36 protein-coding genes are annotated in these 41,164 nt (G+C 62.2%); 23 read left to right on the top strand and 13 right to left on the bottom strand.

Annotation, left to right across the window (positions count from 1 at the left end):
- Window positions 1-159 precede the first annotated feature (159 nt).
- Together MH112_RS14445 and MH112_RS14440 are read left to right on the top strand one after the other, a co-directional pair.
- Window positions 160-2,016, top strand: coding sequence for a phosphoenolpyruvate carboxykinase (GTP) (locus MH112_RS14445; protein WP_296569113.1), 1,857 nt, complete (start codon window positions 160-162; stop codon window positions 2,014-2,016).
- Window positions 2,017-2,144: 128 nt separating this feature from the next.
- The gene (locus MH112_RS14440; RefSeq protein WP_296569110.1) at window positions 2,145-2,357 is read left to right on the top strand and encodes a hypothetical protein; all 213 of its coding nucleotides are present in this window, start codon (window positions 2,145-2,147) and stop codon (window positions 2,355-2,357) included.
- Window positions 2,358-2,686: 329 nt separating this feature from the next.
- On the opposite strand, the gene argE is transcribed toward MH112_RS14440, so the two are convergent.
- The gene (argE, locus tag MH112_RS14435) at window positions 2,687-3,889 is read right to left on the bottom strand and encodes an acetylornithine deacetylase (protein WP_296569108.1); all 1,203 of its coding nucleotides are present in this window, start codon (window positions 3,887-3,889) and stop codon (window positions 2,687-2,689) included.
- 400 nt (window positions 3,890-4,289) lie between these two features.
- On the opposite strand from argE, the gene MH112_RS14430 reads away from it, so the two are divergent.
- Together MH112_RS14430 and MH112_RS14425 are read left to right on the top strand one after the other, a co-directional pair.
- Entirely contained in the window at window positions 4,290-6,134 is a 1,845-nt protein-coding gene (locus tag MH112_RS14430; protein WP_296569106.1) for a gamma-glutamyltransferase, read from the top strand.
- 38 nt (window positions 6,135-6,172) lie between these two features.
- A complete protein-coding gene (locus tag MH112_RS14425) occupies window positions 6,173-9,298 on the top strand; it encodes a TonB-dependent receptor (RefSeq protein WP_296569103.1) in 3,126 nt (1,041 codons plus the stop codon).
- Window positions 9,299-9,339: 41 nt separating this feature from the next.
- Here MH112_RS14425 and MH112_RS14420 read toward each other — a convergent pair whose 3' ends face one another.
- Together MH112_RS14420 and MH112_RS14415 are read right to left on the bottom strand one after the other, a co-directional pair.
- Window positions 9,340-10,296, bottom strand: coding sequence for a LysR family transcriptional regulator (locus MH112_RS14420; protein ID WP_296569099.1), 957 nt, complete (start codon window positions 10,294-10,296; stop codon window positions 9,340-9,342).
- Between the two features lie 161 nt (window positions 10,297-10,457).
- Complete coding sequence (locus MH112_RS14415; protein WP_296569096.1) at window positions 10,458-11,657, bottom strand: aromatic amino acid transaminase; 1,200 nt, start codon at window positions 11,655-11,657, stop codon at window positions 10,458-10,460.
- A 192-nt stretch (window positions 11,658-11,849) separates the two neighbouring features.
- Here MH112_RS14415 and MH112_RS14410 point away from each other — a divergent pair, with 192 nt between their 5' ends.
- A complete protein-coding gene (locus tag MH112_RS14410; RefSeq protein WP_296569095.1) occupies window positions 11,850-12,338 on the top strand; it encodes an Lrp/AsnC family transcriptional regulator in 489 nt (162 codons plus the stop codon).
- Window positions 12,339-12,603: 265 nt separating this feature from the next.
- Here MH112_RS14410 and MH112_RS14405 read toward each other — a convergent pair whose 3' ends face one another.
- From MH112_RS14405 to paaG, 4 genes are read right to left on the bottom strand one after another with little or no spacing between them, the layout of a single operon-like run.
- A complete protein-coding gene (locus MH112_RS14405) occupies window positions 12,604-12,903 on the bottom strand; it encodes an EthD family reductase (RefSeq protein ID WP_296569092.1) in 300 nt (99 codons plus the stop codon).
- Between the two features lie 11 nt (window positions 12,904-12,914).
- Window positions 12,915-14,204 (bottom strand): AMP-binding protein, encoded by a 1,290-nt coding sequence (locus MH112_RS14400; protein WP_296569089.1) that lies wholly within the window; start codon window positions 14,202-14,204, stop codon window positions 12,915-12,917.
- A gap of 13 nt (window positions 14,205-14,217) precedes the next feature.
- A complete protein-coding gene (gene paaZ, locus MH112_RS14395) occupies window positions 14,218-16,248 on the bottom strand; it encodes a phenylacetic acid degradation bifunctional protein PaaZ (RefSeq protein ID WP_296569086.1) in 2,031 nt (676 codons plus the stop codon).
- Between the two features lie 31 nt (window positions 16,249-16,279).
- The gene (gene paaG / locus MH112_RS14390) at window positions 16,280-17,068 is read right to left on the bottom strand and encodes a 2-(1,2-epoxy-1,2-dihydrophenyl)acetyl-CoA isomerase PaaG (RefSeq protein WP_296569084.1); all 789 of its coding nucleotides are present in this window, start codon (window positions 17,066-17,068) and stop codon (window positions 16,280-16,282) included.
- Window positions 17,069-17,204: 136 nt separating this feature from the next.
- On the opposite strand from paaG, the gene paaA reads away from it, so the two are divergent.
- The 14 genes from paaA (at window position 17,205) to MH112_RS14320 (ending at window position 29,042) form a co-directional block, all read left to right on the top strand.
- Window positions 17,205-18,194, top strand: a complete 990-nt coding sequence (paaA, locus tag MH112_RS14385; RefSeq protein WP_296569082.1) for a 1,2-phenylacetyl-CoA epoxidase subunit PaaA — start codon at window positions 17,205-17,207, stop codon at window positions 18,192-18,194.
- A 34-nt stretch (window positions 18,195-18,228) separates the two neighbouring features.
- A complete protein-coding gene (paaB, locus tag MH112_RS14380) occupies window positions 18,229-18,513 on the top strand; it encodes a 1,2-phenylacetyl-CoA epoxidase subunit PaaB (RefSeq protein WP_296569079.1) in 285 nt (94 codons plus the stop codon).
- On the top strand, window positions 18,513-19,310 hold the full coding sequence (paaC, locus tag MH112_RS14375) for a 1,2-phenylacetyl-CoA epoxidase subunit PaaC (RefSeq protein WP_296569076.1): 798 nt from the start codon (window positions 18,513-18,515) through the stop codon (window positions 19,308-19,310). Before paaB ends, paaC begins: the two co-directional genes overlap by 1 nt.
- Window positions 19,311-19,315: 5 nt before the next feature.
- On the top strand, window positions 19,316-19,807 hold the full coding sequence (gene paaD / locus MH112_RS14370) for a 1,2-phenylacetyl-CoA epoxidase subunit PaaD (protein ID WP_296569073.1): 492 nt from the start codon (window positions 19,316-19,318) through the stop codon (window positions 19,805-19,807).
- Window positions 19,808-19,815: 8 nt separating this feature from the next.
- The gene (gene paaE / locus MH112_RS14365) at window positions 19,816-20,892 is read left to right on the top strand and encodes a 1,2-phenylacetyl-CoA epoxidase subunit PaaE (protein ID WP_296569070.1); all 1,077 of its coding nucleotides are present in this window, start codon (window positions 19,816-19,818) and stop codon (window positions 20,890-20,892) included.
- Window positions 20,893-20,956: 64 nt separating this feature from the next.
- On the top strand, window positions 20,957-23,035 hold the full coding sequence (locus tag MH112_RS14360; RefSeq protein ID WP_296569068.1) for a transketolase C-terminal domain-containing protein: 2,079 nt from the start codon (window positions 20,957-20,959) through the stop codon (window positions 23,033-23,035).
- The gene (locus MH112_RS14355) at window positions 23,035-24,270 is read left to right on the top strand and encodes a 2-oxo acid dehydrogenase subunit E2 (protein ID WP_296569065.1); all 1,236 of its coding nucleotides are present in this window, start codon (window positions 23,035-23,037) and stop codon (window positions 24,268-24,270) included. The genes MH112_RS14360 and MH112_RS14355 overlap by 1 nt, the downstream gene beginning before the upstream one ends.
- 37 nt (window positions 24,271-24,307) lie before the next feature.
- Window positions 24,308-24,655 carry an acyl-CoA thioesterase gene (locus MH112_RS14350; protein ID WP_296569061.1) on the top strand — a complete coding sequence of 116 codons (348 nt, stop codon included), beginning with the start codon at window positions 24,308-24,310 and terminating at the stop codon, window positions 24,653-24,655.
- Window positions 24,656-24,664: 9 nt separating this feature from the next.
- Window positions 24,665-26,056, top strand: a complete 1,392-nt coding sequence (gene lpdA, locus MH112_RS14345) for a dihydrolipoyl dehydrogenase (protein WP_296569058.1) — start codon at window positions 24,665-24,667, stop codon at window positions 26,054-26,056.
- A gap of 77 nt (window positions 26,057-26,133) precedes the next feature.
- Window positions 26,134-26,745: a TetR/AcrR family transcriptional regulator gene (locus tag MH112_RS14340; RefSeq protein WP_296569056.1), complete on the top strand. Its 612-nt coding sequence runs from the start codon at window positions 26,134-26,136 to the stop codon at window positions 26,743-26,745.
- Window positions 26,746-27,605: 860 nt separating this feature from the next.
- A complete protein-coding gene (locus MH112_RS14335; RefSeq protein WP_296569053.1) occupies window positions 27,606-27,890 on the top strand; it encodes a type II toxin-antitoxin system RelE/ParE family toxin in 285 nt (94 codons plus the stop codon).
- Window positions 27,890-28,204: a HigA family addiction module antitoxin gene (locus tag MH112_RS14330; RefSeq protein ID WP_296569051.1), complete on the top strand. Its 315-nt coding sequence runs from the start codon at window positions 27,890-27,892 to the stop codon at window positions 28,202-28,204. Before MH112_RS14335 ends, MH112_RS14330 begins: the two co-directional genes overlap by 1 nt.
- A gap of 137 nt (window positions 28,205-28,341) precedes the next feature.
- On the top strand, window positions 28,342-28,695 hold the full coding sequence (locus tag MH112_RS14995; RefSeq protein WP_365787457.1) for an antitoxin MazE family protein: 354 nt from the start codon (window positions 28,342-28,344) through the stop codon (window positions 28,693-28,695).
- Window positions 28,695-29,042, top strand: coding sequence for a type II toxin-antitoxin system PemK/MazF family toxin (locus MH112_RS14320; RefSeq protein WP_296569045.1), 348 nt, complete (start codon window positions 28,695-28,697; stop codon window positions 29,040-29,042). Before MH112_RS14995 ends, MH112_RS14320 begins: the two co-directional genes overlap by 1 nt.
- 394 nt (window positions 29,043-29,436) lie before the next feature.
- On the opposite strand, the gene MH112_RS14315 is transcribed toward MH112_RS14320, so the two are convergent.
- Both MH112_RS14315 and MH112_RS14310 read right to left on the bottom strand, forming a co-directional pair.
- Window positions 29,437-29,844 carry an MAPEG family protein gene (locus tag MH112_RS14315; RefSeq protein WP_296569041.1) on the bottom strand — a complete coding sequence of 136 codons (408 nt, stop codon included), beginning with the start codon at window positions 29,842-29,844 and terminating at the stop codon, window positions 29,437-29,439.
- Window positions 29,845-30,017: 173 nt separating this feature from the next.
- Window positions 30,018-30,599, bottom strand: coding sequence for a beta/gamma crystallin-related protein (locus tag MH112_RS14310; protein WP_296569038.1), 582 nt, complete (start codon window positions 30,597-30,599; stop codon window positions 30,018-30,020).
- 261 nt (window positions 30,600-30,860) lie between these two features.
- Here MH112_RS14310 and MH112_RS14305 point away from each other — a divergent pair, with 261 nt between their 5' ends.
- The 3 genes from MH112_RS14305 (at window position 30,861) to MH112_RS14295 (ending at window position 35,836) form a co-directional block, all read left to right on the top strand.
- The gene (locus MH112_RS14305; protein ID WP_296569035.1) at window positions 30,861-32,600 is read left to right on the top strand and encodes an amidohydrolase; all 1,740 of its coding nucleotides are present in this window, start codon (window positions 30,861-30,863) and stop codon (window positions 32,598-32,600) included.
- Window positions 32,597-34,159, top strand: coding sequence for a carboxylesterase/lipase family protein (locus MH112_RS14300; RefSeq protein ID WP_296569031.1), 1,563 nt, complete (start codon window positions 32,597-32,599; stop codon window positions 34,157-34,159). Before MH112_RS14305 ends, MH112_RS14300 begins: the two co-directional genes overlap by 4 nt.
- A 312-nt stretch (window positions 34,160-34,471) precedes the next feature.
- Complete coding sequence (locus tag MH112_RS14295) at window positions 34,472-35,836, top strand: VWA domain-containing protein (protein ID WP_296569028.1); 1,365 nt, start codon at window positions 34,472-34,474, stop codon at window positions 35,834-35,836.
- Window positions 35,837-36,034: 198 nt separating this feature from the next.
- Here the strand turns inward: MH112_RS14295 and MH112_RS14290 are convergent, their stop codons facing one another.
- The 4 genes from MH112_RS14290 to MH112_RS14275 all read right to left on the bottom strand — a co-directional run bounded on the left by MH112_RS14290 (window position 36,035) and on the right by MH112_RS14275 (window position 40,600).
- Window positions 36,035-36,502: a hypothetical protein gene (locus MH112_RS14290; protein ID WP_296569026.1), complete on the bottom strand. Its 468-nt coding sequence runs from the start codon at window positions 36,500-36,502 to the stop codon at window positions 36,035-36,037.
- A 243-nt stretch (window positions 36,503-36,745) separates the two neighbouring features.
- The gene (locus MH112_RS14285; protein ID WP_296569022.1) at window positions 36,746-38,689 is read right to left on the bottom strand and encodes a nucleoside-diphosphate sugar epimerase/dehydratase; all 1,944 of its coding nucleotides are present in this window, start codon (window positions 38,687-38,689) and stop codon (window positions 36,746-36,748) included.
- Between the two features lie 216 nt (window positions 38,690-38,905).
- The gene (locus tag MH112_RS14280; protein ID WP_296569018.1) at window positions 38,906-39,592 is read right to left on the bottom strand and encodes a TorF family putative porin; all 687 of its coding nucleotides are present in this window, start codon (window positions 39,590-39,592) and stop codon (window positions 38,906-38,908) included.
- Between the two features lie 189 nt (window positions 39,593-39,781).
- Window positions 39,782-40,600 (bottom strand): SDR family NAD(P)-dependent oxidoreductase, encoded by an 819-nt coding sequence (locus MH112_RS14275; RefSeq protein WP_296569154.1) that lies wholly within the window; start codon window positions 40,598-40,600, stop codon window positions 39,782-39,784.
- 108 nt (window positions 40,601-40,708) lie between these two features.
- On the opposite strand from MH112_RS14275, the gene queF reads away from it, so the two are divergent.
- Window positions 40,709-41,164, top strand: a complete 456-nt coding sequence (gene queF, locus MH112_RS14270) for a preQ(1) synthase (RefSeq protein WP_296569015.1) — start codon at window positions 40,709-40,711, stop codon at window positions 41,162-41,164.

Raw genomic sequence — 41,164 nt, 5'->3', positions numbered from 1 at the left:
CTCGGCGCCGAGGACGTGAAGTCTTGAACGGGCAAAAAGCAAAATTTAGCTCGGCGCGCAGTTTGCACACTCGACGTCACGCATTATGGACTTGTTCATAATCGTACACCGGCAGCCGAAAGGCTGACCGGACGTGACGGCCAGGTGATGGAGACCTTCATGACGGACGCGACCACGACGAAAGCCTTGGACGCTGCGCCTACCCGCCATGCGGGACTGAAGGCCTGGGTCAGGGAAATCGCCGCTCTGACCAAGCCCGACGCGATTCAGTGGTGTGACGGGTCTGATGCAGAGTGGGCGCGCCTGACCGGTGAACTGGTTCAAGCGGGTACCCTGACCGCCCTGAACCCGGACCTTCGGCCCAATTCTTTTTATGCGGCCTCTGACCCCCGCGACGTCGCCCGGGTGGAGAGCCGTACCTTCATCTGTTCTGAAAATGAGATCGACGCCGGCCCCACCAACAACTGGGCCGACCCGTCGGAAATGCGCGCCAAGCTCGACGGCCTGTTCGATGGCTGTATGCGTGGCCGCACCATGTACGTGGTGCCCTTCTGCATGGGTCCCCTGGGCTCGAAGATCAGCGCCATCGGCGTGGAGATCACCGACAGCGCCTATGTGGCCATCTCCATGCGCGTCATGACCCGCATGGGCACCCCGGCCCTGGAGCAACTGGGCGAGGACGGCTTCTTCGTCCCGGCCGTACACAGCCTCGGCGCGCCCCTAGCGGCCGGTCAGGCTGACGTGCCGTGGCCCTGCAACGACGAGAAGTACATCGTGCACTTCCCGGAGACCCGGGAGATCTGGTCCTACGGGTCGGGCTATGGCGGCAACGCGCTGCTGGGCAAGAAGTGTTTTGCCCTGCGCATCGCCTCGGTCATGGCCAGGGATGAGGGCTGGCTTGCCGAGCACATGCTGATCCTCAAGCTGACCTCGCCCGAGAAGGATGTCCGCTACATTGCGGCAGCTTTCCCCAGCGCGTGTGGCAAGACCAATATGGCCATGCTGCAGCCCACCCTGCCGGGCTGGAAGGCCGAGACCATCGGCGACGACATCTGCTGGATGCGGTTTGGCGATGATGGCCGTCTCTATGCCATCAATCCTGAAGCCGGCTTCTTCGGCGTTGCCCCGGGGACAGGTCTGGAAACCAATCGCAACGCAGTTGATGCCCTGCACGCCAACTGCGTCTTCACCAATGTCGCCCTTACTCCAGAGGGCGATGTCTGGTGGGAAGGTCTCACCGCAGAGCCGCCGCCGAAGCTCACCGACTGGCGCGGCAATCCCTGGACGCCAGCGTCAGAGACGCCTGCGGCCCATCCCAATGCGCGCTTCACCGTACCGGCCGAACAATGCCCAGTGATCGCGCCGGAGTGGGAAGACCCGGCCGGCGTGCCGATCTCGGCGATCCTGTTCGGCGGCCGCCGCGCCTCTGCCGTCCCCCTGGTCACCGAGGCCTTTGATTGGCGCCACGGGGTGTTCATGGCCTCCAACGTGGCTTCTGAGGGCACGGCGGCGGCTGAGAACGCCATTGGCGAACTGCGCCGCGATCCCTTCGCCATGCTGCCCTTCTGCGGCTACAACATGGGCGACTATTTCAATCACTGGCTGAAGCTTGGTGCCCAGGCCGACGCTGAAAAGCTGCCGCGCATCTATTTCGTGAACTGGTTCCGCAAGGACGAGCGGGGCAAGTTCGTCTGGCCGGGCTTTGGCGAGAACAGCCGGGTCCTGAAATGGATCGTCGAGCGGCTGGCCGGCCGCGCCGAGGCCGTCGACACCCCGATCGGACGGCTGCCCACCCGCGAAAGCCTGGACCTGGCGGGTCTTGATCTCACCGATGCGCAGCTGGACCTGCTGCTTACCGTCGATGCTGACATCTGGACCCAGGAAGCGGCCTTGATCCCGCCGGCCTATGAGCGGTTTGCCTCGCGTCTGCCCAAGGCCCTGTGGGACGAACATGCCGCCCTGGTGGCCAGGCTCCAGAGCCAGAAACTCGGCCAGGCTGCTGCTGCGGCGGAGTAGGGCCCAAACCCTTGCTGGAAAGGGCGGCGGGCCAGTCCTGCCGCGCCACCGCCGGGATCAAAACTTGACAGGGCGCGTTCATGAGCCGTCTGATGTCTGAGGTTGTTGCAGCGCAACAGGGGCCGGGAATGTCTGAGCCACTTTTCGCCTATTCTATGAGCCAGGACGCCATGGGCTGGGCTTGGAGCGTCTATGATGAGGCCGGCGAGATCGTCGCCTCGGGCCTGGACGCCTGCCAGGATACCGCCAAGGCTGCGGTTGATCGCGCTATGCGCCACTTCGCCTGGATTGGTCTGTCGACCCCTGGCGGCCGTCGCAGGGCACCAGCCGGCTCAGCCTGAGGCCAACTCACCTCGACCCCGAAGACCTATCGCTTTGATCTGGAGCTTCTGCACGGGAGCCCGCGGGTTCACATCGCATCGCGGCGTATCTCGGCGTCGTGACCTGTTGACCTGCTCCCGGCCCGACCTGGTCCAAGGTTGGGGGCAAGGTCACAAACGAGAGGCCAAAGGTCGCAAACACTAGTAACAGCGAGACGAATTCTGAGTCCGCTGGGAAGAACAGTAGTCCGATTGTCCGCGCGAAGTAAGCGTAAATGAGAACATCGAACCACTCGAGCGCGTTGCCGATGCCTGCGGAGAATATGTTCCGCATCGGACTTTAGATGCGGTCAGTCATTCGGGCCGTCTCCAACGTATGTTAGGGCTTCCGCCAAGCGCTTCATCATCGTCATGCAGCGGTCGAGTTGGTCGATCTCGATAAACTCATCCGGCTGGTGCGCCTGCTCGACTGAGCCAGGTCCGCAGATCACCACTGAGAAGCCGCGGCGCTGGAAGAACCCAGCTTCAGAACCGTAGGAGACGACCCTACGCTCGCCGTTGTCGCCCGTCAGGCTGCGTACGAGGCGATCAGCCAAGCCCGCTTCGTCGAAAGCCAAAGCAGGGATCGCGGCGCTGCGAGCGACTGAAATCCCGGCGCCCGGGAAGGCAATCCGCATCTCACGGTCAAGCCGCTCCACTATTTCGAAGAAGGGCCGAAGCACATCGTCCGGCTGATGGCCCGGCACGCAACGCAGGTCGAAGGTGAAGGCGCATTCGCCGGCTAGGATGTTGACCGCAGTGCCGCCGTGGATCTCACCGACCGTCAGGGTCGAGTACCCTGGATCGAACGGCGATGTAGGATCGACCATTGCGCGTAGACGGTGCGCGATGTCGCTCAGGCAAGCCATTAGCTCGATCGCCACCATATTCGCGGAGATTCCAACGTGAGGCAGGCTAGAGTGCGCTTCCAACCCACGCACCTGAACGCGGTAGACGCTCGCCCCCTTGTGGCTTCCCACCACCGTCATCGATGAGGGTTCGCCGACAATAACCATGTCCGGCCTCGGCAAATGCTCCACTATGCTATCCACAAGGGTCTCCGCACCGAGGCACCCCACCTCTTCATCGTAGGAAATGGCGAGGTGCACCGGTCGCTTAAGCCGCCCCGGTTGGGTGAAGAGCGGAGCGGCGGCCAACGCGCAGGCGATGAACCCTTTCATGTCGGTGACGCCGCGACCCACGAGCCGGTCGCCGCGACGAACTAATTCGAATGGCTTGGACGTCCAGTCCTGACCGTCTACCGGGACAACATCGCTGTGACCGGACAGGACTACACCGCCTTCCACGGCGGGCCCGAGCGTGGCGAAAAGATTGGCTTTGCGGTGCTCGCTGTCAAACACGAGCCGCGACGTAACACCAAACTGACGCAGGTATTCAGAAACGTAATCAATAAGCGCCAAGTTCGATTCTCGCGAGGTCGTGTCATACGACACCAACCGCTCGAGAATTGCGAACGTGTCGGCTGACCGACTGAGCGCGATAGAAGGCAACATTTAGGTCAGGTTCCTATCATGGCAGCAACAGCCAGCGGGCTTGGGCGCGCGCACGCGGAGCAGTTGTTGAGCCGTAGCGCGCGGCGCTACGCGATTGATGCGCGCCGCCGCGGCCGCCGTAAATGGGCAAAAGCCCAATCACCAATCGGCACAATGTCGATGTTTTTTTAGTTGCCGCGCCTACGTTCAGCGTGGGAGTGTTTGTGACTATTTGCAAAAGAAATGGCGTCGACGGGGCGATGCCGCGCCAGTGTCCACGACATGAGTAATTCGTTTGAAGCGCGTCAATGTAGTATTCGCGCTTCAAACGTGCGCTCGAAGGCCCGCGTTCCTGAGCAGGCTACGTCGAACGGATGCAGCGTTGAGATCGCCTCAGACGCCGGCAAGGGAGGTATCTTCAATGTCCAGCCAAAATGACGGCGTTCGCCGACGCGATCTGGCTCTGGGTGCCGCCGGCTTGCTTGCCGCCGCCTCACCCGCCCTGGCCCAGCAGCGGCCACCGGGTCAGGCGAGTGGCGCACCGGCAAAACGGCCTGAGGCGGCCGAGGAAGTTTCCCGATACAGATGGAGGTGGAGTCGTAGCGCGATCAAATCGGTACGCAGTCAAGGCGCGATGATCTCGACTTCCAGCGGGGGCAAATCCAACGACGACGCCCTGGCTATTATGCGCGCAGGTGGCAATGCCGCGGACGCAGCGCTCAGCATGGCCATCGCCCAAGTAGTGCACGCGATCGGGTCATGGACCACGCACGCCGGAATACTCACCCTAGTCTACTACGAGGCAAAGACAGGCAAAATTCACAGCCTGAACGCCGGCTTTAATACCGTCGCCGGTGAGACCGATCCGATGACTATCCCTGCGCGTGCGTTCGGTGCAACCGACGTGCCCCAGGACATCGGTCGAACTGTGCTTGTACCCGGCTTCATGGCTGGGGTTGAGGCGGCGTATAATCGCTTCGGCAGTATTCCCTTCGCGCGCTTGTTTGATTCCGGGATCGCAATCGCCGAAGGCGGGATGGTAGTCGATGCATCTATGGAGGACTTCCTCTCCAACGAGGCCCACCTGCGCCTGACCGAGACCCGCAACATTTTCCGAAAGCCGAACGGAGCGACTTACAAGGCAGGCGAGCTATTCCGGCAACCAGCGCTAGCAAACACGCTTCGCAACGTCGCCCAGCAAGGCGCGGCCTATATGTACACTGGGGCGTGGGCCGAAAAGTTTGTGGCTGGCGTGCGGGCCGACGGTGGCCAGATGAGCATGGCCGACCTCGCTAACTATGCCGTGCAATGGGGCCAGCCCCTCCATACCAACTACAAAGGCTATGACGTCTATTCTCTTCAGCACTGTCACTTTATGCATGGCGGTCTGCGTCTAGCTCAAGAAAGCAAACTGGCCTCACTTGGTCGCTATTACGAGAATCCGGACGTTTTCTACTACTACCACAAAATCTTCCGGGCGACCGGCACCAATATGACGATCATGGGTACACGCATTGATCAGTTGCCGGTTCCGCCGACGGACTGGTTGGATCCGCAAAAGATCGCCGCGTACTGGCCGCTAATCAGGGATGGCCGCTTCCCGGCGTCACCAGGTGGCACCAACAACCCACATACGGATACCATGGTAGTCGTCGATCCGCAGGGGAATGTCGCATCGCTGATGCATTCCACCAACGGCGCTGCGACTGGCCTCTATGTGGACGGCGTTTCGGTCCCCGGCCCAGCTGGCCTCCAGCAAAATCATGTTCGTAAGGTCGGCCCCGGGCGGCCCATGCCCAACATGGTGCCCAACACCATCGTGCTCAAAAACAAGAGGCCTGTGTTCGCAACTGCGGCTGCTGGTCACGCACTGCACCAAGAGACACTCAAGGTAATCACCAACCTAATCGATTACGGCAAGTCCGGCCGCGATGCGATCCAGGCACCGAGCTTTGTCGAGCCATTCTTCTCCAACGCGAAGGGCCTTGAGCCAGACGAAGTGGTTCTGGCCGGCGACTATACCGAAGAACTCCTCGACGCCGTCCGAGAGAAAGGTATGCCGGTAACGGAATTCGTTCGCGGTTCTCCCGGCGGCTCGAATCCCAGCGCCGAGACGACCAACCGGTCCAGCGCCGCCTCGGCGGAGACGCCTGAGATCCGACGGAATGCCAACCTTGGGATCGTCGCTCTCGTAGTCATCGACCCGAAGACAGGTGAGCGCGAAGGCGTCTCGCCGCGTTTCACCGGCAACGCCAGTGGCTTTTGAGGAGCGCAAGCTCGCCAATTCTTTTTGGGGGAATAACAATGAACCATGCCAATATCGCTCGTCCGAACCTGCGCCGTCTCGCATGCGCGACTTCGGCCCTCGTCATGGTGACAGGCGAGGCTGTTGCGCAGACGACCGCACCCGCTCAACAGCCAAGCCAGGTCGAGGAAGTGGTGGTCACCGGCTCGCGTATCGTCCGCGCAGGATTCGACACACTTGAGCCCGCGACAGTGGTTGCTGCCGAACGACTTGCGGACCGCGGGGCCACCAACGTAGGCGAGGTCCTTCGCACGACACCGGGATTCGCGGCTGGCCAAAGTTCACTGAACAACCAAAGCCAGTTCTCGCCGGGTGCTCTCTTTGTGGACCGCTTCGGCCTGGGTTCAGGCCGCACGTTGACGCTGGTTAACGGCCGCCGTCATGTCTCAACGAACCCGCCGACAGTTCAAGGTAATATTGTCGGCGGCGGCAACCCAGCTGGCGTCCAGGTCGATCTCAACATCATTCCAACCATCATGGTTGAGCGAGTCGAAAACCTTGCGGTGGGTGGGGCGCCTACGTACGGCTCGGATGCGATCGCTGGGGTCGTAAACGTCATCTTGCGTCAGAGGTTCGAGGGCGCGCGCATCTCGTCCCAGGCCGGAATTACAGAGCGCGGCGATAACCAGCGTTTCAATATCTCCGCTCTTGCAGGCCGCAACTTCGCGGAAGATCGCGGAAACGCCATGGTCGCCCTAAGTTTCGACAGTTCACAAGGGGTCAACGCTTGGCGGCGCGACATCAACCGGCGAAGCTACCTCCTGGCGACAAACCCCCTTGCGACCTCAGCGACCGCTAACATTGCAGGCCGCACCGCAGCGAACGACGGACGGATAAATCCAAACATCCCGTTTAACACTGGACCGGCCGATGGCATTCCGAATGCGGTCTTCATACAGAATAGCCGCATTCCAGGTATCAACTATACCGGCGTGCTGTCGCCGATCGGCAGTCCTGTCGTCGATTCCACGCTGCGAACCCCTGGCTTCGGGCCGACCGGTCAAAACCGCCTGATGTTTAACGCGGCGGGCGAAATCGTCCCCTACAACCCTGGCTCGCCCTTCACGGCGGTAGTAGCGTCGGGGGGCGACGGCTTCGAACTTAGGTTGACCCAGCCGATTTCCGCCGACGTTCAGCGAAAGTCGGTGAATTTCAATGTCAGCTACAACCTAACGCCTGCCGTCACGGCGTTTCTTGAGAGCAACCTCTTCCGTAGCAGCGGCCGCGAAATCGCAGAACAGCCTGTCTATAACTCACCGCTATTTGGCGGCCGGACGATCCCCAATGGCCCAATGTTATTCTCCGTTAACGACCCCCGTTTGAGCGCTGAGGCTCGCGCGACGCTGGTCGCCAATGGCATTACAGACTTCAATCTATCCAGAGCGATCCCCGAGTTGGGTAACCTCGGAGGGCGCGTTGAGACCACGGTAAAGCGCGCTGTGGTTGGGCTACGCGGGGAAGTCGGATTGGGCCGTCGAACCTTCAACTACGAAGTATCTTACAATCAAGGTCAGACGCTGTCAGACAACTACGCTACTGAAGTCAACCAGCAGCGCTTCGTGAATGCCATTAATGTCCGACAAGGGCCTGGCAGTCTAGTTTGCGACCCCACCCCCACGCGCAACGTCGCATCTGGGGCTCTAAGTCCGGTGGCAGACGCCGCTTGCGTGCCGTTGAACGTCTTCGGTAACAATGTCACCGCGGCTGCTGTGAGCTATGTTACATTTCAGTCCAACAATCGATCTTTGCTTGAACAGACTGACTTCCTAGCGACAATCGCGTCCTCAAATCTGTTTTCCGTATGGGGTGCCGATCCGGTAGGCTTCAGTGCTGGCGTTCAGCGGCGCCGCGAATACGGCAAGTTCACGCCAGATCGCCTGATCTCGGTAGGCGCGGCGCGCAATACGCCCTTTTCCGCGCTTTCGGGCGAACTCAAGACGAAGGAAATCTTCGGCGAACTGCTTGTTCCGCTGGTCTCACCAGGGCTCAACTTCCCGCTGGTTAACACGTTGGAAGCCGAAGGGCGGATCCGCTATGTCGATAATAGTTTGAACGGTGGCTTTACAACATACACAGCGGGGGGCCGCTACCGCCCAGTTGCCGACCTAGAATTCCGCGGCAATTACACACGTTCGTTGCGCGCGCCTGCCATCCCGGAGCTTTTCACGCCTCAGGCCGAGGGCCGATCGACCTTCCCCGATCCATGCGACTCGCGAAACGTCAGCCAGGGGGCCGCACCCACAGTCCGGGCCCGCAACTGCGCGGCCTTCTATCAAAGCTATGGAATAACCGGGACGTTTAACTCCCGTGCTATTGGCATCACTCAACCCTCACGGCAAGGCGGCAACCCGAACCTGACCAACGAGAAGGCGGACTCCTACACGTTCGGCGTCGTACTGCGCCCGCGATTCCTGCCGAAGTTCCAAGCGGCTGTCGACTGGAGTGATATTCGCATCACTGATAACATCGCAGCCCTCTCCGCCGGCGAAATTGGGAGCGGCTGCTACGACAATCCGAACTTCGACATCGCGAACCCTGACGCCGGCAACAGCTTCTGCACGCTGTTCCGCCGGGTTCGTGGGGGAACCGACAACGGCCAGATCGCCATAGATCCTGTCCAGCCGGGCATTACAACCACGTTCGTCAATGGGGCCTTTACGACGTTCGCGGGTTTGAGCGCGGTCGCGAGCTATAGCGACATCCCACTCGACGGCCTCGGTCTCGGCGATTCCACTCTCAACATCGACGGAAGCCTTTTCTACGTCGACAAACTTTGCAGTTCGAACAACGGCGTTGTGCGCACGTGCACGCAGGGGACTAACAGCAATCCTCGGTACACTGCGCAATTGAACCTGAGCTACCGGCTGAACGACTTCCGCGCAAATTTGGAAGTCAACTATCGGCCACAAACGAAGTTCGATCTGCTATTCACCAACGAATCGCAGGATATCCTAAAGCTACCTGAACAGTTCCTATTCAATACGGCGGTTTCTTATCAGGTAAACGAGGCCACCAATGTTCAGGTAACCGTGACTAATATCTTTGACAGCGAGCCATTGGCACCGACCTTGACCGGTGATTCGCTCGGCCGGCGGTACACTTTGCGGATAAACCGCAACTTCTAAAAACGGCGACGGCGCACGGGCGAAAAACGCCCGTGCGCCGCTTACGCGGCCCGATTGGTGAACCACTTCTGACGATCACGGTCAAACCCACGAGCGATGCAATCAACGACCAAGCGAATGCGTCGCGCCTGGTTAGTCTCCTCATGGGAGACCAGCCAAACCTCATTGTCGAAAACGGTGCTGCTAGGCAGTTCTACAAGGTCCGGACATATATCTCGGTAAAAACGGGGAAAAACTCCGATCCCCAGCCCAGCACGGACTGCCGCAACGTAAACCGCGGCCGATGTGGTTCGCAGCCGCACGTGGTTGTTTTCGCGTACCGCGTCGAGCCAGCGGGCGCTCGCGAGAACGAAGTGGTGGGTATGATAGTCGATTATGTCATGGCCGCGGATTTGAGCGCTGTCCTCGACTGGCTCGCGGGCTTCGAGATAAGACGCTGAGGCGAAGACCGCTGTGGGGATGCGCCCAACTAGACGGCTAACAAGGCGGACATTGGTTGGCCGCGTATAGCCGATGCCTATGTCGGCATCCTTGGAGATGATTTCATATTCTCCATGGCTCGTGATGATGTCGATATCGATGTCTGGATGTTGAGCGCAAAAATTACCCATCAGCGGTGTCAGCCAAACCGACGCGAGACCTTCAGTACATGAAATTTTGACAGTCCCGGACGGCAGAACGTCGAGAGCTCCCAGGTTCAAGTTCAGTTCCTTGACGAGGTCTTCAACGCTCTTAGCGCGCTCCACGATGAGGCGACCCGGTTCGGTCAGCTTTAGTTCTTTTCCGTGTCGTTCGAAAATCTTCGCGCCGAGAGCAAGCTCGAAGCGATGGTATCGCCGTGAGACCGTGGACTGATCGGTTTTGAGCAGCCGAGCTGCCCCTTGAAAATTGCCCGCAAGGTGCAAGGCCAGCAAGAGCCGCAAGTCGTCCCAGTCGCGGATTCCGTAACCGTTACCAATCGCCGTCACGCGTGTTGCCCTTTTTGCTTGTGCGGCCAAGAGACCGGAAGACTGCGGCGCCTCGAGAACAAGAGAGCAAACTTATCAGCATGCGGGAAATTTGGCAGGAGGGCATCGGCTGTCCGGGGAAGGGATTTGGCCAGCCTTTGGGCCTTTAGCCATCGCCGCTTAATGTATCGATGTCACGAGCGCTGAGCTGTTTATCGGGGGAGAACGGTGTCCAGAGCTCTTACGAAAGCCGGGATAGTGTCCATAGTCAGTCCGGCAACATTAATGCGCCCGTTCCGCGCCATATAGATCGCGTGATCGCGGCGCAGGGCTTCCACTCCCTCGCTGTCGATGGCCAGTAGCGAGAATAGGCCATGCTGGCGCCTGATCGGTGCGAGCCGCTCATCGGCATCCGCAAGCGCGTCCCGGATGTCGAAGAGTCTCGCGCGCTGAAGGTCGAGTTCACGACGCCAGTGCGACTTGAGTTGCGCATCCTCGAGGATCAGGCGAACTGCCGCAGCACCGTGATCCGGCGGCATCGACCAGGCGCAACGCGCAGCTTTCAGAATGTTGCTCTTCACTGCCTCAGCGTACCGCCCATTCACCTTCACGTAGAGGGCGCCTGTGCGCTCGCGATAGAGGCCGAAATTCTTATCCAGCGAATAGGCGACGATCGCGGTATCGACGTTTGCGATCACTTCTTGCAGGCCCGCTACATCGCGCTCTAGGCCGTTTCCAAGGCCCTGATAGGCCAGATCAATCAGGGGCACGATCCCCCGCGCACTGAGATGTTGGGCGATTTCCGCCCACTCGGCTTCACCAAAATCGGCTCCGGATGGATTGTGGCAACAGCCGTGCAGCAAGAACAAGTCACCTGGCTCTGCGTCGCGCAAGGCTTTGCGTACAGCCTCGAACTGGATCGTCTGTGTGCGCTGGTCGAAGTATGGAAAACTGGAGATCCGCAAACCGGCGTTCGCAAAGATCTGCTCATGGTTCGGCCAACTAGGGGTGCCGATCCACACTCTTGCGCCGACCTTGCCAGATGCAGCCAGCTCAGCTGCCAAGCGAAGCGCGCCAGTGCCGCCTGGCGTTTGCACGGAAATCAAGTCACCGCTAGAAACTGCGCCTCCGAAAATGATCGGTTCGAGCGCCTCGAGGAAAGCCAAATCCCCTTCCGGTCCCAGATAGGCTTTGGTTTCCTGCGTCTCGAGTAAGGCCCGTTCAGCTGCCTTAACGGCTTCAAAAACTGGCGTTCGGCCTTGAGCGTTGCGGTATACGCCTACGCCTAGGTCAATTTTGCCAGCTCGCGTATCTTCGCGGAACTGTCCGATTAGGGCCAGAACAGCATCCGGCGGCTGCGGCACCAAACTGTCAAAAATTGTACCCGATGAGTGGCTTCGTGCTTCGGTCATGCGAACGCCGATTGCCTGACATCGTGGCCATAACTGTGATGCGAGTTTTCCCGTCCGGGATAGCCGGTTGCCGGGACAGCTTCGGTTGCCTTCGTCATGATTGAAGGATCGCACAGAGGCCCCGATACCTCGTTTCAAAGTGACAAGCGATTCAGCACTAGCTGAAATGGGATTTCGGCGTACACTCGACCTGTGAAATCTGATATCGAGCTCGACCAGATCGCCCTGCGAATCCTGAGACTACTGCAAGAAGACGCAACCATCAGTGTCGTCGAATTGGCAGACAGAGTAGGTGCATCGAGCGCCTCTTGCTGGCGCCGGATCAAAGCGATGGAAGCGGCAGGCTATTTCAAAAAAACGGTCCGCCTTGTTGACCCTGCACGGCTTGGGCGCAGCGTGAACGTGCTCTGCAACGTGCGAATGAAGAGCCATGATCCGACCGTGCGTCTGCCCTTCGAAACATACGTGCAGAGGCAGCCGGAGATCGTCGAAGTTTTCTCGATGTCAGGCGATTGGGACTATCTACTGCGGGTCGTCGCGGAAGACGTGCAAGGATACAACGCCTTCCTGATGCAGAAGTTATTGACACACCCGTCCGTCGCTGCCGCGTCATCACATTTCGCGCTAGAAATGGTAAAGTACAGCACAGCCATTCCAGTGGTTACATCAATCCCAAAATAGATGAATTCTGATAAAGTGTCTTAGGAACGATGTATCTAGACATGACCGGCATTGAGCCTGCGGAGTTACCTCGCAAGTGCTCGTCAACAACCGCGCATGTTGCACTTTTGTTCGCGATCTACGCTCAACGTAGCTTGCAGACGAGCCAAGAAAAAGAGGCCCACCTCGTTTGGTGGGCCGAGTCGGGGAGTTGATAGCGCCAGAAGTGTCGGACTGCGCGTCACGGAGGCCGCACGTACCATTCTTGCTGGCAACCCTGTGGACTTTAGGGGACGATCGAGCCGATCATAATCGTTACGAGGCCGCCAGCAAACTTCGCGAGGTCGCCCCCGGCGGCGGCGTTTTCCGGACTTTGCATCGCGTCCTTGAACGCATCATTTTCGAAGTACATTTCGGCGAGCAGGTAGTTTCCGGGCTCGCCCATCAAGGTTCGGTCGATCAGGGTCAGTTCGGTCCTAATCAGGTTCGGGATCTTGTCGACCAGGGGCAGATGGCCTGACCGATAGCGTTCCATGAAGGCCTCGGGGTCTTTAGGCACCTTGTAAAGGGCGATCAGCTTCTTCATCGGTCTCTCCTTCAAGATGGTTCTGCGCGGCGGTCGACGACCCGGACCGCCTTGCCCTGCGAGCGCATCACGGAGCCTGCCGATCCGAGCTGAACTCCGACGCTTACTCCGATGGTCGACTTGATCAGACGTTCCAGGTCGTTCGCTTGCTCCGCGGCCAAGCGCGGGTTCGCCGCCGGACGGCTCTCGACGCGAATTCTGACCTGGTCGAGCCGCCCCTGTCGGCGCAATTCTACCTCGTAGTGCGGGGCGAGCGCCGAGTAGCCGAAGAGCAGTTCTTCGATCTGCGAGGGGAAGAGGTTCACGCCTCGGATGATCAGCATGTCGTCGCTTCGCGCGCCGACCCGGGCCATCCGCCGCATGGGGCGGCCGATGGCCGGCAGCAACTTGGTGAGGTCGCGCGTCCGGTACCGCACGATCGGCATGGCTTGCTTGGTCAGGCTGGTGAAAACGAGCTCACCGGCCGCCCCCTCGGGCAGCGGCTCACCGGTCTCCGGGTCGATGATCTCCGGATAGAAGTGATCTTCCCAGATCGTCAGCTCGCCGGGGGCGTCAGCACACTCCTGGGCGACGCCTGGCCCGATGACCTCCGACAGGCCGTAGATGTCGAAGGCCTGCAGGCCGAAAGCGGTCTCGATCTCCGACCGCATGCCCTCCGACCACGGTTCGGCCCCGAACAGGCCGATGCGCAGCGACGACTGACGTTGGTCGAGCCCCTGCCGGCGATACTCGTCGAGGATCGCGAGCATGTAGCTGGGCGTCACCATGATGATCTCGGGGCGGAGATCTTCGATCAATCTGACTTGACGCTCCGTCTGGCCGCCCGAGACCGGGATGACGGTGCAGCCAAGCGCCTCGGCGCCGTAGTGGGCGCCGAGGCCGCCTGTGAATAGGCCATACCCGTAGGCAATATGCGCCTTCATGCCGGGTCGCGCGCCCGCTGCATGCAAGCACCGCGCGACCACGTCGCTCCAGGTCGCGACGTCGCCCCGCGTGTAGGCGACGACCGTCGGCTGCCCGGTCGTCCCTGACGAAGCGTGGATTCGCGCCAACGTCTCTTTCGGCACCGCACAGAGGTCGAGCGGATAGGCCTCGCGCAGATCGGCCTTGGTCGTGAACGGAAACCGCCGAAGGTCGTCGAGGCTCTTGAGGTCCGAGGGCTTCACCCCGGCCGCGTCGAACTTAGCGCGATACCGCGAGCAACCTGCATAGGCGGCCGCGAAGCTCGCCTGCATACGCTCCAGCTGAAGCCTTCTCAGGTCCGCGACCGTGGCGCGCTCGATTGCGTCATAGACCTCCACCGCCGACGTCCGACTAGACCGCGCTCATGGTCAGGAGGTCGTAGACCGCAATCAGCTCGTCGTCCTGATTGAACACGTCGACGCGCCAGCGGACCTCGCCCATGTCAGGGGTTTTGAGCGACTTCGACTTCACGCTCAAGACGGCTCGCATGCTCTGACCCGGCTTCAGCGGTTTGATGAACCGCAGACCTTCCAGCCCGTAGTTGGCCAGAACGGGCCCGGGCGCAGGGTCGACGAAGAGGCCGGCGGCGAAGGATAGGATCAGATAGCCGTGCGCGACCCGCCCGCCGAAAATCGGACTCGCCTTGGCCGCCTCTTCGTCCATGTGGGCGTAAAAGGTGTCGCCGGTGAAGTGCGCGAAGTGCTCGATATCATCGAGGGTCACTTCTCGGCTCGCGGTCTTCAGGCTGTAGCCGGGTTCCAGCTCGCCGAACCGCAGCCTGAAGGGGTGGCGATCGCCTTCCACGAGGCGTGAGCCAGGCATTTGCTCCCCAAGGACGGCGCTCAACAGGTCCGGCGAACCTTGCAGTGCGCTACGCTGCATGAAGTGCTTCACACCGCGGACGCCACCCAGCTCCTCGCCGCCGCCTGCGCGGCCCGGTCCGCCGTGGACCAGGACAGGCAATGGGGAGCCGTGGCCAGTAGACTCGCTGGCGCTGTCGCGGTCGATGAACACGGTGCGCCCGTGGTGGGACCCCGCGCCGAGCACAACCTCCCGCGCGGTATCGGCGTCCTTGGTGAACACCGACATGGCCAAGCTGCCACGACCATGGTTGGCCAGCGCGATCGCATCGTCGAGATCCCGATAGGGCATCACGGTCGCGACGGGGCCGAATGCCTCCACATCGTGGAGATCGGCATGAGCCCAAGGATCGTCGCTCCGCAGCAAGACCGGCGTGATGAAGGCACCGCCTTCCAACCCTATCCCCTCGACTGCGCCGCCGCTCAGGTCGCCGAAGACGATTTGTGCGCGCGTAGCCAGGCGCTGCACCCTCGCGGCGACATCGTCGCGCTGCTTGCGACTGACAAGCGCACCCATGCGCACGCCCTCGAGGCGCGGATCTCCCACCTTGACCGACGACAGCCGGGCGATCAGCGCATCCTGAACCGCGTCGAGGACCGACGCCGGCGCCAACGCGCGGCGAATGGCGGTGCACTTTTGCCCCGCCTTGACCGTCATTTCCTTGGCGACCTCCTTGATGAAGAGATCGAACTCTGGCGTCCCGGGCGCCGCATCCGGCCCCAGGATCGAGGCATTGAGCGAGTCCCGCTCGGCCGTGAGCCGCACTCCTTCACGCGCGATGACGGGATGGGCCTGGAGCTTCTGCGCCGTGGCCGCCGACCCTGTGAAGGCGACGACATCCTGACCGCCGAGATGGTCCAGGAGATCGCCGGCCTGGCCCGAGATCAGCTGGAGCGCGCCTTCGGGCAGAAGGCCGCTCTCGATCATGATGCGGAAGGCCGCCTCGGCGACATAGCCGGTCACCTCCGCCGGCTTGACGATCGCCGGCACACCGGCCAGCAGGCACGGTCCCAGCTTCTCCAACATACCCCAGATCGGGAAGTTGTAGGCGTTGATCAGAACGGCGACGCCTTGCAGAGACGTATAGACGTGCTGGCCGATGAAGGTGCCGGTCTTGCCAAGGATTTCAGCCTCGCCATCCAACAGGATGCGCGCGTTCGGCAGCTCTCGGCGTCCCTTCGAGGCGTACGAAAACAGTGTTCCGGCGCCGCCCTCGATATCGATCCAGTTGTCGGCGCGCGTTCCACCGGTCGACGCGGCAATGTCGTAGAGCTCTTCTTTGCGCGCCATGATGGCTTGCGCGAGCCCCTTGAGCAGACCTGCACGCTCGTGGAACGTCATGGCCCGCAAAGCCGGCCCGCCCACACTGCGTGCGTAGGCTAGAGACTCCGCGAAATCGAGACCCTCGCTACTCGTTTCCGCGACGGCCGAGCCGTCGATGGCGCTGAGCACGACCTCGGCGTTGCGACCGGGCGAGACCCAATGATTTCGGATGAAGCTTTCCACCGCGCGGACGGCCATTCGAGTTCTCCAGACTGACGAGGAAGACGGCCTAGTGACCGGTGAACCGGGGCCGACGCTTGTCGAGGAAGGCAGCGACGCCCTCGCCGTAGTCGTTGGTCTGTCCCAACGTCCGCATCAGGTCCCGCTCGCGCTCGAGCTGCTCTTCCAGCGAGCGAAGCATAGCGCCTCGGATGGCGCGTTTGGTGGCGGCCAAGCCTTGTGTGGGGCCTTGAGCGAATTTGGTGGCCAGAGCGAGCGCTTCGCTCGCAAGTTCATCGTCCTCAACGCATTTCCAGATGAGGCCCCACTGGGCCGCACGTTCCGCGTCGATGGGCTCCCCCGTAAGCGCCATGCCCATGGCTCTCGGCAGGCCGGCCAGGCGCGGCAGATGCCAGGTCCCACCCGAGTCCGGGATGAGACCGATCGCCGAAAACGACTCGATGAAACGGGCGCTGCGACCGGCCAGGACGATGTCGCAAGCAAAAGCGATGTTGGCGCCGGCGCCGGCCGCGACCCCATTGACGGCGCAAACCACGGGCGCCGGGAACGTCGTCAGCCGGGTGATCAATGGATTGTAGAACCGCTCCACCGACGCGCCCAGATCGACCTTCTCGCCACCCGGGGCCACGGCGCGATCGTTGAGGTCCTGGCCGGCGCAGAAGCCTCGACCGGATCCCGTGATCAGCACCGAACGGGCGCCCTCGCGTTCCGCAGCATCGAGGGCGTCGGCGACTTCGCCATGCATTTCGGCGGTGAAAGCGTTCAGGCGATCGGGTCGATCGAACGTCAGCTTGGCGACGGCGTCTTCGATCTCGAAATGGATCGTTGCGTAGCTCATGGGAACCTCCCTGCGAATTAATAGAATGGCCAGTCAGACAATAAACGCAAGTGTGAACCTCAGCCTCGACGCATGCGCGCGATTGATTGACCGGCCGGTCAGACTATTGTAAGCGTCAGGAAATTGAGAGGCAGCGATGTACACTACCGAGCTCGGCAAGACGGACGGCAGCCTGGCGCAGATCTCCCAGGAAGATCCTGCGCTCGTGGAGGCGTTCGAGGCACGCGTCGCTGCCGACGAGTTCATCGAGCCGAAGGACTGGATGCCAGAGGCCTATCGCAGGACCCTGGTCCGGCAGATCTCGCAGCATGCCCATTCGGAAATCGTCGGCATGCTACCGGAAGGCAACTGGCTGACCCGCGCGCCTTCGCTTCGTCGCAAGGCCGTCCTCCTGGCGAAGATCCAGGACGAAGCCGGACACGGTCTCTACCTCTACTGCGCAGCCGAGACCTTGGGCGTCAGCCGCGCGGAGATGATCGACGCTCTGCACACCGGACGCGCGAAATACTCGACCATCTTCAACTATCCGACGCTGACCTGGGCGGACATCGGTGCCATCGGATGGCTGGTCGATGGCGCGGCGATCATGAACCAGGTGCCGCTGCAACGGACATCCTACGGCCCCTACGCCCGCGCCATGGTGCGCGTCTGCAAGGAAGAGAGCTTCCACCAGCGCCAGGGCTACGAGATCATGATGGCGATGTGCGCCGGCACGCCCGATCAGAAGGCAATGGCGCAGGACGCGCTCGATCGCTGGTGGTGGCCGTCGCTGATGATGTTCGGGCCGCCGGACGACAATTCGCCGAACTCGGCGCAGTCGATGCGTTGGCGCATAAAGCGCGATTCCAACGACGAGCTTCGCCAGAAGTTCGTCGACATCACCAAGCCGCAAGCCGATCACCTCGGCCTCGAGATCCCAGACAAGGATCTCAAGTGGAACGAGGCGCGGGGCCATTACGACTTCGGCGCCATCGACTGGGAGGAGTTCTACGCGGTCGTCCGCGGCGAAGGGCCGGTCGCCAAGGAGCGCATGAAAGCTCGGCGCGAGGCCTGGGAGCAGGGCGCATGGGTGCGTGACGCTGCGGACGCCCATGAGGCCAAGCAGCGCGCCCGCGCATCGGCCTGACCTCCACTACAACCCTACATCCGGAAACCGATCGATGAGCCAAGACTGGCCGCTCTGGGAAGTGTTCATCCGCACGAAGGGCGGGCTCAGCCATAGGCACGTCGGGTCGGTGCATGCGCCCGATGGGGAGATGGCGCTGCGCCATGCCCGCGACACCTACACGCGGCGCCTCGAAGGGGTCAGCCTTTGGATCGCTAGGTCTTCGGATATCGTCGCATCCGATCCGGATCAGGCGGGAGCCCTGTTCGAACCGGCGGCGGACAAGATCTATCGACACCCCACGTTCTACGACATCCCCGACGTCGTGAGGCACATCTGATGAACCGCGACTTCTTTCCGGCCGACACGCGGACCGACAGCGCGCCTCATGGGGCGATGTTCGACTATCTGCTCCGCCTCGGCGACGACAGCCTGATCCTTTGCCAACGACTGACGGAATGGTGCGGGCATGCGCCGGCGCTCGAGATCGATCTCAGCTTGGCCAACATCGGCCTCGACCTGATCGGCCAGGCTACGCTGTTCCTGAACTTCGCGGGCGCCATAGAGGATCGTGGGCGAGACGGCGACCGCCTCGCCTTCCATCGCGACGCGTCCGATTTCCGGAACTGCCTACTCGTGGAACAGCCCAACGGCGACTTCGCGCAGACCATGGCGCGACAGTTCCTTTTCTCCACGGCGCAGCTCGGGCTTTTCGAGCAGCTGATGCTGTCGACCGAGCCGCGTATCGCAGAGATCGCGGCCAAGGGCGTGAAAGAAGTTCGTTATCACGCCGATCTCGCCGCCGACTGGATCGTCCGACTGGGCGACGGCACCGACGAGAGCCGAAACCGCATGGTGGTGGGCCTCGATTGGTGCTGGCGCTTCATCGACGAGCTCTTCCTGGTCGACGACGTCGAGGCGGGCCTCATCGAGCAGGGCATCGCCGTCGACCGCTCGGCGCTCCGCGGGGCCTTCGATGCGCGCCTGTCGTCGGTGCTTGCGGACGCCGGATTGCCAGCGCCGGTCTATCCCCGCGGCGTTCGGGGTGGGCGCGCGGGGCGGCATTCCGAGCACCTGGGCCATCTGCTGGCGACGATGCAGCACCTGCCGAGAAGCTATCCCGACGCGGTTTGGTAGGCGGCATGGCGATGCAGCTCAGCGCCGAAGGGGCGGAACGCATTCTGGCGGCGCTGGAGAGCGTCCCCGATCCGGAGATTCCGGCTATTTCGCTAATGGACCTCGGCGTTATCCGAGGCATTCGGCGCGAGCCCCCCGCTGTCTTGATCACGCCAACATATTCCGGCTGCCCGGCCACGCTCGTCATCGAGCGAGCGGTGCGCGAGGCGGTCGACGCGGCCGGCTATTCGGACGTGCCGGTGGAGACCGTGCTCGCACCGCCCTGGACGACCGATTGGATCACGGAGCGCGGCCGGGAACATCTTCGCGACTATGGCATCGCGCCGCCACCCAAGGGCAGCGCCTCCATGACCCTCAAGGCCGGCGCGCCCGTGGCCTGTCCCAGATGCGGCAGCGACGAGACGCGCGAGGTCAGCCGCTTCGGATCGACACCTTGCAAGGCGCAGTGGCAGTGCCGGGCCTGCCTCGAGCCGTTCGACCACTTCAAGTGTCACTAGGGACCCGTATGTCGACCGATTTCCACGCGCTCAAGGTCCGAGACGTTCGCCGGGAAACCGACGACGCGATTTCCCTGGCTTTCGAACTGCCCGCGCCTCTTGCGGAGACATTCCGCTTCAAAGCCGGGCAGCATCTCACCGTGCGGGCTGACCTCGAGGGCGAGGATGTGCGCCGCAACTATTCGATCTGCGTGGCGCCGCACGAGGACGAGTTGCGGGTCGCGATCAAGCGTATCGAAGGCGGCAAGTTCTCAAACTGGGCGAGCCAAGCGATCAAGGCCGGCGACCTCCTCGAGGTCATGCCGCCCCATGGCAGCTTCACCTGGACTTTCGATTCAGAGCAGTCGGCGACCTATGTCGGCTTCGCCGGCGGCTCGGGCATCACGCCGATCCTATCGTTGCTGAAGACGGCGCTCGATCTCGAGCCCCGGAGCGAGTTCATCGTCCTCTATGGGAACCGCAATTCGAACGGCATCATGTTCCTTGAAGAGATCGCGAGCCTAAAGGACCGCTACCTCGACCGCCTTCAGGTCTTCCACTTCCTGGAAGAGGAAGATGAAGACGTCGAGCTGTTCAACGGACGGCTGGACTCGGCAAAAGTCGCCGAGGTGCTCCAACGCCTCGTGACCCCATCCACGATCGACGCCGCCTTCATCTGCGGGCCAGGTCCGATGATGAACGCCGTCGAACTGGGTCTCCTCGATGCGGGCGTCGCCCGCGAGGCAATCCTTGTCGAACGTTTCACGATCGGACCCCCATCGGCCGCCCAGGCCGCGGACGCGCAGCGGCGCAGTCAGGAAGCCGCTGGTCGCAAGGTCCAGGTCACCCTTGACGGACGCCGGCGCACGCTTGCGTTCGACGCCGCCAACGGCAGCATCCTCGAGAATGTCCGCGCCGCCGGCATGACTGCGCCCTACGCCTGCAAGGCCGGCGTCTGCGCCACCTGCCGCGCCAAGGTCATTGAGGGCGAAGCGCACATGAACGCCAACTACGGGCTGTCCGACGAGGAGGTCGCACAAGGCTATGTGCTGACGTGCCAGGCGGTGCCCATGAGCGACCTGTTGGTCCTGAGCTACGACGACTGACGTCCGACCGACACGACACCAGACAACCGGTTTGAGCGGGGATCCGCGCCGGAAAGGAGACAAGGTGAAGACACTGGCTTTGAAGGAAGCGCCCCGCAACGCGCCCGACGAGTCCCGGGACTGGCGGCGGATCGCCTATCTCATCCACCTCTCCCGCGCGCTGGACCGCATGGAAGAAGAGCGCCTCGTTCCGGAGAAGAAGGTGCTCTACCAGTTCTCCGCCCGCGGCCATGATCTCGCACAGATCCTGCTGGGCGACCGCCTGACCGAAGCGACCGACGCGGCCTGCGGTTACTACCGCTCGCGTCCCTTGCTGCTTTCGCTGGGCGTTCCCGTCGCCGACGCGCTCGGCTCGGGCATGGGTCGCGCCGGCGGGTACTCGGACGGCCGCGATATCGGCGTTGTGTTCAATTACCCGAACCCGACGGGCGCTTCGGCGCTGCCGATGTGCGGAGGGGTCGGCGCTCAATACACGCCGACGGCCGGCTGGGCCCAGGCCATCGAATACCATCGTGCGGAGCTCGGTGACCCGGCCTACCGCGACGCGATCGCGGTCGTTCTCGGCGGTGACGGCTCGGTCGCGTCGAACGGCTTCTGGTCGGCCTTGACCATCGCCACGACCCAAGCGCTGCCGATGCTCCTCTATATAGAAGACAACGGCTACGGGATCTCGGTCCCCTCCTCGTTCCAGACGCCCGGCGGCAACATCGCGGCGAACCTCGCCAGCTGGCGGGGCCTGAAGATCTTCGAGGGCGACGGCACCGAGCCGTCGGAAGCTGCGCGTCTCACCGACGAGGCCGTGGCCTATGTGCGCGCCAACCGCGGACCCGCGCTGCTGCGACTGACGGTGCCGCGCCTCCAGGGACATAGTTTCCAGGACACCCAAACCTACAAGTCCGAGACCTTCGTGGCGTCGGAGTGGGCGCGCGACCCCCTTCCGAAGTTGAAAGCCTATCTCGAGCCGCTTCTCGACGCCGGCGAATGGGACACCATCGAAGCCCGCGCTCAGGCCGACGCCGAAGCCGCGCGCGAGGAGGCCGAGGCTCGCCCGGTGGCCCTGCCCGAAACCGTCGTCCGTCACGTGTTCGCGGAGCCAGGAGAGATCCAGGCTCAGGGCGGTCTCCACGCCAACGGATACCGTGCGCCCGCCTCGTCGGACCAACCCAAGCCGCAGGGCCAGCGGATCAACATGGTCACGGCGATCCGCCGGACGCTCGAGCACGAGATGGCGATCAACGACCGCGTCCTACTGTTCGGCGAGGACATCGGGCCGAAGGGTGGTGTCCATGCCGTGACCCTCGGTCTGCAGGAGAAGTTCGGCGAGCGGCGCGTGTTCGACACCAGCCTGTCCGAAGAGGGGATCGTCGGCCGGGCGGTCGGCATGGCGCTCGCGGGCCTCATGCCGGTCCCGGAAATCCAGTTCCGCAAGTACGCGGAGCCCGCGACCGAACAGATCAACGACTGCGGCACCATGCGCTGGCGCACCAACAACCGGTTCGCCGCGCCGATGGTCCTGCGCGTGCCGGGCGGCTACTTCAAGTGCGGCGATCCCTGGCACAGTCAGACCAACGAGGTGGCCTTCGTCCACTCGCCAGGCTGGATGGTCGCCACACCCTCGAACGCCGAGGACGCGGTGGGCCTCCTACGCACGGCGCTACGCGGCAACGACCCCGTCATCTTCTTCGAACACCGCGCCATGCTCGACCACACCTGGGCCCGACGGCCTTATCCGGGCGACAACTTCGCGCTGCCGTTCGGCAAGGCCAGGATCACCGTCGCCGGCGACGACCTGACGATCGTCACCTGGGGCGCGATGATCCACCGGTGCGAGGAGGCTGCCGAAGGCCGCTCCGTCGACGTGATCGACCTTCGCACCTTGATGCCGTGGGATCGCGAGACCGTGCTCGACAGCGTGCGGCGCACGCACCGGTGCCTGATCGTCCACGAAGACCTGCAAACCGCCGGGTTCGGCGCCGAGATCGCCGCCGTGGTCGCCGACCAGGTGTTCATGGATCTGGATGCGCCGGTCTCGCGCCTGACCATGCCGGACATTCCGAGCCCGCATAATCCCGTGCTGATGGAATGGGCTCTGCCCTCGGTCGAGCGGATCCGGGCGAAGATCGACGAACTGGTGAGCTTCTGATGACCGACATCCGCGTGCCGAACGAGCAGGAAGGCACCAAGGCCATCGTCCGGTCCTGGCTCAAGAAGGTCGGCGACACCGTCGCCCTCGACGAGCCCCTCGTCGAGTTGGAGACCGACAAGGTCGCGCAGGAGGTGCCCGCGCCCGCCGCCGGCGTCCTCCTCGAGATCCTCTTGAACACCGACGACGAGGCGCTACCGGGCGCTATCCTCGGCCGGCTTGGTGAGCCACAGGCTCCTGGAGCTTCGAGCCCGGCGCCGCCCGCTGCGGCACCCGCAGCTGTGGGCGCGCCCGCGCCCACCGTGGCAGCGCCCGTCATGGCGAGCTCGACCGAACAGCGTCTCTCTCCCGCCGTCCGGAAGGCGGTGAAGGCGTACGGCGTCGATCCCGCGACGCTCACCGGCACTGGGCGTGGGGGGCGAATCACGCGCGCCGATGTGGAGCGGAGAGCCCAGAACCCATCGGCTCCGCTGGCGAGCGCCCCGACACTGGCCGAGCCGGCCAAGCCCGCGCCGGTATCCGGCGGGTCGAACGGCGTCCGCACCGTCCCGCACGACCGCATGCGTCTGGCGATCGCTCAGAACATGCTGAACTCCGTGACCGTCGCCCCGCACGTTACCGCGGTGTTCGAATGCGATTTCAGCGCGATCATGGCGCATCGCCGCAAACACAAGCCGAGCTTCCAACAGCAGGGTGCCGACCTCACGTTCACCGCCTACCTGATCGCTGCGTCAGCCCAGGCCATGCGCGTGGCACCCACGATCAACAGCCGATGGTTCGATGACCGGCTGGAGATCTACGAGAGCGTCAACGTGGGGATCGGTACGGCGCTTGGCGACAAGGGTCTGGTGGTGCCCATCGTCCACAGCGCCCAAGACCTGTCCCTCCTGGGGATCGCGAAGCGTCTCACCGATATGACGAAGCGAGCTCGGGACAACCGGCTGAAGCCCGAGGACATGCGCGGCGGAACCTTCACGATCTCGAACCATGGGGTGTCAGGATCGCTGGTGGCGACGCCGATCATCATCAATCAGCCGCAATCGGCGATCCTCGGCGTGGGCAAGCTCGAGAAGCGGGTCGTGGTCCGCGAGGTCGACGGGTCCGACGCCATCGTCATCCGACCGCTGGCCTACGTGTCGCTTACCATCGACCATCGGGTGGTCGACGGTCACCAGACAAACACCTGGCTGTCCAGGTTCGTAGAGGTACTCGAAACCTGGCCTTTGGATGAGTGAGCCGCCACCGACAGCCCCGGCCATCCGAGTGATCGCGATGCCGGCCGATACCAACCCCAACGGCGATGTCTTCGGGGGGTGGTTGATGTGCCAGGTGGACCTCGCCGCCTCCGGCGTCGCCTCGCAACGCGCGAAGGATCGCGTCGTCACGGTCGCGGCCGACTCGATGACTTTCCTTCGGCCAGTCCAGGTCGGTGACGAAGGCTTGGTGCATGCCGCCCTCGCCCGCGCGGGCCGCACGTTGATGCGGATTGAGGTCGAAGCCTGGCGACGCGTGCGGCAAAGCGCCGACCACGAGAAGGTGATGGAAGCCGCCTTCACCTTCGTAGCGTTGGACGACGAAGGTCGACCTCGCGAACTGCCCTCCCCCTCGGCCTCCCTTTAAGGAGCACCTGTGACCGAATTCGACTTGGACGTCCTGGTGATCGGCGGCGGGCCCGGCGGCTACGTCGCAGCTATCCGGGCGGCCCAGTTGGGGCTTCGCACCGCATGCGTCGAGAGTCGCGACCGCCTGGGCGGCACCTGTCTCAACGTCGGCTGCATCCCTTCGAAAGCGATGCTCCATGCGTCCGAGCTGTATGACGCCGCCGCTTCCGGTGCGCTCGCCAAGCTCGGCATGAAGGTGACGGCCGAACTCGACCTGGACACCATGCATGCGCAGCGTCGCCAGACAGTCGATCAGCTGACTGGCGGAATCGAATTCCTGTTCAAGAAGAACAAGGTCGAATGGCTGAAAGGTCGGGCCGCCTTTGCCGGGCCGGACTCGGTCGCGATCGGCGAGCGGATCGTCCGGGCCCGACATATCGTCATCGCCACGGGTTCCTCGCATGTCGATCTACCGGGCGTCGCGATCGACCAGCAGATCGTCGTCGACTCCACCGGAGCCTTGGAGCTTCCGAAGGTCCCGAAGCATCTCGTGGTCATCGGCGGGGGAGTCATCGGGCTGGAGCTCGGCTCGGTGTGGCGTCGCTTGGGCGCGGATGTCACCGTGGTCGAAATGCTCGACCAGGTCCTCCCCGGCTTCGACGGCGATGTCCGAAAGGAGGCTGGAAAGATCTTCCGCAAGCAAGGTTTCGCGTTGAAGCTGGGCTTCAAGCTCGCGGCGCTCGAGGTCACTGCCGGCGCGGCGGCGTTGACCTTGGAGCCCGTCGGTGGCGGAGCGGCGGAAAGCCTGACTGCCGACGCCGTGCTCGTCGCGGTCGGCCGCCGACCGAACGTCGAAGGCCTCCAACTCGAGAAGGCTGGCTTGTCGGTCAACGCCAGGGGGCAGATCGAGGTCGACGATGATCTGCGCACGTCTGCGCCGAACATCTGGGCGATCGGCGATGTCGCTCCGGGCCCGATGCTGGCGCACAAGGCCGAGGACGAAGGCATCGCCGTTGCGGAGACCATCGCCAACCAGCGTAGGGTCATCGACCATCGGCTCATACCGAGCGTGGTCTACACGTCTCCGGAGATCGCCGGCGTCGGTTTGACCGAAGAGGCGGCGCGAGAACGAGGGGCGGTCAAGGTCGGGCGCTTCCCGATACTCGCCAACAGTAGGGCAAAGGCCAACCACGAGCCGGACGGCTTCGTGAAGGTCATCGCCGACGCGGACACGGACGAGGTGCTTGGAGTCTGGTGCATCGCCTCGGTCGCCGGCACCATGATCGCCCAGGCGTGTCAGGCCATGGAATTCGGCGCGCTGAGCGAGGACATTGCCTACACCTGCCACGCCCATCCGACCCATAGCGAGGCCTTGAAAGAGGCGGCCATGGCGGTTCGGGGCCAAGCCATTCACATTTAGGCTCGAAACGTCGCTGATTCCCCACCGGGCGTCGGCAGCGCTCGCCCTTATGGTGCGGGCTGATCCGGAGAGTCTTCTTGGCCCGAACGCAGGCCCCCGAATACGAGGAGCGTCGCGAGGCGATCGTCCAGCACGCTGCGGACCTGTTCGCGACAGCGGGCTTTTCGGAGACCTCGCTCGCAGATCTCGCGAAGGCGTGCGGCTACTCCAAGTCGTTGGTATACTATTATTACCCGTCGAAGGAAGAGATCCTCTTCGCGGTGATGTCATCGCACGTGGATGTCCTACTCGAGGATGTCCGCATTATCGCCGAGGCGGGACATTCCCCCCCGAAGGCGCTGGCGGCGCTGGTCCATACCTTCATGGCTCACTACGTGGGCGCCGCCAGCCGCCAGAAAGTCCTGCTCAACGAACTCGGGAGCCTGCCGGACGACAAGCGCGAGATCATCGTCGGCAAGCAGCGCAGGATCATCCAGGCGGTGCAGGATCTCGTCGCCGCCGTGGATCCAACCCTGGCCAAGGACCCCCCAAGGTCCCGTCTCAAGACCATGCTGCTATTCGGCATGATCAATTGGACGCACACCTGGTTCAACCCAGCGGGTCCACTGAGCCCCGACGACGTGGCCGAAATGGTCAACGAACTAATCGGAGTGGGAAATAAGACCCGCAAGCGCCCCGCCCGCTCTTAAGCGTCACACGCCCTTGAGGACTTCGCCCAGGATCACTCTTCCGCCCCTAGAAATGGGAAGATCCACGGGCGCGGACACTCTACAAGCGCTTAGACCTTAGTAGGCATAGGGGTGCGCGCGACTGTGTTTCGTTCTCGCTGTGCCGCCAATTGGCTCCCTCGAGTCGTAGCACCACGGATTTGCGGCGGCGTCTGAGCTGAGGTTCATCCGTAGGCCTTCTTCCTTGTTCAATCGGCTGCAGAGTCTAACGGACGCTCCAGCAAGGCTTCGAGAGAAGAGGGGTATTGTCGTTCGCAGCGGATCGCTGATGACCACAATCATCATCGATCAGTCGGCGGAGGTCATCGACCATAGCGTCGAGTTGAACCTCTCGATGAATCTAAGTCGCGGCTTCATGATGCCATCAGAGTGACCGGTGCCTGATCCAACCAACGACGAAGCTTGGCCACGTTTCTCCATGACGCCGAGTCTGGGCCGGTCATGGGTCGACGCCCGCGCGAACCCTATTGATTCGGCGATCAAACCGGCGGAAGCCGATGGGGCGGATGGGGATGTCGCCGCGGGGGTGGCTCGCCGAACAGTGCTGCGCGCCGGACAGCCAAAAGCGCAAGAGAGCGTCGACAATCGCAGGAACGAAAACGAAAGAGCTAGGGAACCTTGACCTTGCCCCCAACCTTGGACCAGGTCGGGCCGGGAGCAGGTCAGTCACGGTGGCGCTACGCTGGGACCGCTACTGGAAAAACCATCGGTGCTGACGGGCCCTTGGGCTCGGTCGCAGGTTTGATCGGTCACGGCCTCGCGCGGCAGCCGTACCGTCAAACATGGTTTGACATGTAAATCGATGCTTGACATAAGGCGTCATGGATATTGAGCGCATCACCCACAAAGGGCTGCGACGGTTTTTCGAGATCGGCAACGCAAAGGGCCTGGTGGGCGACGCTACTCGTATCCGCAAGATGCTGGCATTCATCGATGCTGCGGGCAGCTTTGACGAACTGGCCGTGCCACCCAATTACGGGCTGCACGAGTTGGTTGGCGACAAGGCCGGGCGCTGGGCGATGACCGTCACCAAGACCTGGCGCCTGACCTTCATCAGGATCGATGAAACGACGATCGCCGACCTAGACCTGGAGGACTATCACTGATGGCTATGACCATGCATCCCTCGCTGGCGGTCCATCCCGGTGACTGGCTGAAGAGCGAAGTCGTCGATCCCCATGGTGTGAGCATCAACCGCCTTGCCGCCTGCTTCCACGTGACCCGCCAGACGCTCAGCAACCTATTCAACGGTCACACCGCCCTTTCGGCCGACATGGCGATCCGGTTCGAGAAGGCCTTTGGCGTCAAGGCCGATACGCTGATGCGCATGCAGACGACTTATGACATGGCGCAGGCTAGGGCCCGCGCCGACGACATCGTCGTCGATAAGGTTCTGACGACGTACACTCAGCCCGAATGAACCGGGCGGGCGGGAGCGGCAGATAAGCACAGCAATCTCGCCCTCCACTTGGGAACGCCGACGCCAGCACGTTTCAAATGGATTTGCGATACGCAAGCCCATGAACATCTGTCGGTGCGGCATGCATCAGCCCACGCATGCGCCATGGGCGGCTATCCGGGGCCGCTCTCCGGTCTTTGAATGAAAAGGTTGCGAGTGGGTGCCGCTGCAAATTCCTGTCCGCACCAACATTTTCCAATAGGTTACATGTAACCCTAGGAAAGGAGGCCGCTATGGTGGCTGCCGCATCTGGTTCTTCACGCGAGAAAGTTCGCGCCCATCGCGCTCGCCTGCGCGAGCAGGGCATGCGCCCCATCCAGATCTGGGTGCCCGACGTGCGAGCGCCCAGCTTCAAGGCCCAGGCCCATCGTCAGGCGCTGGCCGTGGCCAACAGCGATCACGCCGGCGACGATCAGGCCTTCATTGACGCGAGCTCTGAACCGCTCATCTGATGAAGCGCGGCGATATCTGGACTGTTGCCTGCGGTGGCGACGACGCGGGTAAACCCCGGCCGCCCCTCATCGTGCAGGACGATATCTTCGACGCGACCCAGTCGATTACCGTCTGTGCGTTCACGACGGATGAGACCGAAGCGCCCCTGTTTCGGGTGCTGGTCGAATCCAGCGAGCGTATTGGACTGCGCAGTCCCAGCCGGCTGATGGCCGACAAGATTACGACCGTTGCCAAATCCAAACTGGGCTCGCCTGTTGGGCGGCTGGACGACGCGGATATCGTTCGCCTCAACCAGGCCATCTTGGTTTTCCTTGGCCTGACGGTATCGCCCAAGGCCCGGTCGTAGGTCGTCCTGACCCCCGGTCGCTAACTCGCGGCCGTGAAAAGTTTGGACCATGCGCGGTTTCCCCTGACCTGCTGACCTGCTCCCGAAAACTCCAGCTTCGAGGGCTCCAGAGTATGGGGATCGGGTCATCGAGCACCCGATCGTCCCGCAGCTGACCTCAATCGCGCGCTGCGCCGGCAGCTCCACGACGTCCACAAAACTGAGGCTGAACCGGAAGTATAGCGACCGGCATTGCGGATTAGGTCCACCGGACACCGGTGTCGTGAGACGAAATGAGCTCCGCGGTAGACCGTCCCCGACAGCGGCTTACGTCCGAATTGGTCAGAGTCCTTTTGCCGCTAGGCTGACAGCCGCCAGCGACAGGCCAAGCACATCATCTCACCGTGCAAGTCCCCTAAAGGAAGGCGTAAACGACCAGCATCCCGCCACCTGTAAAGATTGCCGCGAAGGTGAGTGCCATGCCGGCCAAGGTGCTGAAACCATTCTTGGACCCGCTTAGTGCGACCGCCTGAACGACACGCCCGGCAAGCAGCATTATGCCCAGGACATGGATCGCTGTGACAGGAACCTCGAGGTGATAAAGCAGGATCAACGCGCCAACACTGATCGGAATGTACTCTACCCCATTGGAAAAAACGCGTGCGGCTCGGCCGACCTCAGAGTTTTTGCCCGTATCGCTTTCATCGGCGTGTTTGTGATTGACCAGCGTCACGCGAATCGAGAGCAGCCCGAGAAGCAGTATCAACAAACCACTCCAAAGACTGGAAGCCTCGGCGTTGGTCATTTCGGTCAACATCGTCATCTGTGACCATAAGCCCCCGATAGTCTTGTCCAGATCCTACACAAAAAATCGAGGTCAACTGTTTATATAACAGTTATTCCCACTGCGATCCTGCCTGTGACAGCTGGCAACTACACCACAGAACACAGGGTGTGGGGCTCTGGTCAGAGTTTGGACGAAGATCAGAGATCAAATCAACGTAACGGTCGCAACGACGATATCTGATCGTTCATGCCAGTGTTGCGCAGGTCTCGAACACTGTTTCTGAAGGTCCTGCATCGACCACGGAAGTTGGCGTCAGTGCAGGCCTCCCAGGTCCCGCTGACCCGCATCGAGCTGATCTCGTCGTTTAGCCCACTATAATGCAGGTTGTTGATCTCTCCATCAAATCGGATCGACGTTCCGCGGAATCCAGAGTCCCGGAAAACAACAATGAAAACCCGGTCGTTGTAGCCTGGATTGTATCCGCCGCCACCGCTGTTGCCCGGATTGTATCCGCTGCCGCCACCACTTCCAGGATTGTAGCCGCCACCGCCGCCACTCCCCGGATTATAGCCGCCACCGCCGCCGCTACCCTGCCCGGGATTGTAGCCGCCACCGCCCGTGTCGCCTGGGTTGGCCCCGCCGCTTGCGCCGCTCTCGATCGGAGGGCGGGATTGAGCCTGCGCGGAACTCCCTACGCCAGATGCCAAACCAATCAGTCCGATGAATACTGCTGACGCGAGGTACACAAAAGCAGGATTAGAATTGATAGATCGCTTGTTGTTCATAAACATTTGAACCCAAACTCAAATTTGCTGAAAGTTATTCCAAATTAGTCGGGTTGATTGTATTGTCAAGTGGCGTTCGGTGTGGCATTTTCTAGTAATAGATTTTTGGTTGTCTGACAGTGACAACTACAACGCGTAGTGGTTTGTGATGCGGCGAGATAGACTGTTTAAACTATAATCTAGTCATCACGTTATTGGTAAATGTTGGTCTAACGTAGATTTAAGATACATCGGATTAATGCGGATTCTGCCAGAAAGAGACCATTAATGTGTAATGCCTGCGATGAAGGTTTCATGCATGTCATGCGGACCTTGCACGGACGCCGTGACGTCCTGCGTGGGATCGGCGGAGGCTTCTTCGCGACCGTCGTTGCTGCGCCCGTCGTGGCAGGCGCTCGAACATCGGATCTCGGGCTGGCCGACAAAATCTTCCTGGCCGGTCGCATTCACACCATGGATGCGCGGAATACGATCGTTGAGGCTATCGCCGTTCGGGACGGGCGCATCATGGCCCGCGGTCGCCGAGAGGCCATCCTGGCTCTGAAGGGCCCGCGCACCCGTCTGATTGACTTCGGCGATTACACAGTGCTGCCGGGTTTCGTCGATCCGCACATGCATTCCAATTTTGCTGGACTGCGCCCCTGGCTGGACCTTGGGCCGTTCACCACGGCCACCATGGGCGATGCGAGGCAGAAGATCCGTAACGCGGCCGCAAACGCAGGCCCAGGCGCTTGGATCCAGGGCAAGATGCTGGATCCGTCGATCATGCCGGGCCGCGAGCTGACCCGGGCCGACCTCGACCAGTTGTCCCCGGAAACGCCGGTCTTTATCCTCGAATCCAATGGCCACAACGCCTATGCCAACAGTCGTGCCATCGGGCTGGCTGGGCTGACCAGGGACACCCCAGACCCGCCTCAGGGACGGTTTGTCAGGGACGCAGACGGAGAACTGTCGGGGCGGCTCGAAGAGCCGCCCGCCTTTCAGCCCTTTATCCGGGTTATGTCCTCACCGAGTGAGGCAGAACTCGTCGGCTTCTTGCGGGCTGATCTTGACGATGCCGCCGCCAAGGGGTGCACGGCTTTGCATGATTGTGGCATCGGCGGCCTGTTTGCCGAGGCTGATATTGCCTTGATCGAGGCGGCGCTAAAAGGGGACGCCCCCGTCCGCTATGCCGGGATGCTTGTGTCGACCCACTATGAAAAATGGAAGGAGATGGGGCTGCAGCCAGGTCTTCATTCCCCGAATTTTTCATTCAGCGGTATCAAGGCCTGGTCGGACGGTTCCAACCAGGGTCTGACCGGCTATCAACGCAGCCCGTACCTGAATTCGACCAACCGTGGCGCGCTCAACTACTCCCCCGAAGAGATCGAGACCCTGGTTCGCACCTTGCACAGTGATGGCTGGCCGATCGGGATCCATGCGAACGGCGATGCTGCCATTGATGTGGTGCTCGACGCCTATGAGCGTGGTACCGGCGGCGAGGGCGGCCACAGTCTTCGGCATCGGATCGAACACTGCAGTATCCTTCACGATGACCAGATCGCGCGGATGAAGGCGCTCGGCATCTCACCGTCCTTCCTGATCGGCCATGTTCACTACTGGGGCCGGGCGTTCCGCGATCGCTTGCTCGGGCCGGAGCGAGCAGACAGGCTCGACCCCTGCCGTTCGGCTCTGGCGGGCGGTCTGCGCATTTCCCTACACTCCGATTACAATGTGACGCCGATTGATCCGCTGCGGTGTGTCGAGAATGCTGTGCTTCGCGACATGAACGAGGGCGGCGGCATCCTGAATCCAGGTGAGTGCATCTCACCGATTCAGGCCTTGCGGGCCGTCACGATCGACGCTGCTTGGCAATGCCATCTCGACCATACCTGTGGGAGTCTTGAGGTCGGCAAGGCCGCCGATCTGGTGGTTCTGGAGCGCGACCCAATGACCGCCTCGCCAGATGCTCTAAGGTCAATCCGCGTACATTCCACCTGGCTCGCCGGCGAAGGACGCTTTCAGTGAGCAAGACCAACGGGCCAGTGAGCCTGATCAGAGGCGCTCTGGTCACCCTGTTCTGGCTGGCTTGCTCGACAACGCCAGTGATCGCCGATCCTGTGGTCCGCACGCTTAATGGGACAGTGGTCGGGGTCAAGGATGCGCAAGTCTCGGTCTTCAAGGGTATTCCTTATGCCGCTCCACCCATTGGGCCGCTTCGATGGCGTGAACCGCAGCCGGCCGAAGCCTGGGACAAACGACGCGCCACGGCGTTTGGCCCGGCCTGCATTCAACCCGTCTCGGCTGCCCAGGACGCTGCCTTTGGGCCAATAGGAGCCCAGTCCGAGGATTGTCTTACCCTGAACGTCTGGACCCCGGCTCCTGAACCCGACGCCGGTTTGCCCGTAATGGTTTGGATCCACGGTGGAGGTTTCGTCTCTGGCTCGGGCAGTTTGCCAGCCTACGACGGCTCGGCACTCGCTCAACAGGGGGCGGTGATCGTGACGCTGAACTACCGGCTCGGGCCACTGGGCTTCTTCGCCCATCCGGCCCTCGACGAGGCCGCGCCGGGCGGTGCAGTCAATTTCGGACTGCTCGACCTCATCGCGGCGTTGCAATGGGTTCGAGACAATGTCGGTGCGTTCGGCGGAGACCCCGGCAATGTCACGATTATGGGTGAATCTGCTGGTGCGCAAAGCGTGCTGGCGCTTTTCGCTTCCCCTCTGGCCGAAGGGCTGTTCCACAGGGGGATATCCCAGAGCCCCTACGGTATCCCTAGCCACAGTCAGGCAGAGGCCAGGGCCGCCGGAATAGAGGTAGCCAAGGCCTTGGATCTTGGCGGAGAGACTGCCTCTGAGGCCATGCTGCGTGGAGTCCCGGCAGCCGCCTTTGCAACCCTCAGCGGGCGGAGCCGATCCCTCGCACCGAGCTTGGTCTATGGGGACGCCGTCTTGCCAGCGCCTATTCTAGACCTGTTCGAGCAGGGACAGTCGGCTGCCCTGCCACTCATTATCGGCAACAACAGCAATGAAGCCTCTGTCGCAGAACTGTTCGGACTTGATCCGGCAAGTCTGGTCGAGAAACTGAGTGTGGCCAAAATAGCGGTCCACCTGCTGTATCCAGAAGCAACCGACGAAACCGATCTCGCACGTCAGGCGGTCCGCGATGCCGTTTTTGGCGCTTTCGGCAAGCGCATCGCCGACCTTCATTCACGGCGCGCCCAAACCTGGCGCTACTACTTCAGCTATTTGCCGGAGCAGCAACAAGGTATTGAGCCGGGCGTCCCGCATGGCGGTGAGATCGCCTTTGTTCTCGGCACGCTGGGCAAGACGCCTGCTTACCAGGCCATCCACACGCCCACGGATGACCAAGTCGCCGAACGCGTGGGTGCCTACTGGCTGGCCTTTGCCCGAACGGGGCGGCCAGAACCGGCAGGAGAGCCGCAATGGCTGCCCTCAACAGTTCGAGACAGCCAGACGATGGAGTTCTCTTACCAGCCAGAATTGCGTGAACGGTTTCACGACCGTCGCCTGAACATCCTGATCGGCGTGATCCGCATTGCCAGCATCGTGACCCGAATCCCGTGAGCTTTGAATCGAGCGCTGTGAGCGTGGACGTATTGCCGACAACTGGGCCAAGCCCCGTCGAGCGATGATCCCCTCCTCTGCCTGCCTATCCCTGCAAACCCCACAATGAGAAAATTCTAGCTCAAACCGGTCCAGCTTTTGGGGATAGGAACAACCTCCGTTAGCTCCTTTGTTCAGTTGAGCGCCTTACCATCCCACACGAAGTTCCAGTTGAGAGGCTGATTAGAACTCGTGAACCGTCAACGCTCCACGGGCTCTGGAAACAGGTCCACCGGTTTTCTCTCGCGCTTCGCCCGCGCCCGGAGTGGTGCTGTGGCCATCTTGTTCGCGCTCACGGCCCTGCCGCTCTCGGTTCTGGTGTTGGGCGGTATCGACATGCAGCGGGCGACCTCGGAGAAGGTCAAGGTCCAAGACGCCTTGGATGCGGCGGCTCTTCTGGCGGCTCTCTCGGGGCAACTGGCTGACGACGAGCTCAACGCCGTGGGGGTGGCCGCCTTCAAGGCTCAGCTCCAAGGATCGGGCAGCTACGCCAAGACGTTCACAGCGACGTTCAGTAACGGTAAAGATGACTCCGTGGTCGGGGTCGCAACAGCCCAGGTCGACACGATAATTCTGGGTCTGCTATCAATCGACTACTTTACTGTCGGCGCATTCACGGAGGTCAAGCGGAGGCAAAACGAAAAGCTTGAGCTGGCGCTTGTTCTCGATACGACCGGGTCGATGTCTGGTGCCCGCCTGACCAGTCTCAAGAAAGCAGCGACCAATTTGGTCAACACATTGACCGCTGATCCGAAAGCCAACGTCAAGATCGCCGTGGTGCCCTTTGCACAGTATGTGAACACTGGCGTTGCGCGACGCAACGAACCCTGGATGAAGGTTCCCGCCGACTGGGTCGAAAGCGTTCCATCCAAATGCACGACCCAGACGCAGAAAACGACCTGTCAGACGCAGTCCTTTTCCTGCGTCAAGTACAATGACGGCGTGCCGTACAACTCGACATGCACAAAGAATGTCAACTGCGTCACGGTCAAGCTGAACCCGCCGGTCACCAACTGCACGAAGCCATCGACGATCAACCACAAGTACCATGGCTGCACTGGCTCCCCTGCTTATCCGCAGAACGTGTCTGACAGTGATCCGACCCGCCGCTATCCGGGCTTCCTCAACATGACCTGCGGTTCAGTCATCACACCGCTCACCACCAACATGACCACCGTCAAGAACGCCATCAGTGCGTTATCGGCGGCGGGCGAGACCTACATTCCCTCCGGCCTCGCCTGGGGCTTCAACGTCATTTCAAGTCCGGTTCCTTTCACGGAAGCAGCGCCCTATGGGGGGGGAGGGGTCAACTCAAACCCTCGCAAGGCGATTGTCCTGATGACGGATGGTCGAAATACAAAGCTCTTGAACAAGAGTAACGGTCGGCATGACGTCAACCCAGTGGGCGTTGCGACTGAAGCGAATAAGTACACGGAAGAGATTTGTAGCAACATGAAGGCAAACAAAATCGACATATATACAGTGGCATTTCAAGTCACAGATAGTGCTATCAAAAAAATTCTTCAGGAATGCGCTAGTAATCCGAGCTACTATTTTGATGCATCAGACTCTGCTGGTTTGAACAAAGCTTTTGCCGATATATCCCTCTCGCTGCGATCCCTCTTCATAGCTCGGTAGATAATCGCCGCCTGTAGCTTTCGAATAGCGTTTCGACCTACACCAGATCGCCGATGTGCATCGATATTTTATGGGTCAGTGACCTTGCCCCAAAGTTTGGACCAGCTGAGGCTAGAGTCTCCGGCCTTTGTCACGGTGGCGGGCTGGCTACGCCACGGTGATTTGTCAGCGAGATCGGGGTCTTCTGTGATCTGCACCCTACAGCAGTCCGGAGAGGTCCCTCTGGATTTCGCCAAGGGTCGCCAGTCCGTATCCGTCCGGGTCGGCCGGCTCGATCCGCAACGGGGGTTTTAGGGCCTCGATGGCCGCGATTGCGTGTAGCAGCGGGGTCTTTGACCGGGGTCGACGGTCCAGCACGATCAGAAAGGCCCCCAGCGCGGCACTGTAGGCCTTGTACACATCCTTGCCGACATTGTGCCCGCGATCCGAGGTCCAGTAGCTGTCGGACAGCCTGCGCGCCGCGTCCTCAGACTGGCGGGCGAAGATCAGGATCAGCTGCGGCCGTAGCCGGGCCAGACCCTTGCCCAGCCGCACCTCCGTAAGCTCTTCCGCGATCTGTTCGATCGCCCCGACCAGTCGGGGCGAGGCCGGCGCGTCGAGCAGAGCAGAGACCGCTACAAGGGCGGAGGGCTCACGCTTTCCGAACAGACTCCTGAACCACCCCATGCCGATGTTGCCCCTATGATCGCCCAATGCTTCGGTGCCCTTACGAAAGCAGAGCCAGCGGGGCTAGGTCCAGGACCTATGTGGGACTAGGCCGGCCGGCCAACTGCACAGTCGGGTGGCTTGGCTAAGGTTGGTTCTGTTGCCGCGATCATCGTCTGATGGACGCCGTGCTGCGTTGCCAATTGCGACCGCCTCAACTTAGCCCGGAACGATCGGGTCCTGCGCCCCTGCGGGCGACACGCCTCAGGCCTGGCTGCCGCCGGCCACGACCTTGAGCTTGGGGGCGCCGCCTGGCCGCTGGCCGCGAATTTGGCCTACGAGGTCGAAGAGGGCGGTCCTCACACCTTCGGAGTCAGCCTGCTCTGCCAGAGCCTCAAGGGTCTGTAGATGGCCCGGGGTGATGCGCACGGCCGAATTGGACACCACCTGCATGACCTTGGGGGCACACGGCGTGGCATGTTCGTTTTCATCGAGCAGGGTTTCGGTGAGCTTCTCACCCTGGCGCAGGCCGGTGATCTTGATTTCGATGTCCAGACCAAGGGTTCGGCCTGACAGGGCGATCATCTGGCGGGCCAGGTCCATGATCCGCACGGGCTCGCCCATCTCCAGCAGGAACAGGCGCGCCTGATGGTCCTGATCCTCGGCGCTGGCGGCGGTGGCGTGCATCACCAGCTGCGCGGCCTCTGGAATGGTCATGAAGAACCGGGTCATGTCGGGGTGGGTCAGGGTCACCGGACCGCCCCGTTCAATCTGCGATTTGAAGATCGGCACCACGGAGCCCGCCGAGGCCAGCACATTGCCAAACCGCACGGCGGCAAACCGCGTCCGGGCGCCATTGGTCTGCTGGGCCTGGATCACCGCCTCGGCCAGGCGCTTGGTGGCACCCATCACATTGGTCGGGTCCACGGCCTTGTCGGTGGAAATCAGCACCATCTGGGCTGCGCCGCACAGGCGCGCGGCCTCGGCCACATTCCAGGTGCCGATCACATTGGTCAGCACCCCTTCGCACGGGTGACGCTCGACCATGGAGACATGCTTGAGGGCAGCGGCATGAAAGACCAGATCCGGGGCCTGAGCCTGGAAGTGACCCTGCAACCGGCCGGCATGGCGCACATCGCAGAGCACGGCTGAGCGCGAGAGTTCGGGGTGGGTCTCCGCCAGTTCCCGATCGATGGTGAACAGGGCAGCTTCAGAACTATCCACCAGGGTCAGGTGGGCACAGCCAAAGCCTGCGGCCTGACGGGCCAGTTCCCCGCCGATGCTGCCGCCGGCCCCGGTGATCAGCACCCGTCGGTCCCGGATCAGCGCGGCGACAGGCGCCTTGTCGAGCTGGATCGGCTCCCGGGCCAGCAGTTCTTCAACGCTTACATCGCGCAGGGGCATGAGGGTCGCACCCTCATGATGGCGAAGCTCGACGATGCTGGGCAGTCGAAGCATACGCACGCCGTCCGCGCGGAAGCGGCCCAGGTGGTCAGGGTTTAACCCCTTCATCCGGCTCGGCTCATCGAGGAACAGGACGGCCCGGGGATAGCGGTTCCATCGCCGAAGGTCGTCCAGGGCCTCTTCCAGGCGGTCCAGGCTCTCGATGATGCAAACGCCCCGGACCTGCTGGCCTACATCGCGCATCTCCAGGCCGATAATGCCCACCGGCGTATAGCGGCGGTCCTGCACCCTGGCGGCGTCCCGCAGATAGGTGTCGGCCATGGCCGAAGGGCCGATCAGCAGAAGCGGCGGGGCCTGAGGCGAGACGGGACCGCGCAGGGGCGCCACCTGCACCAGGGCATGCTCGTGGATCGCCCGGCGAAACACCCGCAGACCCAGGCAGCCGGTCACATGAAAGACGGCCGCCATGGCCAGGGCTGAACGGGGCAGGGTGGAGGCGCGGTCGAGGATCCATACGGTGAGCAGGAAGAGCCCCGCCGTCAGGGCAGCGATTCTGGCGATCACCAGGGCGTCGGGGATCGAGGCATAGCGCCAGGGGGAAAGCTCACCCCGGAACAGGGTGGAAAACACGGCGGCAAAGGTGGCGTAGATCGCCGTCAGCTGGACGATGTTGAGCGAGGGCGTTCCATCAAAACCCAGGTGTGGCAGGGCTGATGGCGAGAGAAGATAGGCGCAGGCAAAGGCCAGGGCGGCGATGACAACATCGACGACGACTGTCTGCGCCCGGAAGGCCATCCGCATCATGGGCTACACTCCGCGACTCCCTGCGAGCCGACAACATAGACGGGGCTTGCGCCACGTCCAACCCTACTCAATTGGGGGATGTAAGCCCCCAGGCCACAGCGATGGTCGAGTCCGCCGAGCGACCAAAATCTCCACACAGCGTGAAGGGAGAATGGGGTCAAAATAAGAAAGGCCGCCGCCAAGGGCGACGGCCTTCCAGATGTTTATCCGCGTCGCTTAGAAAGCGGCGGTGAGGCTCGCAGCCAGGCGGCCTTCGCCGATCTTGCCAAGCGAGTCTTCGTCGGTGTCGTGCCAACGGACATCAACGCCGATGGTGTCGTTGATGGCGTAGCCCAGGCCGATGTTCCAGGTGGAGTAGTCACCACCGCCATCGACTTCCTGACGGCCAACCGCACCGCTGAGGCTCAGCTTTTCGGTGAGAGGCGCAGCCGCGTTGATTTCATAATAGAAGGCATCGCCGGTGCCGCCGAAGAAGTCCGGCGAATAGTTGATGGCGGCGCCGATTTCAGCGGGACCGGCCGGGATCACGCCCGAAGCAGCGAATTCCCAGAAATTGTAGTCAGAGCCGGACGGCGCATCAACGTAGGAATAGTAGATCACGCCGAAGTCCATGGCCGCGACGCCCAGGGTCGGGGTGATACCGGCATAGAAGTCCACTTCCGCGACAGTGGTGTCGCCGAACTCGACATTCGATGCCCAGATGCCGGCATAGCCCATCGAGCCGATACCAACATCAACACCGCCAAACACTTGCGGGCCTTCATCGGTCTGGCTGACGCCGCGCCACACATAGTCCGACGCAACGCCGAGGTTGAAGCTGACCGACGATTCCTGCGCGGCGGCAGCGCCGCCCATGGCGAGGGTGGTGGCGGCGGCGAGCAGCGTAAGCTTGAGAGTTTTCATTCGTTATCCCCTTGAGTTCCCGATCTGGCCATGCCTGACCGACGTCCTGCATCCTCATGGTGAAGGCGTGCAGATCAACGCAGGCTGGCCACTCAGGCGCTTCAGCCTAGACCGTGGCCATTAATTCGGCATTCTCCAGAGGCGGCGCCTAATAAAAAGTCGCACCACTGTCACATCAATGCCACACACCTATCTCATGGCCAGTGGCGCAGCCCCGAGGTGAGTCCCAGCGTCCACCAGGAGAGTCTCGCCAGTGATGTGGCGGGCCGCAGGTGAGGCCAGGAAGACGGTCGCGCCGGCCACGTCCTCTGCGGTAGATGCCACTTTCAGCGGGGTCGAGGCCTCCGCGCCCTGCCGCATCTTTTCCGCCCGGCCAGGGGGCAGCCCCTTCTCAAACCAGGGGGTGTCGATAAACCCCGGACACACCGCATTGACCCGGATCTTGGGGGCAAGAGCCCGCGCCAGGGACAGGGTCATGGTGGTTAGCGCGCCTTTTGACGCCGCATAGGGCACCGAAGAGCCGATTCCCATCACACCGGCGATCGACGAGGTATTGACCACTGCCCCGGGTTGGGGCGCGGCCTCAAGCAGGGCGCGGCAGGCCCGAAGCGCCTGATAGGCGCCCACCACATTGACCCGGTAGAGGTCGAGGAAGTCCTGCGCCTGCACCGCGTCCAGGTCCGCGTGGTTGGGGGCGAACCGCGTCATGCCCGCATTGTTGAACAGGGCGTCAATCCGACCGAAGCGCGCGGCGGCCTGGGCGATTTTTTGGCAGTCCTCATCCTCGCCCACATCCCCCTGCGCCAGGATGCCTTGTGCGCCATGCGCTTCCACAAGGCGGGCCGTCTCCTCGGCTTCCTCCCGGCTTCTGGCGAAGTTGATGATCACGGCCGCCGCACCACGGGACGCGGTTTCGACGGCCACAGCCCGGCCAAGGCCGGTGGAGGCCCCGGTGACCACAACCACATAGTCCTTGAAATCCTGTCCGCTCACGGGGGGCCCCTCAATCTGTGTCCTGGCGCTTTGGCCGATTAGGCCGATGTCATAAACCCGGCCTGCCGGTCTGTCGCGGGGCGGGCGGTTGCCGATCAGTCCTCCCGGGGCTAAATCGCGCCCATGAACGAGACCCATCTCACACAGCTTGGCCAGGATGTCCGCGGGTTTGACAGCCCTGAGAGCGCCGTCCTCGAGCGCGTGCCCAATCCGCAGCCTGAGGCCCAGTATCTGGCGAGGTTCACCGCGCCGGAGTTCACCTCCCTTTGCCCGGTGACCGCCCAGCCAGACTTTGCCCATCTGGTGATCGACTATGTCCCCGACCGCTGGTTGATCGAATCCAAGTCCCTCAAGCTCTATCTGGCCGCCTTCCGCAATCACGGGGCATTTCACGAAGACTGTACGGTTTCGATCGGGCGCAGGATCGTTGAGGTGGCTGAGCCTCGCTGGCTGCGTATCGGCGGCTACTGGTATCCCAGGGGCGGCATTCCCATCGATGTCTTCTGGCAATCAGGCCCGGCACCTGCCGACCTTTGGCTCCCCGATCAGGGGGTGGCCCCTTACCGGGGGCGGGGCTGA

This window comes from Phenylobacterium sp., from assembly GCF_022402485.1.
GTDB lineage: Bacteria > Pseudomonadota > Alphaproteobacteria > Caulobacterales > Caulobacteraceae > Phenylobacterium.
The sequence above is the reverse complement of the archived record's forward strand: the minus strand, read 5'-3'. Positions and strand labels throughout refer to the sequence as shown.

Coding starts and splice junctions, on each gene's coding strand:
- MH112_RS14445 (WP_296569113.1), top strand. CDS start 160: ATGACGGACGCGACCACGACGAAAGCCTTGGACGCTGCGCCTACCCGC.
- MH112_RS14440 (WP_296569110.1), top strand. CDS start 2,145: ATGTCTGAGCCACTTTTCGCCTATTCTATGAGCCAGGACGCCATGGGC.
- argE (WP_296569108.1), bottom strand. CDS start 3,889: ATGTTGCCTTCTATCGCGCTCAGTCGGTCAGCCGACACGTTCGCAATT.
- MH112_RS14430 (WP_296569106.1), top strand. CDS start 4,290: ATGTCCAGCCAAAATGACGGCGTTCGCCGACGCGATCTGGCTCTGGGT.
- MH112_RS14425 (WP_296569103.1), top strand. CDS start 6,173: ATGAACCATGCCAATATCGCTCGTCCGAACCTGCGCCGTCTCGCATGC.
- MH112_RS14415 (WP_296569096.1), bottom strand. CDS start 11,657: ATGACCGAAGCACGAAGCCACTCATCGGGTACAATTTTTGACAGTTTG.
- MH112_RS14405 (WP_296569092.1), bottom strand. CDS start 12,903: ATGAAGAAGCTGATCGCCCTTTACAAGGTGCCTAAAGACCCCGAGGCC.
- paaZ (WP_296569086.1), bottom strand. CDS start 16,248: ATGGCCGTCCGCGCGGTGGAAAGCTTCATCCGAAATCATTGGGTCTCG.
- paaG (WP_296569084.1), bottom strand. CDS start 17,068: ATGAGCTACGCAACGATCCATTTCGAGATCGAAGACGCCGTCGCCAAG.
- paaA (WP_296569082.1), top strand. CDS start 17,205: ATGTACACTACCGAGCTCGGCAAGACGGACGGCAGCCTGGCGCAGATC.
- paaB (WP_296569079.1), top strand. CDS start 18,229: ATGAGCCAAGACTGGCCGCTCTGGGAAGTGTTCATCCGCACGAAGGGC.
- paaC (WP_296569076.1), top strand. CDS start 18,513: ATGAACCGCGACTTCTTTCCGGCCGACACGCGGACCGACAGCGCGCCT.
- paaD (WP_296569073.1), top strand. CDS start 19,316: ATGGCGATGCAGCTCAGCGCCGAAGGGGCGGAACGCATTCTGGCGGCG.
- paaE (WP_296569070.1), top strand. CDS start 19,816: ATGTCGACCGATTTCCACGCGCTCAAGGTCCGAGACGTTCGCCGGGAA.
- MH112_RS14355 (WP_296569065.1), top strand. CDS start 23,035: ATGACCGACATCCGCGTGCCGAACGAGCAGGAAGGCACCAAGGCCATC.
- MH112_RS14350 (WP_296569061.1), top strand. CDS start 24,308: ATGCCGGCCGATACCAACCCCAACGGCGATGTCTTCGGGGGGTGGTTG.
- MH112_RS14335 (WP_296569053.1), top strand. CDS start 27,606: ATGGATATTGAGCGCATCACCCACAAAGGGCTGCGACGGTTTTTCGAG.
- MH112_RS14330 (WP_296569051.1), top strand. CDS start 27,890: ATGGCTATGACCATGCATCCCTCGCTGGCGGTCCATCCCGGTGACTGG.
- MH112_RS14995 (WP_365787457.1), top strand. CDS start 28,342: ATGCGCCATGGGCGGCTATCCGGGGCCGCTCTCCGGTCTTTGAATGAA.
- MH112_RS14320 (WP_296569045.1), top strand. CDS start 28,695: ATGAAGCGCGGCGATATCTGGACTGTTGCCTGCGGTGGCGACGACGCG.
- MH112_RS14315 (WP_296569041.1), bottom strand. CDS start 29,844: ATGACGATGTTGACCGAAATGACCAACGCCGAGGCTTCCAGTCTTTGG.
- MH112_RS14310 (WP_296569038.1), bottom strand. CDS start 30,599: ATGTTTATGAACAACAAGCGATCTATCAATTCTAATCCTGCTTTTGTG.
- MH112_RS14305 (WP_296569035.1), top strand. CDS start 30,861: ATGTGTAATGCCTGCGATGAAGGTTTCATGCATGTCATGCGGACCTTG.
- MH112_RS14290 (WP_296569026.1), bottom strand. CDS start 36,502: ATGGGGTGGTTCAGGAGTCTGTTCGGAAAGCGTGAGCCCTCCGCCCTT.
- MH112_RS14285 (WP_296569022.1), bottom strand. CDS start 38,689: ATGATGCGGATGGCCTTCCGGGCGCAGACAGTCGTCGTCGATGTTGTC.
- MH112_RS14280 (WP_296569018.1), bottom strand. CDS start 39,592: ATGAAAACTCTCAAGCTTACGCTGCTCGCCGCCGCCACCACCCTCGCC.
- queF (WP_296569015.1), top strand. CDS start 40,709: ATGAACGAGACCCATCTCACACAGCTTGGCCAGGATGTCCGCGGGTTT.